Source organism: Amycolatopsis sp. NPDC051071, from assembly GCF_040682875.1.
Lineage (GTDB): Bacteria > Actinomycetota > Actinomycetes > Mycobacteriales > Pseudonocardiaceae > Amycolatopsis.
The window spans coordinates 1-55,522 of sequence record NZ_JBFBBY010000020.1 but is presented as its reverse complement, the minus strand read 5'-3'; the positions used below and the strand labels follow the sequence as shown (position 1 = coordinate 55,522).

Annotated in this window: 54 protein-coding genes and 3 pseudogenes; 29 read left to right on the top strand and 28 right to left on the bottom strand. The window is 67.8% G+C overall.

Annotated features, from left to right (window positions below; genetic code table 11):
- Positions 1–40: 40 nt before the first annotated feature.
- Positions 41–418 carry a RidA family protein gene (locus AB0M65_RS10175; RefSeq protein ID WP_364024380.1) on the top strand — a complete coding sequence of 126 codons (378 nt, stop codon included), beginning with the start codon at positions 41–43 and terminating at the stop codon, positions 416–418.
- 7 nt (positions 419–425) lie between these two features.
- On the opposite strand, the gene AB0M65_RS10170 is transcribed toward AB0M65_RS10175, so the two are convergent.
- Complete coding sequence (locus AB0M65_RS10170; protein WP_364024449.1) at positions 426–782, bottom strand: multicopper oxidase domain-containing protein; 357 nt, start codon at positions 780–782, stop codon at positions 426–428.
- 154 nt (positions 783–936) lie between these two features.
- On the opposite strand from AB0M65_RS10170, the gene AB0M65_RS10165 reads away from it, so the two are divergent.
- Together AB0M65_RS10165 and AB0M65_RS10160 are read left to right on the top strand one after the other, a co-directional pair.
- Positions 937–1,185 (top strand): hypothetical protein, encoded by a 249-nt coding sequence (locus AB0M65_RS10165; protein ID WP_364024377.1) that lies wholly within the window; start codon positions 937–939, stop codon positions 1,183–1,185.
- Between the two features lie 56 nt (positions 1,186–1,241).
- Positions 1,242–1,829: a hypothetical protein gene (locus AB0M65_RS10160; protein ID WP_364024374.1), complete on the top strand. Its 588-nt coding sequence runs from the start codon at positions 1,242–1,244 to the stop codon at positions 1,827–1,829.
- A 4-nt stretch (positions 1,830–1,833) separates the two neighbouring features.
- On the opposite strand, the gene AB0M65_RS10155 is transcribed toward AB0M65_RS10160, so the two are convergent.
- From AB0M65_RS10155 to AB0M65_RS10135, 5 genes and pseudogenes are all read right to left on the bottom strand, one after another.
- A complete protein-coding gene (locus tag AB0M65_RS10155) occupies positions 1,834–2,748 on the bottom strand; it encodes an SDR family oxidoreductase (protein ID WP_364024371.1) in 915 nt (304 codons plus the stop codon).
- Positions 2,749–2,815: 67 nt separating this feature from the next.
- A pseudogene (locus AB0M65_RS10150) lies at positions 2,816–3,812 on the bottom strand (ATP-grasp domain-containing protein).
- Positions 3,793–4,532 (bottom strand): annotated as a pseudogene (locus AB0M65_RS10145) (class I SAM-dependent methyltransferase). The pseudogenes AB0M65_RS10150 and AB0M65_RS10145 overlap by 20 nt, the downstream one beginning before the upstream one ends.
- A gap of 87 nt (positions 4,533–4,619) precedes the next feature.
- On the bottom strand, positions 4,620–5,477 hold the full coding sequence (locus AB0M65_RS10140; protein WP_364024368.1) for a CU044_5270 family protein: 858 nt from the start codon (positions 5,475–5,477) through the stop codon (positions 4,620–4,622).
- Entirely contained in the window at positions 5,470–6,078 is a 609-nt protein-coding gene (locus AB0M65_RS10135) for an RNA polymerase sigma factor (protein WP_364024365.1), read from the bottom strand. Before AB0M65_RS10135 ends, AB0M65_RS10140 begins: the two co-directional genes overlap by 8 nt.
- 145 nt (positions 6,079–6,223) lie before the next feature.
- On the opposite strand from AB0M65_RS10135, the gene AB0M65_RS10130 reads away from it, so the two are divergent.
- Complete coding sequence (locus tag AB0M65_RS10130; RefSeq protein WP_364024362.1) at positions 6,224–6,589, top strand: 2-oxoglutarate and iron-dependent oxygenase domain-containing protein; 366 nt, start codon at positions 6,224–6,226, stop codon at positions 6,587–6,589.
- A 117-nt stretch (positions 6,590–6,706) separates the two neighbouring features.
- Here the strand turns inward: AB0M65_RS10130 and AB0M65_RS10125 are convergent, their stop codons facing one another.
- Positions 6,707–7,564 carry a DUF11 domain-containing protein gene (locus AB0M65_RS10125; protein ID WP_364024360.1) on the bottom strand — a complete coding sequence of 286 codons (858 nt, stop codon included), beginning with the start codon at positions 7,562–7,564 and terminating at the stop codon, positions 6,707–6,709.
- 154 nt (positions 7,565–7,718) lie between these two features.
- Positions 7,719–8,399 (bottom strand): nitroreductase/quinone reductase family protein, encoded by a 681-nt coding sequence (locus AB0M65_RS10120; RefSeq protein ID WP_364024358.1) that lies wholly within the window; start codon positions 8,397–8,399, stop codon positions 7,719–7,721.
- 103 nt (positions 8,400–8,502) lie between these two features.
- On the opposite strand from AB0M65_RS10120, the gene AB0M65_RS10115 reads away from it, so the two are divergent.
- Together AB0M65_RS10115 and AB0M65_RS10110 are read left to right on the top strand one after the other, a co-directional pair.
- Positions 8,503–8,937 carry a MarR family winged helix-turn-helix transcriptional regulator gene (locus AB0M65_RS10115; protein ID WP_364024446.1) on the top strand — a complete coding sequence of 145 codons (435 nt, stop codon included), beginning with the start codon at positions 8,503–8,505 and terminating at the stop codon, positions 8,935–8,937.
- Between the two features lie 8 nt (positions 8,938–8,945).
- Positions 8,946–9,278, top strand: coding sequence for a YciI family protein (locus AB0M65_RS10110; RefSeq protein WP_364024356.1), 333 nt, complete (start codon positions 8,946–8,948; stop codon positions 9,276–9,278).
- Here AB0M65_RS10110 and AB0M65_RS10105 read toward each other — a convergent pair.
- Entirely contained in the window at positions 9,275–10,102 is an 828-nt protein-coding gene (locus AB0M65_RS10105; protein ID WP_364024353.1) for a class I SAM-dependent methyltransferase, read from the bottom strand. The two genes, AB0M65_RS10110 and AB0M65_RS10105, sit on opposite strands and share 4 nt — an antisense overlap.
- A 142-nt stretch (positions 10,103–10,244) precedes the next feature.
- Here AB0M65_RS10105 and AB0M65_RS10100 point away from each other — a divergent pair, with 142 nt between their 5' ends.
- Positions 10,245–10,898, top strand: a complete 654-nt coding sequence (locus tag AB0M65_RS10100) for an NAD(P)H-binding protein (protein ID WP_364024350.1) — start codon at positions 10,245–10,247, stop codon at positions 10,896–10,898.
- A 579-nt stretch (positions 10,899–11,477) separates the two neighbouring features.
- On the opposite strand, the gene AB0M65_RS10095 is transcribed toward AB0M65_RS10100, so the two are convergent.
- On the bottom strand, positions 11,478–12,404 hold the full coding sequence (locus tag AB0M65_RS10095; protein WP_364024443.1) for a PAC2 family protein: 927 nt from the start codon (positions 12,402–12,404) through the stop codon (positions 11,478–11,480).
- Between the two features lie 104 nt (positions 12,405–12,508).
- Between AB0M65_RS10095 and AB0M65_RS10090 the strand changes: the two genes are divergently transcribed.
- The gene (locus AB0M65_RS10090; RefSeq protein ID WP_364024348.1) at positions 12,509–13,063 is read left to right on the top strand and encodes a PH domain-containing protein; all 555 of its coding nucleotides are present in this window, start codon (positions 12,509–12,511) and stop codon (positions 13,061–13,063) included.
- Positions 13,060–14,580, top strand: a complete 1,521-nt coding sequence (locus AB0M65_RS10085; protein WP_364024346.1) for a PH domain-containing protein — start codon at positions 13,060–13,062, stop codon at positions 14,578–14,580. The genes AB0M65_RS10090 and AB0M65_RS10085 overlap by 4 nt, the downstream gene beginning before the upstream one ends.
- Here AB0M65_RS10085 and AB0M65_RS10080 read toward each other — a convergent pair.
- Positions 14,571–15,479 carry an SDR family oxidoreductase gene (locus tag AB0M65_RS10080; RefSeq protein ID WP_364024343.1) on the bottom strand — a complete coding sequence of 303 codons (909 nt, stop codon included), beginning with the start codon at positions 15,477–15,479 and terminating at the stop codon, positions 14,571–14,573. The genes AB0M65_RS10085 and AB0M65_RS10080 overlap by 10 nt on opposite strands.
- Before the next feature lie 112 nt (positions 15,480–15,591).
- Here AB0M65_RS10080 and AB0M65_RS10075 point away from each other — a divergent pair, with 112 nt between their 5' ends.
- The 4 genes from AB0M65_RS10075 to AB0M65_RS10060 all read left to right on the top strand — a co-directional run bounded on the left by AB0M65_RS10075 (position 15,592) and on the right by AB0M65_RS10060 (position 17,983).
- Positions 15,592–16,371: an IclR family transcriptional regulator C-terminal domain-containing protein gene (locus AB0M65_RS10075; RefSeq protein ID WP_364024441.1), complete on the top strand. Its 780-nt coding sequence runs from the start codon at positions 15,592–15,594 to the stop codon at positions 16,369–16,371.
- A 51-nt stretch (positions 16,372–16,422) separates the two neighbouring features.
- Complete coding sequence (locus tag AB0M65_RS10070; RefSeq protein ID WP_364024340.1) at positions 16,423–16,914, top strand: GNAT family N-acetyltransferase; 492 nt, start codon at positions 16,423–16,425, stop codon at positions 16,912–16,914.
- A 109-nt stretch (positions 16,915–17,023) separates the two neighbouring features.
- Complete coding sequence (locus AB0M65_RS10065) at positions 17,024–17,218, top strand: hypothetical protein (RefSeq protein ID WP_364024337.1); 195 nt, start codon at positions 17,024–17,026, stop codon at positions 17,216–17,218.
- 660 nt (positions 17,219–17,878) lie between these two features.
- The gene (locus tag AB0M65_RS10060; RefSeq protein ID WP_364024334.1) at positions 17,879–17,983 is read left to right on the top strand and encodes an NPCBM/NEW2 domain-containing protein; all 105 of its coding nucleotides are present in this window, start codon (positions 17,879–17,881) and stop codon (positions 17,981–17,983) included.
- A 416-nt stretch (positions 17,984–18,399) separates the two neighbouring features.
- On the opposite strand, the gene AB0M65_RS10055 is transcribed toward AB0M65_RS10060, so the two are convergent.
- From AB0M65_RS10055 to AB0M65_RS10020, 8 genes are all read right to left on the bottom strand, one after another.
- Positions 18,400–19,095 (bottom strand): GntR family transcriptional regulator, encoded by a 696-nt coding sequence (locus tag AB0M65_RS10055; RefSeq protein ID WP_364024332.1) that lies wholly within the window; start codon positions 19,093–19,095, stop codon positions 18,400–18,402.
- 4 nt (positions 19,096–19,099) lie between these two features.
- Positions 19,100–19,885, bottom strand: a complete 786-nt coding sequence (locus AB0M65_RS10050) for an SDR family oxidoreductase (protein WP_364024329.1) — start codon at positions 19,883–19,885, stop codon at positions 19,100–19,102.
- A 2-nt stretch (positions 19,886–19,887) separates the two neighbouring features.
- Positions 19,888–21,597, bottom strand: coding sequence for a hydantoinase B/oxoprolinase family protein (locus AB0M65_RS10045; RefSeq protein ID WP_364024326.1), 1,710 nt, complete (start codon positions 21,595–21,597; stop codon positions 19,888–19,890).
- Complete coding sequence (locus tag AB0M65_RS10040) at positions 21,594–23,654, bottom strand: hydantoinase/oxoprolinase family protein (protein WP_364024323.1); 2,061 nt, start codon at positions 23,652–23,654, stop codon at positions 21,594–21,596. The genes AB0M65_RS10045 and AB0M65_RS10040 overlap by 4 nt, the downstream gene beginning before the upstream one ends.
- Complete coding sequence (locus AB0M65_RS10035; protein ID WP_364024321.1) at positions 23,651–25,282, bottom strand: thiamine pyrophosphate-binding protein; 1,632 nt, start codon at positions 25,280–25,282, stop codon at positions 23,651–23,653. Before AB0M65_RS10035 ends, AB0M65_RS10040 begins: the two co-directional genes overlap by 4 nt.
- Positions 25,283–25,373: 91 nt before the next feature.
- On the bottom strand, positions 25,374–26,000 hold the full coding sequence (locus tag AB0M65_RS10030) for a pyridoxamine 5'-phosphate oxidase family protein (protein ID WP_364024318.1): 627 nt from the start codon (positions 25,998–26,000) through the stop codon (positions 25,374–25,376).
- Complete coding sequence (locus AB0M65_RS10025) at positions 25,993–27,150, bottom strand: FAD-binding oxidoreductase (RefSeq protein WP_364024315.1); 1,158 nt, start codon at positions 27,148–27,150, stop codon at positions 25,993–25,995. Before AB0M65_RS10025 ends, AB0M65_RS10030 begins: the two co-directional genes overlap by 8 nt.
- Positions 27,134–28,147, bottom strand: a complete 1,014-nt coding sequence (locus AB0M65_RS10020; RefSeq protein ID WP_364024312.1) for a glutathione S-transferase C-terminal domain-containing protein — start codon at positions 28,145–28,147, stop codon at positions 27,134–27,136. The genes AB0M65_RS10025 and AB0M65_RS10020 overlap by 17 nt, the downstream gene beginning before the upstream one ends.
- 95 nt (positions 28,148–28,242) lie before the next feature.
- On the opposite strand from AB0M65_RS10020, the gene AB0M65_RS10015 reads away from it, so the two are divergent.
- A complete protein-coding gene (locus AB0M65_RS10015) occupies positions 28,243–29,619 on the top strand; it encodes a wax ester/triacylglycerol synthase family O-acyltransferase (protein WP_364024310.1) in 1,377 nt (458 codons plus the stop codon).
- 77 nt (positions 29,620–29,696) lie between these two features.
- Here the strand turns inward: AB0M65_RS10015 and AB0M65_RS10010 are convergent, their stop codons facing one another.
- Positions 29,697–30,683 carry a PQQ-dependent sugar dehydrogenase gene (locus AB0M65_RS10010; protein WP_364024307.1) on the bottom strand — a complete coding sequence of 329 codons (987 nt, stop codon included), beginning with the start codon at positions 30,681–30,683 and terminating at the stop codon, positions 29,697–29,699.
- Between the two features lie 295 nt (positions 30,684–30,978).
- On the opposite strand from AB0M65_RS10010, the gene pqqA reads away from it, so the two are divergent.
- The 5 genes from pqqA (at position 30,979) to pqqB (ending at position 34,082) form a co-directional block, all read left to right on the top strand.
- The gene (gene pqqA, locus AB0M65_RS10005) at positions 30,979–31,074 is read left to right on the top strand and encodes a pyrroloquinoline quinone precursor peptide PqqA (RefSeq protein WP_364024304.1); all 96 of its coding nucleotides are present in this window, start codon (positions 30,979–30,981) and stop codon (positions 31,072–31,074) included.
- Between the two features lie 113 nt (positions 31,075–31,187).
- Entirely contained in the window at positions 31,188–31,868 is a 681-nt protein-coding gene (gene pqqC / locus AB0M65_RS10000) for a pyrroloquinoline-quinone synthase PqqC (protein ID WP_364024439.1), read from the top strand.
- A gap of 2 nt (positions 31,869–31,870) precedes the next feature.
- Complete coding sequence (pqqD, locus tag AB0M65_RS09995; RefSeq protein ID WP_364024301.1) at positions 31,871–32,143, top strand: pyrroloquinoline quinone biosynthesis peptide chaperone PqqD; 273 nt, start codon at positions 31,871–31,873, stop codon at positions 32,141–32,143.
- Positions 32,134–33,222 (top strand): pyrroloquinoline quinone biosynthesis protein PqqE, encoded by a 1,089-nt coding sequence (gene pqqE, locus AB0M65_RS09990; RefSeq protein ID WP_364024298.1) that lies wholly within the window; start codon positions 32,134–32,136, stop codon positions 33,220–33,222. The genes pqqD and pqqE overlap by 10 nt, the downstream gene beginning before the upstream one ends.
- Positions 33,219–34,082: a pyrroloquinoline quinone biosynthesis protein PqqB gene (pqqB, locus tag AB0M65_RS09985; protein ID WP_364024295.1), complete on the top strand. Its 864-nt coding sequence runs from the start codon at positions 33,219–33,221 to the stop codon at positions 34,080–34,082. Before pqqE ends, pqqB begins: the two co-directional genes overlap by 4 nt.
- Before the next feature lie 161 nt (positions 34,083–34,243).
- Here pqqB and AB0M65_RS09980 read toward each other — a convergent pair whose 3' ends face one another.
- Complete coding sequence (locus AB0M65_RS09980; RefSeq protein ID WP_364024292.1) at positions 34,244–35,218, bottom strand: aldo/keto reductase; 975 nt, start codon at positions 35,216–35,218, stop codon at positions 34,244–34,246.
- A gap of 108 nt (positions 35,219–35,326) precedes the next feature.
- Here AB0M65_RS09980 and AB0M65_RS09975 point away from each other — a divergent pair, with 108 nt between their 5' ends.
- Both AB0M65_RS09975 and AB0M65_RS09970 read left to right on the top strand, forming a co-directional pair.
- On the top strand, positions 35,327–35,836 hold the full coding sequence (locus AB0M65_RS09975) for a helix-turn-helix domain-containing protein (protein WP_364024289.1): 510 nt from the start codon (positions 35,327–35,329) through the stop codon (positions 35,834–35,836).
- Positions 35,833–37,040: pseudogene (locus tag AB0M65_RS09970) on the top strand (MFS transporter). The gene AB0M65_RS09975 and the pseudogene AB0M65_RS09970 overlap by 4 nt, the downstream one beginning before the upstream one ends.
- A gap of 42 nt (positions 37,041–37,082) precedes the next feature.
- Here the strand turns inward: AB0M65_RS09970 and AB0M65_RS09965 are convergent.
- Both AB0M65_RS09965 and AB0M65_RS09960 read right to left on the bottom strand, forming a co-directional pair.
- The gene (locus tag AB0M65_RS09965) at positions 37,083–38,459 is read right to left on the bottom strand and encodes an amidase (protein WP_364024287.1); all 1,377 of its coding nucleotides are present in this window, start codon (positions 38,457–38,459) and stop codon (positions 37,083–37,085) included.
- 7 nt (positions 38,460–38,466) lie between these two features.
- Positions 38,467–39,456 carry a D-2-hydroxyacid dehydrogenase gene (locus AB0M65_RS09960; protein WP_364024284.1) on the bottom strand — a complete coding sequence of 330 codons (990 nt, stop codon included), beginning with the start codon at positions 39,454–39,456 and terminating at the stop codon, positions 38,467–38,469.
- Between the two features lie 100 nt (positions 39,457–39,556).
- Between AB0M65_RS09960 and AB0M65_RS09955 the strand changes: the two genes are divergently transcribed.
- Genes AB0M65_RS09955 through AB0M65_RS09945 form a run of 3 tightly spaced genes read left to right on the top strand, consistent with a single transcriptional unit; the run spans position 39,557 to position 41,804 of the window.
- Positions 39,557–40,297 (top strand): Asp/Glu/hydantoin racemase, encoded by a 741-nt coding sequence (locus AB0M65_RS09955; protein ID WP_364024281.1) that lies wholly within the window; start codon positions 39,557–39,559, stop codon positions 40,295–40,297.
- A 43-nt stretch (positions 40,298–40,340) separates the two neighbouring features.
- Positions 40,341–41,108, top strand: coding sequence for a maleate cis-trans isomerase (locus AB0M65_RS09950; protein WP_364024278.1), 768 nt, complete (start codon positions 40,341–40,343; stop codon positions 41,106–41,108).
- 3 nt (positions 41,109–41,111) lie between these two features.
- On the top strand, positions 41,112–41,804 hold the full coding sequence (locus AB0M65_RS09945) for a GntR family transcriptional regulator (protein ID WP_364024275.1): 693 nt from the start codon (positions 41,112–41,114) through the stop codon (positions 41,802–41,804).
- A gap of 169 nt (positions 41,805–41,973) precedes the next feature.
- Here the strand turns inward: AB0M65_RS09945 and AB0M65_RS09940 are convergent, their stop codons facing one another.
- The 3 genes from AB0M65_RS09940 to AB0M65_RS09930 all read right to left on the bottom strand — a co-directional run bounded on the left by AB0M65_RS09940 (position 41,974) and on the right by AB0M65_RS09930 (position 45,546).
- Complete coding sequence (locus tag AB0M65_RS09940) at positions 41,974–42,450, bottom strand: DUF4262 domain-containing protein (protein ID WP_364024272.1); 477 nt, start codon at positions 42,448–42,450, stop codon at positions 41,974–41,976.
- 499 nt (positions 42,451–42,949) lie between these two features.
- On the bottom strand, positions 42,950–44,026 hold the full coding sequence (locus AB0M65_RS09935) for a tartrate dehydrogenase (RefSeq protein WP_364024270.1): 1,077 nt from the start codon (positions 44,024–44,026) through the stop codon (positions 42,950–42,952).
- Between the two features lie 56 nt (positions 44,027–44,082).
- The gene (locus AB0M65_RS09930) at positions 44,083–45,546 is read right to left on the bottom strand and encodes an NAD-dependent succinate-semialdehyde dehydrogenase (RefSeq protein WP_364024267.1); all 1,464 of its coding nucleotides are present in this window, start codon (positions 45,544–45,546) and stop codon (positions 44,083–44,085) included.
- An 88-nt stretch (positions 45,547–45,634) separates the two neighbouring features.
- On the opposite strand from AB0M65_RS09930, the gene AB0M65_RS09925 reads away from it, so the two are divergent.
- Positions 45,635–46,885, top strand: coding sequence for an aminotransferase class III-fold pyridoxal phosphate-dependent enzyme (locus AB0M65_RS09925; protein WP_364024264.1), 1,251 nt, complete (start codon positions 45,635–45,637; stop codon positions 46,883–46,885).
- Positions 46,885–47,382 carry a DUF3830 family protein gene (locus AB0M65_RS09920; protein WP_364024261.1) on the top strand — a complete coding sequence of 166 codons (498 nt, stop codon included), beginning with the start codon at positions 46,885–46,887 and terminating at the stop codon, positions 47,380–47,382. Before AB0M65_RS09925 ends, AB0M65_RS09920 begins: the two co-directional genes overlap by 1 nt.
- Positions 47,383–47,446: 64 nt before the next feature.
- Here AB0M65_RS09920 and AB0M65_RS09915 read toward each other — a convergent pair whose 3' ends face one another.
- A complete protein-coding gene (locus AB0M65_RS09915; protein WP_364024258.1) occupies positions 47,447–48,430 on the bottom strand; it encodes a hypothetical protein in 984 nt (327 codons plus the stop codon).
- A gap of 173 nt (positions 48,431–48,603) precedes the next feature.
- On the opposite strand from AB0M65_RS09915, the gene AB0M65_RS09910 reads away from it, so the two are divergent.
- Complete coding sequence (locus AB0M65_RS09910; protein ID WP_364024437.1) at positions 48,604–51,567, top strand: BTAD domain-containing putative transcriptional regulator; 2,964 nt, start codon at positions 48,604–48,606, stop codon at positions 51,565–51,567.
- Here the strand turns inward: AB0M65_RS09910 and AB0M65_RS09905 are convergent.
- Positions 51,551–52,342, bottom strand: coding sequence for a Calx-beta domain-containing protein (locus AB0M65_RS09905; RefSeq protein WP_364024255.1), 792 nt, complete (start codon positions 52,340–52,342; stop codon positions 51,551–51,553). The two genes, AB0M65_RS09910 and AB0M65_RS09905, sit on opposite strands and share 17 nt — an antisense overlap.
- Before the next feature lie 185 nt (positions 52,343–52,527).
- On the opposite strand from AB0M65_RS09905, the gene AB0M65_RS09900 reads away from it, so the two are divergent.
- Entirely contained in the window at positions 52,528–53,901 is a 1,374-nt protein-coding gene (locus tag AB0M65_RS09900) for an FAD-binding oxidoreductase (protein WP_364024252.1), read from the top strand.
- Between the two features lie 23 nt (positions 53,902–53,924).
- Positions 53,925–55,478: an acetolactate synthase large subunit gene (locus tag AB0M65_RS09895; RefSeq protein ID WP_364024249.1), complete on the top strand. Its 1,554-nt coding sequence runs from the start codon at positions 53,925–53,927 to the stop codon at positions 55,476–55,478.
- Positions 55,479–55,522 lie beyond the last annotated feature (44 nt).

Here is a 55,522-nt window from a genome sequence, read left to right as displayed (position 1 = left end):
TTCGGTTTCCCGGATCCGCCGGATGTGCTTGGGTTCGGTCATGACTCAGCGGATGAACATCCCCTCCGGCGGGGATTTCGAGAAGGTGTTCGGCTACAGCCGGGCAGTACGCGTCGACGAGCACATCCACGTTTCGGGGACCACGGCACGCGAGCCGTTCCTCTCCGGAGACGCCTACGAGCAGGCGGCAGCGGTGCTTTCGATCATCGAAACCGCGCTACGGGACGCCGATTCGAGCTTGGCGGCGGTCGTGCGGACCGTCACTTACGTGACCGACATCAAGGACGCCGAACTGGTGGCGCGGGCGCACCACGAAGCCTTCGGCGACGTGCTGCCCGCGGCCACCATGGTCGAGGTTTCGGCGCTGCTCAACCCGAAGATGAAGGTCGAGATCGAGGCCTATGCCATCGAGAAGTAGGCGAATCTCAGCCGCCGTGATGGTGGCCCGCCATCGACAATCGCCGTGGCACGCCGTCTTCGCTACCCGGGGCGACGATGACGAATTGCCCCATCATCCCGTTGTCTTCGTGACGGAGGATGTGGCAGTGGTACATGTACGGGACCGACGGGTCCACGTGGTGACCGAACTCGACGGCGAGCTTCACCTTGGCCAGCTTCGGGACATAGACGGTGTCCTTGAGGCCGCTCAGATAAGCGGGCGGCGGCGCCGAATTGATTTCGAGTACGCGGAAGGCCACCTCGTGGAGGTGGAAGTTGTGCGCGTAGGTCTCGTTGTGGATTTCCCAGATCTCGCGCGCACCGGCGGGGACGACCTCGTCGATCCGCCAAACCCCTGCGGAAGGACGCTCAGCGCAACCGCGACCTGCCGGTCCAGGCCGCCGGATCTGCGAGCTGCGGGCCGCCGATCGCGGCTACAACGAACTGGCCTCGGCGCGACTGCCCCAAGGCGAGGACCGGGAGCGCGGGTACGCGCTGATGACCAGAATCGTCGACCGCGCCAAGGAGAGCGGGGCACTGCGAGCCGATTTCACCCTTGAGGACATGGCCTTCGTGACCTGGGAAATCGCGCGGACGGTGGAGGCGACCGCGGCGGTCCGGCCGGAGGTCTGGCGCCGACACCTCACCCTGCTGCTCGACGGGATGCGTGCTCCCGCCGCGAGCCCGCTTCCCGAACCGCCGTTGCTTCCCGGGGAGCTCGCGCGGCTCATGGGGAATTGTGACTGAACCTCGCGGGCAACCCCGGCCCCCTCCGGAACGTGTTCACCGCGGAGGGAGATCCCATGAAGACGAAAATACTGCTCGCTTCCCTGGCGGGAGCCGTATTCGCGGTGAGCGCCTGTTCGGGCGGGACACCGGAGGCGGCACCCACGACGGTCACCGTCACGCCACCGTCCTCGGCACCCGCACACCCCGCCGAGCCGGACGCGAAGACGGTGGCCTGGCTCGACGGGATGTGCGGAGCGCTCTACGGCTTCGTGAAGGCCAGCAACGATCACGCGAGCAAACAGGGCTCGGGTGTCGAGGTGACGCGCAGCTGGCTGAGCCAGGACCTCGGGGTCCGCGCCGACCTCGCGGGCAAGGTGATCGACGAGCTGAACGCGCTGGCCGCGTCACCGGTCCCGGGTGGCGACGAAGCGAAGAAGTCCATTGTGGACCGCTACACCGCGGCCAGGGACGCGGCGGCCGAAGGGAAGCGGACGCTGGACGCCTCCAAGAGCAAATCCGCGCTTGACGCCGGACTCAAGGCCCTGGACGCGGCACAGAAACCGCTTACGGAGAGCACCGATCCCTTCGCGTCGGTCAAAATGGACAGTCAGGAGATGATGGCCGCCGCCGCGGCCGCCAAGAAATGCGTTCCCTCCTCGTAGCGCGTCAGGCGGGCGGAGTGAACCCGGGTGGCATCGTCATCGGCCGCCCGGTGTTCAGGCCGCCGTCCACCGGCACCGAAGTACCGGTCAGGTAGGCGAAATCCGGGGACGCCAGCGCGAGGACGGCCGCCGCGATCTCCTTGGCCTCGCCCATCCTGGGCAGGCCGTGGACGTTCAGCGGTCCCCACGCCTGCTTGAACTGGGCCCACAGGTCGTCCGGGATACCGGGCGGGCGCACCAGGCGGGTGTCGATCGTGCCGGGGTCGATCGACAGCACCCGGATCCCCTTGGCGCCGTAGTCGAGCGCGGCCGCGCGCACCAGACCCTGTACCGCCCGTTTGCTCGCGGTGTAGGCGGCGTGACCGGGCCGGGTCTGCTCCGCCTGCGCGGACGCGGTGCAGACGATCACCCCACCACCCGCTCGCAGCAGATGCGGGATCTCGTACTTGATCGAGAGGAACACCCCGCGCGCGTTGGTGCGCTGGACGTCCTCCCATTCGTCGACGGTGATCTCGTGCACTGGTTTGCCGAGGTGGATACCGGCGTTGTTGAACGCGATGTCGAGCCTGCCGTACCGGTTGGCGACCCCGTCCACGAACGCCTGTACCTGCTCGGGCACCCGGACATCCGCCTTGAGATACGTCGCTTCACCGCCCGCGCGGCGGATCTCGCGTTCGACCTCGCGGCCGAGTTCCTCGCGCCTGCCGCAGAAACCGACCTTGGCACCGGCCGCGGCGAAGGCGATGGCCGCCTCGCGGCCGATTCCCGACGTGGCACCGGTGACGATCACGACCTTGCCCGCGAAACGGCCCTTGCCTCGCTGAGCCTCCTGCGCCCCGGCGGTGTTCGCGGTCAGCATCGCCACTCCGGCCGCCGCCGCGCCTCCGAGCACCGCGCGCCTGCCCACTGCTTCGCCCACAGTTCCCTCCAGATGGATAGCTTCACTTCCTGAAGCAGAAAGTAGAGCTATCTATCTGAGAGGGTTCTCAAGAATCAATCTCCGGCGTGATCCCGCCCGCCGCGGCGAGCGCGCGTGCAGCGCGAGTTCCGCCGTCGCCCCTTCGGCCAGCACGATCCCGGTGCACGACCGCTGATCCGCCAGATGCCGGATCTCGTCACCGGGGCTCGCCGTCGGTACCACTCCGGCGCGCCGGGCAGTTCCGGCAGCCGATCGAGCCCGGACCATCCCTTCAGGACTCCCTCCGTGGCCGGATACGCCAGCACGAAACCGATTCCCGGGCCGCCGCCGATCTCCTGGGCGAGCAACGCGGGTTCCTCCCCCAGCGCCATCGAGAGCATCGCCCCGCCGATCCGGATGTTGATCTCGACGACCTCCGGACCGTCGGCGGTGAGGACGAATTCGGTATGCGCGAAGCCCTGTGCGTGTCCGACGGCCTTGAGCACCTGCCCGATCCACTCCGCCAGTTCGGCATGCTGGGCATGAGGGAAGGCCACCGGGAACGCGGCGGCTTCCTCGCGCCGCACGGGTTCCGGCGACAACTGGCGGGACAGGATTCCCAGCAACCGGGTTCGTCCTTGCCATGTCACGGTTTCCGCGCTGTAGAGCGGGCCCGCGAAATACGGTTCGGCGATCAGGCGCCCCTTGAGCGGGGTGTCACCGGCTTCCAGCCGGGCTTGTCCGAGTTCGGCGGCGTCGCGGACGAGCCACACCCCACGCGACGACGTTCCCGAGGAATCCTTGACCACCAAGGGAAATTCGAGTTCTTCGGCGACCATGACGGGCACCGTCCTGCCACGGGTGAGCCCGTGGTCGTACAGCAGCACGGTCTGCGCGGCCTGGCCATTCGGCGACAAATAGACGAGGACGCTCATCACGGCCTGGAAGGCGTAGGTGAGCGCGATGCCCGCGATCAGCAACGCGGCGGAAAGCAGGATCACCGGCCCGGTGAGGCGGAGCGGGTGGGCGGTGTCGTCGTCCGGCTCGGCGAACAGGCGGAGGGTTTCAGCCGGCACGTTCACCACGCACGATCAGGCGGCGTGCGTGGTTGTCGTAGGGCGAGCCGTCGAAGTCACCGAAGCACTCGACACCGGTGAAGCCCACCGCCTTGAACAGCGCCTTCAGTTCCGCGGCGCTGTAGAGGAAGGACAGGATCGACGCCTGCTTCGCCTCGCCGTCGCGGACCAGGGTCCAGTCGGTCTTGAGGCGGGTCCAGTCGTCGAGAATGGTGTCGCGCATGAACACCGTGCCGCCGTCGACGTCGACCGCCTTCGGTCGGCCGACCCAGCGGCCAGCACCTCCTTGCCGAGGACGTCGATCAGCAGACGTCCGCCGGGTGCGAGACTGGCGTAGGCGTTTCGCAGCACGGTGAGGTTGTCGCCGGGCTCGGTGAAGTAGCCGAACGACGTGTACATGTTGATGATCAGGTCGTACGCGCCGGGCTCGGTGTACTCGAGCATGTCCGCCTGGATCAGCTTGACGGTGACTCCGGCGTCTTCGCAGGCTTCGCGGGCGCGTTCGAGCATGGCCGGGCTGAGGTCGACACCGGCCACGTCGGCGCCCCGTCTCGCCAGCGGTACGACGTGAATCGCCGGACCGCACGCGAGATCCAGCACGCGCGTACCGTCGGCGACCCGGAGCAACGGCGACGTGGCCATCAGGCGTTCGGCCTCGTCGGCGCGGCTCGGCGGGAACATCACTTCCGCGAAGCCGACCCACAGGTCGTCGTCCTCGTACCAGTGCATCTCACTCCGCTCGCCGGGCCGCACGATTCAGCCCACAAGTCGTCGGAAGCCAACCCGTAACTCAACCACTCACGAGGCCGTGCCGGATCAGGGTTTCTGGCCCACCTTGTCCACGATCCCGTGCGCCACCAGTGCACCGGAGCCGTCGCGCCCGCGGTATTCGTACGTCGCCGGGTCCAGGTAGAACTCCAGCGGCATCCCCCCGGCCGACCAGCTGACGGTCACCGCCGGACGCCCGGCCGGATCCCGCGTCCCGGTGCGCACGCTGAGCTCCGGGATCTTCGACAGTGCCTCGTAAAGCGCCGAGCGCGCCGCGGGGGTCAGGACGCTCTCGATCAGGTTCATCGCCTCGATGTTCATCTCGTGCCCGCCGTTGCCCTCACCGCGGTGATCCTCCCGCAGGTAGGTGAGGACGGCGTCGGGATTCGTCGGCAGGTCCGGGTAGTAGGTGCGGAACGGGAGGCAGTCCCGCGTCCCGCCGCCTTCGTCGGCGGGGAGCGCCCGTTTGCCGTCCCGGCAGCCGGCCGCCGTGCCGACCTGGCCATTCATGTCGAACCGGCCGTCGTGTACACCGTCCACAGAGGACCATTGCTCGTAGTACCAGCCGTCCGCGCGCTGATGCCGCGAATAGACGAACTGATCCGCACGGGGCCGGAGTTCCGGCTGCTCTCGGACGACTTCGGCGGCGACGAGCAGCACGTGCTTCGGCGGCTCGGGGGCGATCCGCGCGGCCGGGCTCAGCGCGACGACCGCGGCTGCCGCGGCGGCGAGGCCGACGGCGACACCACCGGCCCACGCCAGCCGTCGCAGCGGCCGGGGCTTCGGCGGGGCCGGCCGTTCTCCGGCGATCCCGGCCAGCAGGCTTGCCCGCGCGGCGGCCAGGTCTTCGGTGGGCGGGGCGGGGGTCTCGTTCCCGAGCTCCCGCAGCAACTGCATCTCATCCATGGTGGGTGATCTCCTCGTGAGTGGCGGGGTCCGGGAGGTCGAGGACGACCCGGACCTTCTTGCGCGCGCGGTGCAGCCGGGACCGGACGGTGCCGACCGGGATCTCGAGTGCGGCGGCGACCTCGTCGTAGGCCAGTCCCTCCCAGGCGACCAGCAGGAGGACGTCGCGATCGCCGTCGGCGAGCCCGGCCAGCGCCTGGCGGAGCAGCCCGTTCATCGCTTCGGCGGTGACCTGGGCGGCTACGCGCTCGGCATGGCCCTCTTCGGCGTCCTCGACCGGGACTGCGGCGAGCAGCCGCAGCTCACGGGCCTCTTCCCGGCGATGCCTGGCGAGCATGTTGGTCGCGATGCCGTACAGCCACGGCAGCGCGTGCGGTCTGGTGAGGTCGTACTGCTTCCGCGTGCGAAACGCGGCGAGGAACGTCTCCGCCAGCAGATCGTCGGCGATCTGCCGTCCCAGCCGCCGCGCCAGGTACCGCGCGATGGCCGGGCTGTGGCGATCGAAGATCACGGCGAACGTGTCGGGGTCGGCCAGCGACCGCCCGATCACCGCCGCGTCGTCCTCCCCCGGTGAGGACCCCCGCTGTCCTGCAGGACTCATGGACCGCCTTCCGTCGGTGTCCGTCTACATCCCGCTCTTCGCGACCCGGCCCGAACGAGTTCACGTCCGTTCGGGAGGCGCATCCCGCCCGATCGGACGACCACGGAAACTCGATCATCACCCTTTGCCTCACTACCGGCGCGTTATGACACTCGTACCGACGATCGACCTGAGCACCTGGGACGACGGCGACCGGGCGAAGCCGGCGTCAGCGGTTGACGACGCCTTGACCCACGTCGGGTTCCTGCAAGTCACGGGGCACGGAATCCCGCAGGCGACACTCGACGCCATGCGCGAAGCGACCGCCGCCTTCTTCGCGCTGCCGGTCGAGGAGAAGCTCCGGTCCGCCCCTGCCGACCGCGCGTCGGATCGCGGGTACGCCGCCGAAGGCACTGAAGGACCGAGTACGAGGCCGAAGCGCATCGCGTCGCGCAGGTGCTCCTGGAGATCTTCGAGAAGGCCGGGGAAAACCACCGCTGCCGTCGAGTCCTATACGGAAGCCGTGCGATGAGCCTGCCGCAACGGCGTTATCTGACGTCCCGCGCCACTCGCCTCCGCTGACGCGATTCGGCACCTGCTCGCGAAGCGATCGCGAGCAGGTGCCGAATGGCGGTGCGGTACCGGGGTTTTAGCAGCTGAGCAGGAGCGCGGTGATGGCGGTGCAGGACACGGAACCGGTGTTGTTGGCCGCGTTCGGGTCGGTGACGGAACTTTGCGTGATCGCGGCCGTCGTCTTGACCTGGCCGAGAGTCAGCAGACCGGCGGCCGCCGTGAACTTGGCCGTGGCACTGGCACCGGACGCGAGTGACGAGATGTCGCAGTTCACGACCTTCGCGCCGCCCGGGTTCGAGCAGGTGGACGAGCCGGTGAAGCGCAACCCGTTGCCCAGCGTCGACGCGACCCGGATCCCGGACGCCGCGCCAGGCCCCGAGTTCGTGACCTTGACCGTGTACTCGATCGTCGAGGTCAGGATGCCACGCGGGGACGCGGTCACCTTGACGCCGAGATCGGCGGCGTTCGTACCACCGGTGATGGTCAGCACGGGACCGTCGAAGGTCTCGAAACTGTAGTTCTCACCGAGGAACTGGTGCCGCAGGGTCACCGGGCCCAGCGGGGCGTCGTCCTTGATCCGCAGGGTGAACGTCACCTTGCGGGTCTCGCCGGGAGCCACGTTCCCGACCCCGCCGCGGATGCTGACGACGTGGGAGCTGCAGCTGATCGCGCCGGGGCACGAGACGACGTCGGCGATGCTGGTGAGCGGAGTCGGCGCGCTGTAGAGCGTCGCCGCCCCACCCTCGATGGCCGCGTCCGAAAGCTCGTTGTACACCGTGTGCTCGACGGTGAATGTCTGTCCACGTTGGACAGTGGTGGGGCTCACGACCACCGAACTGCTGGGAGGAGCCGCGAGAGCGGGGGCCGGCGCCGCGAGCGTGACGGTGGCCGCGACGGCCACAAGAGACAGGAGTGTGGTTCTGCGAAACCTCATCGGTACTCACAATTCCGGTCGGGGACGTCGCGCCGATCGGTGCGGACAACGATCAGTCGTGAAGGAACGGCCATTCGTTACCGCCGTCTCCTCCCCAGGTGGCCGGACGTCGTCACCCGGTTGGCCCAACCAAAGCGAGTGCATACCGATTCGGTCACGGGCGCGACATCGTGCCGTCCCCCCTGAGCGCCGGGAGCAGATTCGCCTCCTCGTAGGCGAAATGGTCCTCGAGCCCCGCTGCGACCCTTTCGAACTCCTCGCGCAGTGCGGGACTTTCGAGCTCTTCTTTGCCCTGCAACAGTTTGTCGAGATCGAGCAGTGCGCGGGAGACGACCTCATGCTCCTCCCGCAGCCGAGTGAGGGCGGGACCGAGGCCGGGATGGGCCTTCTCGATCGCGGTGAACGCGCCGTCCTCGCGGAGATGGTGCATTCGCAGGCCGTTGCAGAAGGTCACGCAATGCCCGAGCAGTTCACGGTGCAGTGCTTGCGATTCCCCGGGCAGGTGGCCGTCCAATTCGGCCCGCGCGGCCGCCAGCGCCTTGCGCAGTTCCCCGTGATGGACGAGCAGCTGATCGGCGATCGCCCGCCCCCGGACGGCGTCGACCTCCAGTGGATGCAACGCGACACCGCCTTCGAAGGGCACGGCGCGAGCGGCGTGCGGGACACCGTCGATCTCGATCGTCGCTTGCGGGCTCTTCCCGAGATCGCGGTACCACCGAGCTTCGACATCCGGCGCGGGCACCAGGTAGCGGTTCTCCTCCCGCCGGTAGGCGACGCGAGTCGTGCGCGGACGTCCGGTCTCGGCGTCGGCGGTGGTCATCAGCAAGGTTTCCATGACATTCCCCAGGTAGCATCGTCCTGAAAGCTATTTTGCTTTGCAAGCAAAGTCTCTTTGCTTGCAAAGGTATCCAGGGAGGATGGCCGTGTCAACCGAGGACATGGAGGTCGACGACGCCGTCCGGGCCTTGCTGCTGCTCATGCCGCGGATGGTCGGGCGCGCGAAGCGGATCAAAATCCCCGACGAACTCCAGTCGCTGTCGCTGGCACCGCGTCATCTGTCACTGCTGTCGTATTTGCTCTTCGACGGGCCGATGACGGTGAACGAACTGGCCGAACGGCTGGAGGTCGCCCCGACCACGGTGAGCCTGATGATCGGCGAACTGACCAAAAAGGACGTTCTCGACCGGCGCGAGGACGAAGCGGACCGGCGCCGCCGGATAATCGGCATCACCGACCGGATGCGGCCCGCGATCGACGGCTGGCTCGCACAGGGCGCCCGCGCCTGGCAGAAGGCGCTGGCGCCCTTGACACCGGCGCAGCGCCGCTTGTTCATCGATACGCTGCGAGCCTACGAAGACGGGCTCACTGACTAGGAGACACGGTGCGGTATCTGCTCATGCTCTGCGGCGGCGAGTCCGTGGGGGAACCAGCGCTCGACACGGATATCACCGCCCCCTGCCTTGCCTGGGGCGAGGAAATGACGCGACGTGGCCTGCGTGTCGACGGGATGGGCCTGCATCCGCCCGAATCGGCGACGACCGTCCGGGTCCGCGACGGCGAGGCGCTGCTCACCGACGGCCCGTTCGCCGAGACGAAGGAACAGATCGGCGGCATCAACGTCATCGAATGCGCGAGCCGCGAGCAAGCCATCGAAGCGGCCGAAAGCCATCCCTGGGCCGCGATCGGGACAATCGAAGTCCGGGAAATGCGCTAGCCGGTGATCCGGGCCGTGACCTGGTTGTCGGCGTAGGTGTAGGCAACGTATTCGAATTCGACGCCGGTGCGCTCGACGTATTCCAGCCACGCCTTGTGCTCGTGGTTCTGCCAGCCAGGGTAATTGAAGAACTCGTCGAAATGCACGATGCTGCCCGGCCGTAACCGCGGTCCGGCCAGGTCCAGCACGGTTTTCGCCGAGCTGTACAGATCGCCGTCCACATGCAGGAAATCGACGACGCCTTCGTGCTGATCAAGAAAGCCGGGAAGCGTGTCGGCGAAGAGGCCGACGACAAGTTCGGCACCGGGGACGTCCGGCAGATCCTCGCGTGCGAACGAACCGGCGGGCATCCCGTTGAGCCAGTTCTCCGGAAGCCCTTGGAACCAGTCGAATCCGTACGTCTCGGCGCCGCCACGCGCCTTGGCGATCACGCGCAGCGTGTTCCCGCTCGCGACGCCGAACTCCAGCGCCATTCCACCCGACGGGGCAAGGGAAAGCGCGTACGCGAGCGTCTCTTGTGGACGCGCGAAGTGCTTGGTGCCGGTCAGCTGCTCGCGAGCGAAGCGGTTGCTGTCCCGGGCCGCGTCCTGGTCACCGGCGTAAATGATGTCGCGGCGGCTCCGGATTTCGAACTCGATGACCCGGTCGAAACAGCGATCCCCTTGCCGGACGATCTCCGCCCGCAGTTCGGCGGCGACCCGGTTCAATTCCTCGGTATAAGGATCGTGAAAGCGCCGGGCGAGCCGGTGCAGGCCCCGGCCGAACGTGCCGCGGGCAGATCGGCCCAAGGTCTTCAGTGCTGAATGGGGTACCAGGTGACGCATCCCGGGACGATACATCACCACCATTCGGGTGAGCGCGTCCAGAACTCCCGTGGGTCGGTTTCGTTGCGGTAACCGAGGGGTCCGCTCCTACTATCGCGTTCGCCGCCGGTGATCGAGTGCCGGCAACGGAAAAGGGAGCGCCATGAGCAAGATCGTCATCTTCGGGGCCGGCGGACGAGGCGGACGGCGCGCCGTCGCCGAAGCCGTGAGCCGCGGGCATCAGGTGACCGCCGCCGTCCGGGATCCCCGCCGTCACGCGGATCTCGCCGGGAACGACGTCACCCTGATCGCCGCGGACGTCACCGCGGCGGATGACGTCGCGAAGGCGGCCGCCGGGCACGACGCCGCGATCAGTTCCATCTACCGCGCGGATCTGCCGTCACGGGAGTACTACCCCGCCGCCGCGCACGCGCTCATCGACGGCCTCGGCCGGGCCGAGGTCACGAGACTGGTCGTCGTCGGTGTCGGATCCGCGCTGGAGATCTCACCGGGCGTCGCGTTCCACGACCAGCCGGACTGGCCTGCCGAACACCGTGAGTTCTCCCTCGGGCACGCGGCGGAACTGGAGGTCCTCCGCGCGTCCGGCGGTGACTTGGACTGGGTGATCATCGCGCCGCCGCCCGCGATGATCGACGAGCACGCCGACCGCACGGGCGTGTACCGCAGCGGCGACCACCGCGTGCTGCCACGCGCGGAAGACGCCGGGCCATTCTCCTACGCGGATCTCGCGGTCGCGCTGGTCGACGAGATCGAACGACCGAGGCATTCGAGGGAAATGATCGCCATCGACCACTGACCGGGCAACCTTCCGGCGCGGAGATCCGTACGGGATCCACGTACACCTTCGCGACTCGGCAGCTCGGGTGGACTGGCGAGCACCTGGGGTGTCATCGCTTCACTCGACTGGCACTGACCCGCCGCCCCGCGCGTGGGGGTCGTGAGTGTTTTGGGTCGTTAGAACGCAATGCCGCTTAGCTTATATTGAATTTGAAAACCAATTCCAAGACGTCGGCCGTCTGACCAGGGCAAACACTCTAAGGCGGGGCGATCGCGAGACCCTGACCGACTGTCGTCGCCCATAAGAAACCGCAGGTCAAGAGGTTGATCAACTTAAGCTAAGTGGCATTGCGTTAGAACGACCCAAAACACTCACGACAACCCGACCCCTGCGTTCCGGCGCCGCCCTGGCCGCTCCCCAGTACATGAAGGCCCCCTTCCTTGCGCTAGGCGCAAGGAAGGGGCCTTCATGTACTTCCGGAAGGTGTGAAGGTCGAGTTTCCTCGGCTGAGCCGAGGGAAGGGGGCCTTCACGCGCCGTGAGCAGGTGACCAAAGCAAACGCCCCCCAAGACCGACCGCGGCTTCCAGTACGTCGGCCTAACGCTCCGGAGTGCTCCCGCCATAGCCTTCGGGGTCGGCAAGGTAGCGCTCGAACTGGTTCCCCAGCTCCTCCGCGGTCGGCATATGCTCGACCGACTCCGCGAGCAGGCTCTCCTTGTCGGAAGCCTCCATGAACGTGTCGTACTGCCGTTCCAGCGCGCGTACGACGTCGGCGACCTTCTCCGACTCGGCGACCTGCCGGTCGATCTCGGCGTCGGCCTCGCGTGCCGCCTCCCGCAGGTCCCCGTCCGGCAGGTTCAGCCCGGTCGCCTTGGCGACCGCCTCGAGCAGGTGCAGCGCCGCGCTCGGATACGTCGACTCCGCCAGGTAATGCGGCACGTGCGCGGCGAATCCGGCGGCGTCGTGTCCCCACTCACCGAACCGGAACTCCAGCAGCCCGGCGATACTGCCCGGCACCTGCATCCGGTTGGGCAGCGGCCGGTGCTCGCCGACCAGTTCGTCCCTGGTCGCGTGCGCCGTCACGCCGAGCGGGCGCGTATGCGGGGCGCCCATCGGGATGCCGTGGAAACCGACGGTGAGCCGCACGTCCCAGCGTTCGACGAGCCCGCGCACGGCCGCGCAGAAACGCTCCCAGTCGTGGTCCGGTTCCGGGCCGGTGAGCACCAGGAACGGCACGCCGTCGACGTCGTGCAGCAGGTGGACGACCAGCTCGGGAGCGTCGTAGGCCTCCCAGTGGTCGAGGGCGTAGGTCATCGTCGGACGGCGCGAGCGGTAGTCGATGAGCCGGTCGACGTCGAACCGCGCGACCACTCGGTGTTCGGAGGTGTTCAGCAGGTGCTCGGCCACGAGCTTGCCCGCCGAACCCGCGTCCATGAACCCGTCGAAGTAGTGCAGCAGCACGGCCCCGCCGAGGTCGGGGACGTCCGAGTCCACCTCGTACAGGTCCTCCGGGTCCAGTGCCACCAGATCCTCCAGCTTTCGTACGTACAACCGGCCATAGGTGGCAACGCCCCGATAGGGGGTATCCATTCCGCCGACGGTGGCGCGATCTTATCGGTCCGTGACAGGTGTCGTGGGCGGTCCGTACCCCGGTGGTGCAAGCTCGAGGGGTGACTGAGGAAACAACCGTGCCGGAAACGCTCAGCCTGCGCCCGCCCGCCCACCGCGTCAGCCGTCGTGCCATCGGGTACTGGACGGTGTGGGCGGCGGTCGGCTGGGTGGTGCTCATCGGCGGCCAGACGGTGTTCGTGCTCACGAGCGACGACGCGCCGACGTGGCTCACGGTGACGCTGACGATCTCCTGCGTACTAGCGCCACTGCATTTGGTGGTGATGCCGCAGTGGCGCTTCCGGATCCACCGCTGGGAGGTCACCGGTGAAGCCGTGTACACCCAGGAAGGCTGGCTCAAGCAGGAGTGGCGGATCGCGCCGATCTCGCGGATCCAGACCGTCGACATCGAACGTGACCCGGTCGAGCAGCTGTTCCGGCTGGCGAAGATCACCGTGACGACGGCGTCGGCCGCGGGTCCGGTGAAGATCGCCGGCCTCGATCACACCGAGGCGCTGGCCTTGGCCGCGGAACTCACGAAGACCACCCAGGCCGGCCGCGGTGACGCGACATGAGCGTCGAGACCCCGGCCGTGACACCTGAGCTCGATCACTGGCATCGGCTGGACCGCCGGATGCTGCTGATCCGGCCGGTACTCGACCTCGTCAAATCGCTCCCGGTACTGGTCGGGACGGTGATCCTCGGCCGAGGCAACGACTGGGAGTGGTTCGGGCTTGGCATCACCGCGCTGACCGTGCTCATCGGTGTCTCGCATGTGCTCACGTCGCGCTACCGCATCGCCGACGGCCAGGTGGAATGGACCACCGGACTGTTGCTGCGCAAGCATCGCGCCATCCCGCTGGACCGCATCCGCACGGTGGACGTCACCTCGGAGCCGAAGCACCGGCTGTTCTCCCTCAGTGCCGTGCGCATCGGCACCGGACGGCATTCATCGGCACAGGGCGCGAACAAGGACCAGCTGGTCCTCGACGCCGTCAGCCAGACAGAGGCGCATCGGCTGCGCACGGTTCTCTTGCACCGCAAGGAAGTCGTCACCGAGTCCGCGCCGCCGCCGGAGCAGGTCGTGGCCGAGGTCGACCGGAAGTGGTTGCGGTACGCGCCGTTCACGCTGTCCGGGCTCGCCGTGGTGGGTGCCGTATTCGCCGCTGTCTGGCATTTCGCGCACCAGCTGAACATCGACCCGGAGACCGTCGGGCCGCTGCGGGACCTCATGGACGATCTGGCGAATACCGCGGTGTGGCTGATCGTCGTGATCGCGGCGGTCGCCCTGCTGGTGGTCGTTTCCCTGCTTTCCGTCGGCGGCTACGTGCTTTCGTTCTGGAACTTCCGGCTCACCAGGGAAACGGAAGGCACCCTGCACGTCCGGCGCGGGCTGATCACCACCCGTTCGGTTTCCATCGAAGAGGAGCGGCTTCGCGGCGTCGAGGTGAAGGAACCGTTGCCGCTGCGGATCGCGGGCGGGGCACGGCTCACCGCGATCGCGGGCGGGCTGCGCGAGGGCAAGGGCGGTGACAAGGGCGGCGGTCTCCTGCTGCCGCCCGCGCCGGTCGGCCGGGTCCACGAGGTCGCGGCCGAGGTGCTGCGTGAGAACGTCGACCCGGCGACGGTGCCGTTGGCGAGGCATCCGCGGCGGGCGCTGGCACGGCGGCTCACCCGGGCCGTCAACGGCGTGCTGATACTGGCGGCGGCGCTGTTCGGCCTGGCGTGGATCGATTTCCTGCCCTCGTGGATGTGGCAGGCCGCACTCGTCATGGTGCCGTTGGCCGCACTCGTCGGCTGGGACCGCTACCGCAACCTCGGCCACGCGATCGTCGGCCGATACCTGGTCAGCCGCTCCGGTTCGCTGGCGCGGGCGACCGTGGCGATCCGGCGCGAAGGGCTCATCGGGATTGTCGTCAGCCGCTCGTTCTTCCAGCGCCGCGCCGGGCTGATCACCGTGACCGCCCCGATCGCCGCCGGCAAGGGTGCCTACCAGGTGGTCGACGTCGGCGAAGCGGACGGGCTGGCGATGGCGGAGCAGGCAGCGCCCGGCCTGCTCACGCCGTTCCTCGTGCGCACGCCTCAGCGGTAGCCGGTGACGTCCGCCGGTTTACCCGCGTCCTGGACCTCGACCAGGTACCGCCAGCAGTCGGGGCGGCTGCCGTCGAGGTCGGTGAAGCCGTATTCCTTCGCCAATTCGCCACTGGAAACCGATTTCCCGTTCCAGCGGGCCACGTCGGCGTCGGCGGCCAGTGCGGCGACCGCGCGGCCGACGAACGCCGGGCTTTCGGAAATCGCGAAATGCGGCTGCACCTTCGTCGCGTCACGCCAATTCTCTTCGGTGACCTGATAGGCGTCGAGCATCGCTTCCGAACGCAGCCATCCCGGCGTGACCGCCACCGCGGTACCGCCATGCGGTTCCAATTCGTGCGCGAGTGCGAACGCCATCCTGTTCACGGCCGTCTTGGCGAGGTCGTAGAAGAACGAGACCCGGTAGTTCCCGGAGTTGTACTCGGTGGTCCCGTCATTGACCTCGACGACCAGCCCGCCCGGTTTCCTGATCATGAGCGGGAGCGCGAAATGGCTGGTGATCGCGTGCGTGTCGATCGCCAGCCGCAGGGTGCGCAGCCCGGTGTCCAAAGTGGACTCCCAGACCGTTTTGTTCCATTCGATGGGTGCGCCGTAGATATCGTTGACCAGAATGTCCAGCGCGCCCTGCTCGGCGTCGATCCGGGCCACCAGTTCGCGAACCTCGTCCGCCACCAGGTGATCCACACCGACCGCGATCCCGTGCCCGCCCGCTTCGCCGACGAGCGCCGCGGTCTCCTCGATCGTCTCCGGACGATTCATTTCCGATCTCTTCGAACCCGTGCTGCGACCGGTCACGTAAACCGTCGCCCCGGCGGCACCCAGCCGCACCGCTATTCCCCGCCCGGCGCCGCGAGTCGCTCCGGCAACCAAGGCGATCTTGCCTGCCAATGGCTTTTCCATGGTCTGAACCTAGCAAGAAGTCCGCGTGTTCATGGACCAAAGACCCTGGTCGACAATTCACACAATGTGCTACTTTCTTGACTCTTTGTGATTGCCCCGGCGAGAGGTCGAGATGACGCCTGCCGCACGATCCCTGGACACCACCGCTCCCCCGAAACGCACCCCAGGCGCCAGCAGCTCACGCAAGGTACTGCAGCTGCTGCTTTCGTTTTCCGAACGCCGCTCGGACGCGAGTGTCGCCGAACTCGCCGCGATGATCGGCACCCCCGTCGCCACGACGTACCGCTACGTCGCGCTGCTGAAGGAACTCCAGCTACTGGAGGAGGGCAAGACCGGCCGCTACCACGTGACGAGCCAGGTGATGCCGCTCGCGCGGGCCGCGCAGCTGGCCAACGATCTGGCCAGGCTGGCGCGCCCCGCCATGGAGGAGGCGGCACGCGATCTCGGCGAGACCGTCCTGCTGTTCCAGCATTTCGGCGATGCCGCGGTTTGCGCGGACCGGGTCGAATGCGAACGCGCGATGCGGTTCACCTTCCAGCCCGGCCATTCCGTCCCGCTCGGCGCGGGCGCGTCGGGCAAGATGCTGCTCGCCATGCTGCCGGAGGGCGAACGCGAAAGACGGCTCTCGTCGATCGTCCAGCGTCGCGGGCCGAGTCTGCGGGAAGAAGTCAAACGCGCCGGTATCAACCGGTATTCGGTCAGCTGGGGCGAATTGGACGACGGCGTCTGGTCGTGTTCGGTCCCGATCCCGAGCTCCGGGCACCGGCCCGCGGTACTGAGCCTCGCCGCCCCGGCGACCCGGATCAGCGACGACGCGAAACGGGCCGCCATCGTCGCGCTCCAGACGTACGCAGGCAGGATCCAGCGGGCCGTTTCGTCGTTTTCCCTCTGACATGGGGGTAAATGGCGCGCTTTCGCGTCGAGGGCGGGGTAGAACTCGATCGTGATCCGACCAGCCACCACCGAAGATCTGCCCGCGCTCCAGGACATCGAAAGCGCCGCGGGCGAACCGTTCCGCGCGCTCGGCATGGAAGCGATCGCCGACGACGATCCGCCGTCGATCGCGGACCTCGCGGCTTATCAGTGCGCGGGCCGGGCGTGGGTGTTCGACGACGACGGCCCGGTGGCGTACCTGCTCGCCGACGTCGTCGACGGCCACGGCCACATCGAGCAGGTGTCCGTCCATCCGGACCACGCGCGACGCGGCCTCGGCCGACGGCTGATCGAGCACGCCGCCGCGTGGGCGGCACGCGAAGGCCTCGCGGGACTGACGCTGACGACCTACGCCGAGGTGCCGTGGAACGCGCCGTACTACGCCCGGCTCGGCTTCGTCACCCTCGGCGAGGACGAGCTCACCGAGGGCCTGCGGGCCATTCGCGCCCACGAAATCGCCCGTGGCCTGGACGGTTGGCCGAGGGTGACCATGCGGAGATAACCCTGGCGGGGGGTTGGGTTGGCGGCGTCTATCGAACGTGTGTTCTACTTTGCGCGCCGGCCCCGGAGGGGGAAGCTCCGTGGGCCGGCACCGGACTCAGGAGGCACGGATGGCGGTCAAGATCACCCATCTCACCAATGGCCAGCAGGTGCGCTTCGCCAACGCGGACGGCGCCCGCCGCTACGCCGAGATCATCGGTGGCGGAGTCGACAAATGGCGATTCACCGTGGTCAGGGGGCATGAGTACCCGGAATTGTCGGGGCGGGTGGTTAATGTGCCGGTATGGCGCATGACTTCCAGGTAACCGAAGGACCCGGGGGTGACGAACTCGGCCTCTCGTGAGGCGGGCCTACGCGGGCCTGTCGCACTGGGGGTGTCATGAAGGGATCTGGTCCCGTCGGCTGAGCCCTTCATGACCCGAGCGAGTGGCCCTCGTGCACGTCACGCTTCGCTCGCGGAGCGTGATGACGTGAAGGGGCCTTTCATGGCGAGTTTGCCGTGAAAGGCCCCTTCATCGCGTTGGGTCGGTCATCGAGGGTTGTCCCCGCGCCACGTGACGTAAGTCGGTGGTGGCAGCGGTCTCGCCGGGCCGACCCTGACAGCCCTTGACTATCCACAAAGGACACTTTTGGCGGCAGAATGCCCGAGCGGACTCTTCAGGGGGCCTGACACCGCACTCGCGTGCTCAGACCCCGCACACCGAGTTCGGCATCCAGCACGTGAGATCCGTCTTCAAGCACGCGAGTGACGTGCTCAAGCACGCGAGTCACGCCTTCAAGCACGCAAGTCACGCCTTCAAGCACGCGAGTCACGCCTTCGCTCTGGCCGCCAACCCCCGCGAACAAAGTCGGTCACAGCAAGCCCAGGCACCACGCCACGTTTGCCTTACCCCTCAATAAGTCAGCCGGTCCAGTGCGCGCGGCAGGGCCGAAGCGAGCGCGGGCAGGCCGCTCAGCCGCTTTCCGTGCCGCTGGGCGGGGTCCAGGTACTCGACCTGGTCGTCACCGACGGTGGGGACGGCGTCGATTCCGATCACGCGGACTGGGCCGCGGCGGCGTTGACCTGCTGACGTGCCCTGGGTCGCGAGGTCGTGAGTCGGTGCTCAAACCTGTAACACGCGTGCTTGAGCACGTAACTCGCGTGCTCAGGAACGGAACACGTGCCTGGATGCCGAACTCGGGTGTGCGGCGTCTGAGCACGCGAGTGCGGTGCGGCACCGACCCAAGGCACCGCCTCGCCCGAGGCACCACGTTGCCTTACCCCTCAATAACCCCAATCACCACTTACGACCCGCCGGGCAGGCCTCCCTGCTGCGGCAAGGGGCGAGCCGACCGCCCGCCGCACAGATGTCCTGAAGGCCCCCTTTCAGACGTTGAACGTCTCAAAGGGGGCCTTCAGGACATCATGGGCACGGACAGCACGGGCACGTTTTGCGGGCAGGAGTTTGCGGGCGGGAGTCCTGCACACAACCAGTGCCACAAACCGTCACGGGCCCCGGCGGTCGTAAGCGGCCAGAAGCTGCTTCTCCGCATCCCGCAGGTACTTCTCCAACGCCGTCTCCGCGGGCCCGAACCGCCCGCGTTCCAGGTCGCGCAGGATCCGCTCGTGCCGTTCCAAAAACGGCTCGAAGAACGTACGCGTGTTCTCCGCCAGTACGAAGAAGAGCCGCGTCTCCGCCAGCACTAGACGCATGGTCGTGCTGACCCGCTCGCTGCCCGCCAGGTCGCCGAGCGCCTGGTGGAACGCGATGCTCGCGGTCCCGACGGCCTGCCAGTCGCCTTCGCCGGCCGCGGCACGGCCTTCCCGTACCGCCAGCCCGACGGCGGAGAGATCCACAGTGGACAGTTCTGCCGCGCGCCGAAGCGCACCGCATTCGGTGACCCGGCGCATGAGGTAGAGATCCGCGATGTCCCGCGCGGTCAGTTCCCGCACGAACACACCGCGGTTGAGTTCGTGCACGGCCAGCCGTTCGTGCGCGAGCAGCTGGAAAGACTCGCGCAGGGTGTTGCGTGAGACGCCGAGCGCCGCGCTGATCGACGGCTCGGAAAGCCGCGTCCCCGGCGGGAAGACGCCTTCGGTGATGCGCTGGCGCAAGATCTCGGCGACCCGCTCCGCCGTCCCGCTCCGTTCGAGCAGGTACCGGTCGCCCGAAAGCTTCCTTTCGGCGGCAGGAGTGGACATGGCGTTACCTGACGCCGAGTTCGAAATCGAGACTGTACCGGTTCCCCGGCATGGCACCGGCGGCCTTCGCGCCGTCGATCGGGAGCGCGACCCCGTTGATGAACCGGGATTCGTCGCTGGCCAGGAAGACGACGGCCTTCGCGACTTCCCATGCCTCGCCGACCCGCCCGGCGGGTGTGCTCGCGACCAGTTGGTGCTGTTTGGCTTCGAAGTCCTCTTGCGACGCGAGGGTGCCACGCAGCATGTCGGTGTCGATCGCGCCCGGGTTGACCGTATTCGCCCGGATGCCCTGGTGCGCGTGCGCGACGGCGAGGGATTTCGTCATCCCGACCAGTGCGTGTTTGGTGGCGTTGTACACCGGGTCACCGGGGCGGCCCATCACACCGCCGTTGGACGACGTCGTGATGATGCTGCCCGCCTTCCGCTCGATCATCCCCGGCAGCACCGCCCTGATCCCGAGGAAGGCGGCACGCACGTTCAGCGCGAAGATGTTGTCGAACTCCGCCAGCGTGGTTTCGGCCAGTGGTTTCCCGAGGTGGATGCCGACGTTGTTGAAGAGTACGTCGATCCGGCCGGTCGCGGCCAGCACGCCGCGGACGAACTCGTCGACCTGCCCCTCGTCCGTGGCGTCCACAAGGGAATGTTCGGCGCCCTCGACCGCTTCCGCCTGCTCGCGGATATCGCTCGAATACACGGTCGCGCCCTCGGCGACGAACTCCTTCACGGTGGCGAGCCCGATTCCCCTCGCCCCGCCGAAGACCACCGCGACCTTGCCTGCCAGCCGACCCATACCTATCTCCCTCTCGACAAAACAGCCGTGTAGTCCTCCGGCAGCCGGACAAGGGCGCCGGGCTTTCCGTGGTAGGTGACCTCGACGCCGTACAGTTCGCGCGCGGCTTCGACGGAAACGTAACCGTCGACGACGTCGGCGAGCACGGCCTCTAGTTCGCGTTCGAACGGGTCGCCGTACCCGCCGCCACCCGGCAGGATCACGTCCACGACGTCGTCCGGCCGCAGGTTCACCCGGCTCTTCGACGGCAGGCCGGTTCCCCCGGCGAGCCCGAACCGGCCCGCGGCCCCATCATGCCCCGAGTCCACACCGGACGCCGGTCGAAGCACCCGATCGACGTTCCCGTTGACACTCCACGAAATCTCGCCGCGTGCGGCCATCGCCGTACGCTGGCCGAGGCCGCCGCGCCGACGCCCTGCGCCACCGGAATCCACTCGCAGCACCCGCTCGCGCTGCACCAGTGGCGCCATCGTCTCGATGACTTCGGTCGGTGTCGATCGCAGCCCGCTGGGGAATCCGGTGGTACTGAGACCGTCCTTGGTGGCCCGTGCCCCGATTCCCCCGGTCTGGAAGACGTTGAGCATGAATTCGGCACCCGAGGCATCGGCTCCGCGCCAGATCGTCATCCACAACGCGTCCGCGCTGTGCGCCAAGGCGTTACCCGGTAGCGCCTCGTACAACGCGCTGATCAGCAATGACGGCAGGAAATGCCCGATCAGATGCCGTGACGCGACCGGCGCGGGTGGCGTGCAGTTGAGCACCGAACCTTCGGGCGCGGTGACGTGCACCGGCCGGAACGAGCCCGCGTTGTGCGGCACTTCCGGGGAAATGGCCGCCTTGACCGCGAACGAGGCGTACGCCCGCGTGTAGTTGAGGACGACGTTGATCCCGCGGCGGCTCTGCGGCGACGATCCGGCGAAGTCGAGGTGGATCTCTTCGCCGTCGACGGTCACGGTGACCTTGAGGACGACCTCCTCGTCGTCGAAACCGTCGGTCAGCAGCTCGCTGGTGTAGGTACCGTCCGGCAGTTTCGCCAGCGCGTCCCGCAAAGCACGCTCGGAGCGGTTCATGATCTCGGCGGCGACGTCGTCGAGTGAGTCCAGCTCGAACTCCTCCAGCAACCGCACCAGACTGGCCGCACCGACCTCGTTCCCGGTGACCTGCGCGTACAGGTCGCCGATGGTCTCCTCCGGCGTACGCACGTTCGCGCGGATCAGCAGTTCGAGATCCGCGTTGACCTCGCCCGCGCGGAGGAACTTCATGATGGGCAGGCGCAGGCCCTCCTCGAAGACCTCGCTGGCCTCGGCCGAGACCAGCCGCCCGCCGATATCCGGGGCGTGGCAACAGGAAGCAAACCACGCGACCAGCCGTCCCCGCAGGAACACCGGTGTGGCCACGGTGATGTCGTTGATCTGCCCGGCCGTCTGCCACGGATCGTTGGTGAGCAGGACGTCACCCGGTTCCAGTTTCCCCGGCGGATACGCGGCGACGAAGTGATGCATCCCGGTCGCCATCGCGTTGATGTGGCCAGGGGTCCCGCCGACGGACTGGCCGATCATCTCGCCACGCGAGTCGAACACCGCGCAGGCGAGGTCGAGCGATTCCCGGACCACGGACGAGAACGCCGTGTTGACAAGCGCGTTCTGCTGTTCGGCCAGTATCGAGTGCAACCGGTTTCCCAGCACTCCGACCAGAATCGGGTCGACACTCATACCGTCACCACCAGACTGGCGTCTTCGCCGACCACGCATCGAGCACCCGGCGGAATGACCACAGTGGACTCGCGTTCCTCGACGATGGCCGGGCCTTCGACGCGATCGGAAGCCCGGAGCCGGTACCGATCGAACACGGCCGTGTCGACAAATCCACCTACCGAAGGGAAGTAAGCCGGACGACTCCCCTTGCGTGCTTCACCTTCGGTCTCGACGGCGGTGAGCTTCAGTGTGACCTCGGGTGCCGGACCGCTGGAGACGACCCGCCAGTTCAGCACCTCGATCGCCACGTCCGGCCCGGTTCGCTGATACAGCGACCGATAGGTCTCGGTGAACGCGTCGACCAGTGAGTCCGGCCAGGCACCCGGCTCGACCGGCACGCGGATCTCGTACCCCTGACCGGAGTACCGCATCTCGGCGACGCGGCGATGCGTCACCTTCGCACTGTCCACACCGGACTTTTCGAGCAATTCCGTGCCCTCGGCCTCCATCTCCGCGAACAGCGCGTCGACCTGCTCCCAAGAGAGGTCGAGCACCGCCGCACGCGCCGAGCGCACGAAGTCGAAGGCCAAGGGCGCGGTGAGGAACCCCGCCGCGCTCAGCACTCCGGCGGCCGGTGGCGCGACCACCTCGGGTGCGCCGAGCGCGCGTGCGACACCGACACCGTGCACCGGTCCGGCGCCGCCGAAGGTGAACATCGGCAGCTTGGCCGGATCCTTGCCGCGTTCGACGGCGTGCACGCGGGCGGCGTTGGCCATGTCCTCGTTGACGCTGGTGTGGATACCCCAAGCGGCCTCTTCGACGCTGACGCCGAGTGGTTCGGCGATCTTCGACCGGATCGCCTCACGCGCTCCCTCCACGTCCAAAGTCATTCCCCCGCCGAGAAAATAACCGGGGTCGAGGTAGCCGAGCACGAGGTCGGCGTCGGTCACGGTCGGCTCGGTGCCGCCGCGGCCGTAACAAACCGGCCCTGGTTCGGAACCGGCCGAATCCGGGCCGACGGTGAGCAGGCCGAGCGCGTCGATCCGGGCGAGGGAGCCGCCACCGACACCGATCTCGATCATGTCGGTGACCGGGACCTTGACCGGCAGCCCGGAACCCGGCAGCAGCCGGTACTTCCGGTCCACTTCGAACTCGTGCGTCACCAGTGGCGCGCCACCGGAGATCAGGCAGAGTTTCGCCGTGGTACCGCCCATGTCGAAGGCCAGCAGATCCTCGATCCCGGCCGCGGAGCCGACGGCGGACGCGGCCAGCGCCCCACCGGCCGGGCCGGATTCGAGGAGGCGGATCGGGTAACGCGCGGCGGTGTCGACGGTCGCGATGCCACCGTTGGACAGCATGATGTGCGGCGACGGCCGCACACCGGCCTCGTGCAGGCGTCGTTCCAGATCACGCAGATAGCGCTCGGTGAGGTCCTGGACGTAGACGCATGCGACCGTGGTCGACGTGCGTTCGAACTCGCGGATCTCCGGGACGACCTCGCCCGACAGCGCGACCCGCAACCGCGGTGCGACGTCCTTGAGCACCTCGGCCGCCCGGCGTTCATGCGCCGGATTGGTGAAAGCATGGAGAAAGCAGATCGCCACCGCGTCGATCCCGCGTGCGTCGAGCTCGCGCCCGAGACGTGCCACGTAGTCCTCGTCCAGTCTGATGTGGACGGTTCCGTCGGCGAGGATCCTTTCGGGGACGTCGAAGCGGAGGTGACGTGGCACCAGCGGTACCGGCAGTTCGATGAGCAGGTCGTACAACTCGTACCGGTGCTCGCGGCGCATCTCCAGCACGTCACGGAAACCGGCGGTGGCCAGCAACGCGGTACGCGAGCCCTTGCGCTCGATCAACGCGTTCGTGACCAGCGTGGTGCCGTGCACGAACTGCTCGACATCGGCCGCGTCCAGCCCGGCGTCCGCGAGTGTCCTTTTCAGACCTTCTTCGACCGCGCGGGCGGGCTCGTCGTGCGTCGTCAGTACTTTGCCGACGGCGACGACACCGGTCTCGTCGAGTACGCAGACATCGGTGAACGTGCCACCGATGTCCACGCCGACGCGGAGCCCCGTCACGAAGATTCCTTGCGGTACCAACGCGGTGAGGTGTTGAGTGGCGGCGTCATCTTCGCGCGGACGACCAGCACGTTCGGCTCGTCGGACTCGACGAACTCCCCGAGCAGCCGCCGGAACGCGCGTCCGAACCCGGAGACGCGGTCCGCGTGCACCCCGAAGGAGCGGGCGAGGCCGACGAAATCAGGGCTGTCCCAGTCGACGCCGCGACGTGGTAGCCCGGCACGGTCCTGGTCGTAGCGGAGCATTCCGTAGCCGCCGTCGTCGACGATGATCACCGTCACCGGCAGCTGTTCCTGCGCCAGGGTGGCGAGATCGCCGACGCCGAACAGGAATCCGCCGTCGCCGATGACGCAGATCGCCCGCCCGGTCTCCGCCGCGCCTGCGCCGAGTGCCGCCGGGAAGCCGTAGCCGAGGGTGCCCCAGCCCATCGGGTAAGCCAGTTTGCGCGGGGCGCGGACGCGGTGGAAGCCGCCGATCCAGTAGCCTGCCACACACATGTCCGCGACCACGACGGCGTTCCGCGGCAGCACCTCGTCCAAAGTGGACAGAAGGTCGAAGGCCTGCGGTTCCTCTTCCTTGATCCGCTGCCGGACCCGCGCGGAGACTTTGGCGAGCCTGCCGACGAGCGCCGCGATACCGGGCCGTTCCTCGACTTTGAGCGCCTCGGTGAGCACGCGGGCGTCACCGACCAGCGTGATGTCCGGCGGGTAGTTCTTGGCCGCGTCGTCCGGGTCGACGTTGATCGCGATGAGCTTCTTCGGCTGCGGCATCAGCCAGTTCTGCGTCATCAGCCCGTCGAAGTCGGTACCGATGGCGAGGACGACGTCGGCCTCGTCCCACAGGGCGCCGACTTCGGGCGCGTGCACTGGATTCGGCGCGAGACAAGGATGGTCGACAGACAGGAGGCCACGCGCGCCGAACGTGGTGAGGACCGGCGCGGCCAGCCGTTCCGCGAGTTTGCCGATCGCCTCGCCCGCCTCGGCACGCAGCGCGCCGCCACCGGCCCAGATCAGCGGCCGCTCGGCGGTGGCCAGCAGCGCCTCGGCCTCGGACAGGTCCGGGATCTCGGGCGGCCGGGCATGCGACCTCGGCGGACGACGGGCGGGTGTCCGCTCCGAAAGGAAGTCGGTGGGGACGCCGAGGTACACCGGCCCGCTCTGCGGCTGGAGCGCGAGCCGGGCGGCGCGGTGGAGCGTGGCGGCGACCTGGTCGGCGCTGGTGACGGTGAACCCGGCCTTGGTGACCGGCGCGAACATCGCCTGCTGATCGGAGGTCTCGTGCAGCACGCCCCGGACAACGCCGGGACGCCGCAGGGTCGACGGGATGTCGGTCGCGATGATCAGAATGGGCGCGGCCGACGCCATCGCCTCGCCGACCGCGGCGAGCGTATTCGCCGCGCCGGGCCCGGTGGTCACCAGCGCGACCCCGAGCTTCCCGGTCGCGCGGGCGTAACCGTCGGCCGCGTACCCCGCCGTCTGCTCGTGCCGGACCCCGATGAGCCGGATGTCCGTATCGGCCAGCGCCTCCCATAACGGCAGGTTGTGCACCCCGGGGAGACCGAAGACGACTTCGGTCCCCAGAGCGGTCAGCGCGTCGGCCAGATGCTGGGCTCCGGTGGGTGAAGGCACCCCGCCGATAGTGCCAGATCGTTCAACGATCCAGCAACCGTGACCAACTGGCTCGTGAGTGATAGAAACGGATCTCGCATGCTCAAACAGGTCAGTACAGACCGGCCGCGTACCTGCTTGGCTCGTAGTAGGACTCCAGGTCCGCCATACTCTCTTCCGGCCGCTCGAAGGTCTTGGTGATGGCCGCGCGGGACGGCACGGCCTCGGGCGTCCACGTCTCGGGAGCCCAGAGCTTCGACCGCATAAAAGCCTTCTGGCAGTGGTGGAAGATCTCGTCGATGTCGACGACCAGCGCGAGCTTCGGCCGGTTCCCGTTCACGACCATGTCGTCGAAGAACGGCGCCTCCCGCACCAGCCGTGCCCGGCCGTTGATCCGCAGCGTGTCACCCCGGCCGGGAATGAGGTAGATCAACCCGACGTGCGGATTCGACAGCACGTTGTGGAAACCGTCGGCACGCCGGTTACCCGGCCGCTCCGGGATGGCGATCCGCGTGTCATCCAATACCAGCGTGAACCCGGCCGGATCGCCCTTCGGCGAGACGTCGCAGGTGCCGTCCGCCGCCGACGTCGCGATCAGGACGAACGGTGACTCCGCGAGCCATCGCCGGTCCAGCTCGTGCAGTTTCGGCCGCGACTTGTCCGCGTTCCGCCGGCTCGGCGGCGGCAGGATCTCACGCAGCTCCGCCTCGGTGGTGACCTCGATGAACTCCTCAGACAATGTTGTGCTCCCTGCTCACGGCCCGATCGCCGGCGAACCGCCGGACGTCGAGTTCGGTGATGTCGATGGCCGGCACCCGCCCCAGGTACAGGTCCCGCACGAGCTCCCCCACGGCCGGGCCCATCTGGAATCCGTGCCCCGAAAAGCCCGTCGCGTAGAAGAACCGCGACACCTGCACACTTTCCCCCACGATCTGGTTGCGGTCGGGCGTGACCTCGTACAGCCCGGCCCAGCCGCCGCGGATCCCCGCGCCGAGTACCGCGGGCACCCGCCGCGCGGCGATCTCGGCCAGCTTCGGCAGCCAGTCGCCCGGCTGGTAGCGGGTGTCGAAACCGGGATCGCCGTCGCCGTCGCAGAAGGACATCGCCAGGCCGAGGCCCTCACGGTGAAAGTAGAACGCCGAGGGCATCTCGATGGTCAGCGGCACGGATTCGGGCAGGCCCTTGACCGGACCGGTGAACACGACCTGCCGCCGGAACGGCCGCACCGGCAGGTCGACGTCGGCGAACTCGCCGATCCGGCCCGACCAGGCACCCGCCGCGCAGACCACGGCCGTCGTGCGGACGAAACCGTCGTCTGTCCGGACGCCGGTGATCTCGTCGCCGTCCCGTTCGATCCCGACGACCTCGACACCGGTTCTCAGCACCGCGCCGTGACGGCGGGCCGCTCGCGCGTAGCCCTGGACCGCGGCGTCCGGGGTGGCTTTCGCGTCGTCCGGCGACCACAGTGCCGCTACCACGCCCTCGCTGTCGATCAGCGGGGAGAGCCGCCGCGCCTCGGCCGGTTCGACAAGCCTGCTGCGGACGCCGTAGGAGTTCTGCAGTGCGACGCAGCGTTCGAACTCCGGCAGGTCCGCCGGGTCGGTGACCAGGTACAGGTAGCCGTCGCGGCGGAAGTCGATCTCGGCGCCGTACGTCTCGGCGAAGGAGGCGTACTCGGCCAGCCCACGCAGGCCGATCTCGATGTTGACCCTGGTGGTGAACGACGAGCGGATCCCGCCTGCCGCCTTCGCCGTCGAACCCGCGCCGAGGCCGTCCCGTTCGAGCAGGAGCACGGAGGCGCCGGCGGCGGCGAGCCGGTACGCGCAGCTGACCCCGATGATGCCGCCGCCGATGACGACGATGCCGGCCTGTTCAGGAAGTGGCTCCATCCGTGTCCCCGATCCGTTCGTCCTCAGGCGGCGGCCCCGGCGGCGTACCGTCGCCGAACGGGCGCCCGCCCAGTTGCTCGCGGTGATGCGGCACCGCCCAGCCGGACGGGTCCGGGCCGAGCGGGACGATCCGCGTCGGGTTCACCTGCTCGTGCACCGCGTGGTAGTGCCGCTTGATGTGGTCGAAGTCGACGGTGTCACCGAATCCCGGCGTTTGGAAGAGGTCACGGGTATAAGCCCACAGCACCGGCATTTCGGTCAGTTTGTGCCGATTGCACTTGAAATGCCCGTGATAAACCGCGTCGAAACGGACGAGCGTGGTGAACAACCGGATGTCCGCTTCGGTGATCGTGTCACCGACGAGGTAACGCTGCTTCTCCAGACGTTCGGAAAGCACGTCCAGCATGGCGAAGAGCCGGGTATAGGCGTCGTCGTACGCGGCCTGTTTGCTCGCGAAACCGGCTTGGTACACAGCGGCGTTGACGTCGGCGTAGACACCCACGTTGACGTCGTCGATCTCGTCGCGTAGCCGCTCGGGATAGAGGTCAGGGGCACCGGACCGGTGAAGACTGGTCCATTCGGTGGAAAAATCGAGTGTGATCCGCGGGTAGTCGTTGCTGACGAGCCGTCCACTCGGAATGTCCACAATGGCCGGAACGCTGATCCCGCCCAGATAGTGCGGGTCGGCGGCGTGATAGGCCTCGGCGAGGTACTTGATGCCGAGCACCGGGTCCCGGCCATCGGGATCGAGGGTGAACCGCCAGCTCTTGTCGTCCTGGATCGGGTCGGTCACGGCCACGCTCAGCGCGGGCTCCAGGCCGAGCAGCCGCCGGACGACCAGCCCTCGGCTCGCCCATGGACACGCCCGGTTCACCACAAGCCGGTACCTTCCCGCCTCGACCGGCCAGCCGTCACGGCCGTCGGCGGTGATACGCGCGTCGAAATGGTTTCCGGACCGACGGAACTCGCCCGTCTCCGGATCGGTCGGGATCGTCATGTCAGTCACCCTAAAGCGTGAGAAGGTGGTTGCGGTGTGCGTAGACTCTCGCACCCGGCGTGCTCGCACGCCGCCGCGCGGAAGGTGGTCCCACGATGCCGTTGATGCCCGTGACCGACTCGATGTTCCTTCTCGTGGAGACGCGCGAACATCCGATGCACGTCGGCGGACTTCAGCTGTTCAAGAAACCCGAGGACGCCGGACCCGACTACCTGCGAGACATCCGCCGGAAACTACTCGATTCCGACAACATGCGCCCGGTGTTCCGGCGCCGTCCCGCCCGGCCGGTCAACACCGCCGGGCATATCGCCTGGGCGACCGACAACGATCTCGAACTCGACTACCATTTCCGGCATTCGGCGCTGCCCCAGCCCGGCCGGATCCGCGAACTGCTGGAACTGACCGGGCGCTGGCACGGCACACTGCTCGACAGGCACCGTCCACTGTGGGAAATCCACCTGGTGGAGGGCTTGCAGGACGGCCGGTTCGCGATCTACAGCAAGATCCACCACGCGCTGATGGACGGCGTCTCGGCTTTGCGGCATCTGCAGGGAACGCTGTCGGATGACCCGGATGACCTCGACTGCCCGCCGCCGTGGGGTTCCCGGCCCAAACCCGACGGCGGCCGCAACGGCAAGGCGACCCCCTCGGTGTTTCAGACGATGGGGAAGACGGTCAACCAGCTCGCCGGCATCGCACCCGCCGCGGTGAAGGTGGCGCGGGAAGCGTTCCAGGAACACACCCTCACGCTGCCGTCGCAGGCGCCGAAGACGATGCTGAACGTGCCGATCGGCGGGGCGCGACGGTTCGCCGCGCAGTCGTGGTCGCTCGACCGCGTCCGCAAAGTGGCCACCGCGGCCGGGGTGTCACGCAACGACGTCGTCCTCGCGATGTGCTCGGGCGCGTTGCGGGACTACCTGATCGAACAGAGCGCGCTGCCCGACGCGCCGCTGATCGCGATGGTCCCGGTTTCCTTGCGGCGTAAGGACAGCGGTGACGCGGCGGGCAACAACATCGGTGCGCTGCTGTGCAACCTCGCCACTCATCTGACCGACCCGGCCGCGCGGCTCGCGACGATCAACGCGTCCATGCGCAACGGGAAGAAACTGTTCTCGGAGCTGACCCCGTTGCAGACACTGCTGCTGTCGGGGATCAACGTCGCCCAGCTCGGCATCTCGCCGATCCCCGGTTTCGTGAACAACACGAGGCCGCCGTTCAACCTGGTGATCTCGAACGTGCCGGGGCCACGTAAGCAGATGTACTGGAACGGCGCGTCACTCGACGGCATCTACCCGGCGTCGGTGCTGCTCGACGGGCAGGCGCTGAACATCACGCTGACCAGCAACGGGGGCGATCTGGACTTCGGCATCACCGGCTGCCGACGGAGTGTGCCGCATCTGCAGCGCATCCTCGTCCACCTGGACACCGCACTGGCCGAACTCGAACACGCTGCTTCTCTCGCGCGCAGCTAACCCCTGCGCGTTTAGTCCTCTGGTTGCGGTAGTTGCACACGCAAGGACCGCAACCAGAGGACTAAACGCGCAGGGGGTTAGCTGCCGTCGGAGACGTAGATGGCGCCAGGGGTGATCGTGTAGAGCTGACCGTCGGGACCGGCGACGGCGTCACGGGTGCGGCCGAGGTTGGTCCAGAGCTTGCCACCGTTGCCGTTCAGGTCGAGCTTGTAGGTGCCGCCCTTGAGCGCGGCCATGTACAGCGAGCCCTTGTAGGCCGCCAGCCCGCTCGGCGTCGCCGAGGACGTCGGCCACGCCTTGACCGGGTTGGTCATCCCCGCCGTGGTGCACGGGCCCTCGCAGGTCGGCCAGCCGTAGTTCTTACCCGGCTCGATCTTGTTCAGCTCGTCGAGCTTGTTGTTACCGATGTCGGAGTTGTACAGCTGGCCGTTCACCCAGGTCAGACCCTGGACGTTGCGGTGGCCATAGGAGTAGACCCGGCTGTTGAACGGGTTGCCGGGCGCGGCCGCGCCGTCGGTGGTGACGCGCAGAACCTTGCCGCCGAGGGAGTTCTTGTTCTGCGCGTTGGCGCCGTTCTGGCCGTCACCGGTGCCCGCGTACAGATAGCCATCAGGGCCGAACCTGATCCGCCCGCCGTGGTGGTACTGCGCGCCGCGCGGGATACCGGTGACGATCGGCGTCGGCGCCTGACCGAGCTTCAGCTTGGCGATGCGGTTGTCGGAACTGGTCGTGTAGTAGATGAAGACCGTCTGGTCGGTGGCGTAATTCGGCGAGACGGCGATGCCGAGCAGGCCTGCCTCCGCGGTGACGCTCACCCCCGGGATGGTCTGCACCGTGGTGACCTTGCCCGCCTTGTCGATCTTGCTGATCGTCTTGGCGTCCTTCTGCGTGAAGAGGCCGGTACCGTCGGGTAGGAAGTCGATCGACCAGGCCTGGTTGAGGCCGCTCGCGATCTGTTTGATCGCCTGGACGGACGGCGCTTCGGCGGCCGCGGCCGGTCCGGCCGCGATCGAAACGGCCGTCGCGACGGCGAACGTGGTGGCGAGAGTACGACGTAAGGACATGGGACGCCTCCTTCAGCTATACCCCTGTCGAGTTGGATACAAACACACCATAGGACGAACCAGGCACCACTGGACGGGCTATGGAAAGCACTGGCCTTTAACCGTTGTGTGCGCCGAGCGTGACGACTTGGACCGCTCGATCGCCCATAGGTAGGAATCCTTACGAAATCTTCCGCGAACTCGTCCTTACGTCTGGTCAGAATCGGAGGCCCGCTTCTAGGGTGACGGTGCTCGGCCCGGTTCGTTCCCATGTGGACGAACCGGGGAGGTACGTCAGCGATGCGAGGAGAGCGAAATGATCGAACCCATCGAGGTGTGGACGACGCCCGACTTCGTCGAGTACGAAACTCCCATGGAGGTTACCGCTTACGCGGCCCGCATGGAGGAGTGACTTCCATCCCGGTGGTGGGGACGGGTTCCCCACCACCGCGCCGCCGTCCCGATCAGCGAAACCCCTCCGACGTTGGAGGCAGCACAGTGTCTCTTCCCTCTCTTGCCGCGCCGATGTCCTCGTCGGAATTCACCGCTGCCCTGCGCGGACTTTCGCACCGGTACTGGGGAACGCATCCGTTCCACCACCGGATGCACGCCGGCGAACTCTCCGAGTACGAACTGAAGATCTGGGCCGCGAACCGCTGGTACTACCAATGCGTGCTCCCGCAGAAGGACGCGGCGATCATCAGCAACTGCCCGCTGCCCGAAATACGCCGGGAATGGCTGGACCGCATCGTCTATCACGACGGGGCGAAAGCCGGGGACGGCGGAGCCGAGCGGTGGCTCCGTTTATGCGCGGCTGTCGGGCTGGACCGCGAAGAAGTTCTCGATCAGCGGCACGTCGCACCCGGCGTTCGGTTCGCCGTCGACGCCTATGTCGGCTTCGCCCGCACGAAACCCTGGCTGGAGGCGGTCGCTTCAGGGCTGACCGAAATGTTCGCCGGCCACCTCATGCAGCGGCGCGTCGCCGACATGCTCGCGAACTACTCGTGGATCGCCAAGGAGGACCTCGCCTATTTCACCAATCGCATCGACAAGGTTTCGGGTGAAGGCAAGGGAACCCTCGACATCGTCGTACGGCACGCCGTCACCCGCGAACAGCAGGAGAAGGCGATCGCCGCGCTGTCGTTCAAGACCGACGTGCTCTGGTCCATGCTCGACGCCATCGAGCGCACCGCGGCCAAGGAGTAGCGATGGCCACCATCACCACCGGATCCGTGCCGCGGCTGCGGCGTGGTGTCCGGCTGAGCTATGACCAGACCAGGGAAACGCACGTTCTCCTGTTCCCCGAAGGCGTGCTCGTCCCGAATCCGACGGCGGCCGCCGTACTCTCGTTGTGCGACGGCGTCGCGGACGTGACGGCGATCGCCGCGTTATTACGCGAACGATATGCGGGCGTTCGCGAAGAAGAGATCCTGGACGTCCTGTCCCGGCTGGGAGATCGGTGGATCGTCGAATGGACCTGAACACCTCCACCGCGGCCCCGCCGCTGGGTATGCTGGCCGAACTGACTCATCGCTGCCCGCTGCACTGCCCGTACTGCTCGAATCCGGTCGAGCTGATCACCCGAGACGGCGAACTGTCCACAGAGGAATGGCTTTCCGTGCTCTCGCAAGCGCGGGAACTGGGTGTGCTCCAAGTGCACATGTCCGGCGGTGAACCACTCGCCCGGCCGGATCTGCCCATCCTGGTCGAGCACGCGACGAAACTGGGCTGTTACGCCAACCTGGTGACGTCCGGTCTCGGGCTCACCGAGTCCCGTTTGGACGATCTCGTCGAGCGCGGTATCGCGCATATCCAGCTTTCCGTCCAAGGTGCGACGGCACAACGCGCGGACCTGCTGGCGGGTGCGCGGGCGCACGACCGCAAACTGGTGGTCGCCGAGCTGATCAGGAAGGCCGGGCTGCCGCTTTCGGTGAACGTCGTGCTGCACCGGCGGAATCACGACCAGCTGGCCGGGATCATCGCGCTGGCCGAGGAGATGGGCGCCGACCGGCTCGAACTGGCCAATACGCAGTACTACGGCTGGGCCCTGCGGAACCGCGACGCCCTGATGCCGACGCGGGAACAGCTCGCCGAAGCCGAGCCGATCGTGCGCGCGGCCACCGAACGGCTGCGCGGCACCATGGAGATCATCTACGTCGTCGCCGACTACTACGAGCCATATCCGAAGCCGTGCATGTACGGCTGGGGCGCGCGGCAACTGACCGTGGCGCCCGACGGGAGCGTGCTGCCGTGTCCCGCGTCGACCGCGATCGAGACACTGGAGTTCGACAACGTCCGGGACAAACCGCTGGCGTGGATCTGGTACGAATCGGCTTCCTTCAACGCTTATCGCGGTGAGGACTGGATGTCGGACACCTGCCGCACCTGCGACAGGCGTTCACTCGACTTCGGCGGCTGCCGCTGCCAGGCGTTCCAGCTCACCGGCGACGCCGCCGCGACGGATCCGGTGTGCTCACGTTCGCCGCGGCGCGACGTCGTCGACCTCATCCTCGCCACGCCTTCGAAAACGGACGAACTCGTGATGCGAGCGCCGCGATGAGGGTGATCCTGCTCGGCACCGCCGCCGGTGGTGGTTTCCCGCAATGGAACTGCGCCTGCGCACTGTGCACTTCGGACTCTCCGCCGCGAACCCAGGACTGCGTCGCGGTGAGCGCGGACGGTGAGAACTGGTACTTACTCAACGCCTCCCCCGACATCCGAGCGCAGATCCTCGCCACGCCAGCGCTCCGAGCCGGGCCAGGGCCGAGGGAGATCCCGCTGCGTGGGGTGCTGCTCACCGACGCCGAACTCGACCACTCGCTCGGCCTGCTCCTGTTACGGGAGGCGGGCGGGCTTCCGGTATGGGCTCCGGACGCGGTGCTCCACGCGTTGGCGGAGCAGTTCCCGGCGCGGTCGATCATCGACGGCTACGGTGGCTGGGACTGGCTTCCGGCGTCGGAGATCACCATCGACGGACTTCGGGTGAGCGTGCTCCCGGTGAGCGACAAACGGCCGAAGTACGCACGTTCGTCCACTGAGGACGGTCCTTGGGTGGTGGCGTACCGGATCGAAGACGTCCGGACCGGCGGTGTCCTCGTCTACGCGCCCTGCCTGAAGAGCTGGCCGGACGGGTTCGACTCGTTCACCGACGGCGCGGATCTCGTGCTGCTGGACGGGACCTTCTACGCGCCGGACGAGATGTCGGATGCCACCGATGCCGAGGTCGGGGACGGCGCGCAGCTGGCGATGGGGCATCTGCCGATCACCGGCAGTCTCGCGAGGATCCGGCCGGGCCCGCGGTGGGCCTACACGCATCTGAACAACACGAATCCGGTCGTCGACCCGTCGTCACCCGAGCACGACGCCGTACTGGACGGCGGCGCCTCGCTTCCCGCGGACGGCACGGAGTTCAAGCTTTAAGTGGTTGGTTTCGGAAGTCCTTCGTGGGTATCGGCGGATCCAGGTTTCCGCTGGGCGTGCGGCCGGAAGGTCCTCGTACGGGTTTGTACTCGGACCTTTCGGCCGTACGTCCAGCGGGAAGCTGGGCCGTCGAAACCCCGAAGGACCTCCGAAACCGACCACTAAGCGACGCCTTCGGGACTGGCGCCCGCTACCGGGACGGCGTCGGCGGTGAGGTGGTCGATCTCGGCGAGATCCTCTGCCGTCAAGTCGATATCGGCCGCGGCGAGGCTGGCCTCGATGTTGGCCGCCTTGCGCGCGCCCACGATCGCGACGTGGACGCCCGGCCGCGCGAGCGTCCACGCGATCGCGAGCTGACTGACCGAGATCCCTTTGCCCGCGGCGAAATCCTTCAGCTTGCCGACGACGCCGAGGTTGCGGCGGAAGCTCTCGCCGGTGAACGCCGACGACCGGGAACGCCAGTCGGTCTTCTCGAACGTCGTCTCCGGCGTGAAGGATCCGGTCAGCAAGCCGCTGCCCAGCGGGCTGTAGACCAGCACGCCGATGTCGTTGTCCCGCGCGTACGGCAGCGGGCCGGTCTCGATCTGACGGCGGAACAAATGGTACGGCGGCTGCAGGGTTTCGACGGGCCGGGTCCTGTCGAAGGCCGCGAGTTGCGCGGCGTCGTAGTTGGAGACGCCGACATGCCGGATCTTCCCGGCATCGACGAATTCCTGCAGGATCCCCGCGGTCTCCTCGGCCGGAGCGTCCGAGTCGGGCCAGTGGATCTGGTAGAGGTCGATATGGTCGATGTCGAGGAAGCGAAGGCTGTCTTCGATGCCCTGTGTCAGCCACTCGCGCCGGGAATCGCGAGGCCGTTCGGACCGCGGCTTGATGCCGCCCTTGGTGGCGATGACGAGAGCGTCGCGGTCGCGCTTGAGCTCCTCGCGCAGTGCCTTCCCGAGCATCGCCTCGGACTTCCCGAAGCCGTAAGCCTGTGCGGTGTCGAAGAAGTTGACCCCGAGTTCGCGCGCGTGGCGGATGGCGCCGATCGCCGCGTCCTCGTCGAACGAGCCCCAGTCCCCGCCGAGCTGCCAGGTGCCGAAGGCGATCCTCGACACCTCGAGACCGCTCCTGCCCAATGTGGTCGTACGCATGACTCCAGCAGAGCACAGGCATCGGATCTTCGCACCGGATCTCCCGGCCAACGAAACCCCCAAATAACTGTTTGGTGGTTGGCGTCTCGGCAGTCGATACTTTGCGCCATGCCCGCATCCCCCGAGCTCGACGAACTTCGTGTCCTCGCCCATCCGGTGCGGCTGCGCATTCTGTCGCTTTTGACCGGTGCCGCGATGAGCGCGGCCGAAGCCGCGCGCGAACTCGGTGAGACACAGGCGAATATCAGCTATCACCTGCGGCGGCTGCACGAGGCCGGACTGCTGGACGTCGCCGAAGAGGTCCGGATCCGGGGCGGGATGGCGAAACGGTACCGGCACGATCCGGAGTCCGGTTCACGGTTCAGCACCGAAAAACCGCAGGAACTCGTTTTGACGATGGCCGAAGAACTCAAGCGCCGCAGCGACTTCCGCGCCGTCGGCAAGCGCGGCGAGACGACCGACGCCGAACTGTGGGTCGACCGCGAGACCTGGGAGAAGGCACTCGGGCACGCGCGGGAATTGGGCAGGCTCCTGCACGAGGCCGCACAACCGCCTCGCACCCGCGGCACGATCCCGGTCAACGCGACCGTCTCGTTGTTCGAGATGACGAAGCCGTGACGGCGCTGCGCGCACCCCTGCGCCACCACAATTTCCGCGGGCTCGTGGCCGGTCGCACATTCGGGGAGTTCGGCAACGCCGTGGCGCCACTCGCGCTGGCGTTCGCGGTCATCGACCTGACCGGCTCGGCGGTGGACATCGGCATCGTCGTCGGCGCCCGTTCGGTGGCGAGTGTGCTGTTGTTGCTGTTCGGGGGCGTCCTCGCGGACCGGCTGCCGCGCTCGGTGATCCTGCAGGGCACCGAAGCCGCCGCCACGCTGACCCAGGCGACCATCGCGGCGAGCGTCCTTTGTGGATTCGCGTCGATCCCGCTGCTGGTCGCGTTCAGCGTGGTCAACGGCGCGGTGGCCGCGATCTCCACACCCGCGTCGGCGTCACTCACGCCGTTGACGGTGCCCGCCGTCCTGCTGACGCAGGCCAACGCGCTGGGCAGACTGTTCTCGAACTCCGGCCGGATCGCGGGCGCCGGACTCGGCGGGATCCTCGTGTCCGCGGTCGGCCCAGGCTGGGCACTGGCCGGGAACGCGCTGCTGTTCCTTGGCTCCGCCCTGTCCTACCGGCGGATCCGCCTCAACCGCCGGGAGCCGCCCGCTGGCGGAACTCGCCGAAGGCTGGCGCGAGTTCCGGTCGCGGACCTGGGTCTGGGTCGTGGTCGTCGGAGTTCATGGTGGTGAACGCCGTCCTCGCCGGCGGAATCGCGGTGCTGGGCCCGCTCGTCGCCGATGGCACCTTCGGGCGCTCTGGCTGGGGATTCGCCCTCGCGGCCCAGACGATCGGCTCACTGGTCGGCGGGATCCTCGTCGCGCGATGGCAACCGCGGCGCGCGCTGTTCGTCGGCGTCGCGGTGATCGTGCTCGAAGCACCGCCGCTGATCCTCCTCGGCCAGGCACCCTGGCTGCCGCTGCTGCTCGCGGCGATGTTCGTCTCCGGGATGGCGGTCGAGCAGTTCGTGGTGGCCTGGGACGTGTCGCTGCAGGAGAACGTGCCGGAGGAGAAACTCGCGCGCGTCTATTCCTACGACATGCTCGGTTCCTTCATCGCGCTGCCGCTCGGGCAGATGGCGGCGGGACCGCTGGCCCAGCACTTCGGCGTCAGCGCCACGTTGCTCGCGTGTGCCGTGCTGGTCGTGGCGACCACCTTGCTCGCGCTGTGCAGCTCCGAAGTGCGGGGCCTGGTCCGCAAGACGCACGCCCCGCACCACTGACCGAAAAGTGATAGCAAAGGTCCCTTGCTATCTTTCCGCAGGTCACGGCCAGGGACGGACCTCTTCGAGGAGCTTCGCGACGGCGAGGACCAGGTCGTCGGAGTGCCGGGGGCCGACGATCTGCAGCCCCACCGGGAGCCCGTTGGACGTGCGGCCCGCCGGCACGCTGATGGCGGGCTGCTGCGTCATGTTGAACGGGTAGGTGAACGGCGTCCAGTCCGGCCACCCGCTCAGCCCGCTGCCCGGCGGCACCTCGTGCCCGGCTTCGAAGGCGGGAATCGGTACGGTCGGCGTGATCAGCACGTCGTAGCGCGTGTGGAACTCACCCATCAGGATGCCCAGCGCGGCGCGTTCGGCGTTCGCGCCGAGGTAGTCGCTCGCGGAGAAGGTCTTGCCGAACTCCCACACCTTGCGCAGTCCTGGGTCGACCTTCTCGTCCGAACCGGCGGGGAAGGCGTCCAGCCACTTGGCCGCCCCCGTCGACCAGAGGATGTCGAAGGCGTCCTTGGGGTCGGTGAATCCGGGGTCCGTCTCTTCGATGTGCAGTCCCGCGTCCCCCAGCGACTGGACGGCGGCTTTGACGATCGCCGCGACCTCGGGGTCGACATCGACGTAACCGAGCGTCGGCGAGTAAGCGACGTTCAGCCCCCGTACGTCGCGTCGGACGGCTTCGCGGTAAGTCGCGACAGGCGGGGCGAGCGCGGCGGGGTCGCGGTAGTCGGGCAACGCGAGAACATCGAGGAGCAGCGCGGTGTCGTCCACCGAACGCGCCATCGGCCCGGCGTGCGAAAGCGGCCCGAACGGACTCGCCGGGAACAGCGGGATCCGGCCATGCGTCGGCTTGAGTCCGACGATCCCGCAGAACGAAGCCGGAATCCGGATCGAACCGCCGCCATCGGTCCCGACGGACAGCTCACCCATCCCGGCCGCGACAGCCGCCGCGCTGCCGCCACTGGAACCGCCGGCCGTCGTCGACAGGTCATGTGGATTGCGTGTGATCCCGGTCAGCGTGTTGTCGGTGACGCCCTTCCACGCGAGTTCCGGCGTCGTGGTCTTTCCCAGCAGCACCAGGCCGTTTTCCCGCAGCCGCGCGGTGACCGGGCTGTCGACGTCCCACGGCTGATCGGGGTCGATGCACCGCGAACCACGCAACGTCGGCCAGCCCTGGGTGAGGAACATGTCCTTGATCGAGGCGGGGACCCCGTCGAGCCAGCCGATCGGATTGCCGTCACGCCACCGGATCTCCGACGCCTTGGCCTGGTCCATCGCGCGTTCGGCGTCGACCAGGCAGTAGGCGTTGACGTCACCGTCGCGTTCCTCGACGACGCGCAACGCGTTCTGAGTCGCCTCGACGGGTGAGAACTCTCCGGTGGCATACGCGGCGACGAGTTCGCTAGCGGTCAACTTGATGTCGTTCATCCGGTCCCTAACCTTGGCGAAGCGTCTCCGACGGTACGTACCCGAGCTGCTTGTCCACGACGTTGCGCAGCGGCTCCCCCGCGCGCCAGCGACGGAAGTTGTCCGCGAACACCTCTACCAGAGTAGTGCGCCAGCCGATGAAGTCGCCCGACATATGTGGCGAGATCAGCACGTTCTCCATTGTCCACAAAGGACTATCGGACGGCAGCGGCTCGGTGTCGAAGACGTCGAGCGCCGCACCGCCGACCGGCCCGTCCCGCAGCGCCGCGACGAGGTCGGAGGTCACCACCAGTTCACCGCGGCCCACGTTGACGAACCGGGCGCCGGACTTCATCGCGGCGAACGTCTCGGCGTCGAACATGCCCTTCGTCTGCTCGGTCAGAGGCGCGACCGCGACGACGTAGTCCGCTTCGGGGAGATGGCGTGCCAGGTCGGAGGACGCGTACACGTCGCCGAAGTCGGGATCGTCCTCACGAGAACGCCGCCCGACGCCTGCCACCGACATCCCGGCGGCCCGCAGCATCCGCGCGATCGACCGGCCGATCGGCCCGGTGCCGACCACGAGCACCCGGCGACCGGAGATCCGTTCACTCTCCCGATGCTTCCAGCGCGTCTCTCGCTGAAGTTCCCACGAACGGACGAAGTCCTTGGCGAACGTGAGCACGACGCCGAGCACGTACTCGGCGATCGCCCCGTCGAACACCCCGCGCGAATTGGTGAGCACGACGTCGCTGTCCCGCAGCCCGGGGAAGAGCACCGGATCGACGCCCGCGCTGGCGATATGGAGCCAGCGCAGCCCGTCGGCGCCGTGCCAGGCACCAGGAACGGCCGTCGAGAGGAAATCGTAGACGAAGAGCGCGTCGGCTCCGGATAACGCATCGGCCAGCCCGGCCTCGTCGGTGTAACGAACCACCGCTTCGGCTTCGATAGCGCGCATATCCGGTGGGCGTGCGTCTCCGCAGAGCACCGCCAGCACAGGGGTCTCCGAAGCGATCACGTTGACACCGTAAAAGTGGCTCGTATGATTGTCAACAATCCGAGGAACGACCCCCGGAGCACCGGACCTGTGACAGCAGAAGTACTCCGGAGGCTGAAACTTGGATTTCGACTTATTGGAGTTCGACGGCCCGTTGGCGCAGCGCGGCATCGGCGTGATCGCTCCGTTCGACCTCGCACTGGAGCGCGAGCTGTGGCGCTGGGTGCCGATGGAAGTGTCCCTCCATCTGGCTCGGACGCCCTACGAGCCCGTCCCCGTGAGCATGGAGATGGCCCAGCTCGTCAGCGACAGCCGTCACCTCGCGGCCGCCACGAGGGACGTGCTCCACGTGGAACCCGAAGTCGTCGCGTATCTGTGCACCTCCGGCAGTTTCGTCAACGGCGTGGACTACGAACGCTCCTTGACCAAGGCGATCTGCGACGCCGGCGCGCCGGACGCCGTTACCACCTCCGGCGCGCTCGCCGAGGTCCTGCACCAGCTCGACCTCCACCGGGTCTCGGTGCTGACCCCTTACGACGGCGACCTGACCGGGAAGCTGCACGAGTTCCTGACCGAACTCGGCGTGCGCACGGTGTCGAGCGACCACCTCGGCCTCGGCGGCGGCATCTGGAAGGTCAGCTACCGGACCATCGCCGAACGCATCCTCGCCGCCGACCACGCCGACGCGGAGGCCATCTTCGTCAGCTGCACCAACCTCCCCACCTACGATCTGATCGAGCCACTCGAAAGCGCGCTCGGCAAACCCGTCCTCACCGCGAACCAGCTCACGATGTGGGCCTGCCTCCGGCGGATGAACCTGCCGATCGTCGGGCCGGGCAAGTGGCTCCGTGAGGTCACTTGACCTCCTCCCCTACGATTGTCGACAATCTTCCTCCGGAGGTCCAGTGCCCATCCCGCTCACCCCACCCGAGCCGCCGTCCGAGTCGACGACGATCGGGTTCATCTACCCCGATCACGCGGCCGAAGACGACTACCCGCTCGCGGAACAACTTCTCGGCGGGGACATGGCCGGGATCAAACTTCCGGTCGAGCACATCTACGGGACCGACCTGCACGCCGTGGCCGAACTCCTCGACCTCGGCAGCGAAAGCCGTCTCGCCGACGGTGCCGCACTGCTGGCCAAACACGAACCGGACGCGGTGGTGTGGGCGTGCACCAGCGGCAGCTTCGTCTACGGCTGGGAAGGTGCCCGCGAACAGGCCGACCGGCTGGCCGCCGTCGCCGGTGTCCCGGCGTCGAGCACCTCCTTCGCCTTCGTGCACGCCGCGCACGCGCTCGGCGTCCGGCGGGTCGCGGTCGCCGCCAGCTACCCGGACGACGTCGCCCGGTTGTTCGTCGAGTTCCTCGGCGCGGGCGGGATCGAAGTCGTCTCGATGGGCAGCTCGGATATCGACACCGCCGCCGAGGTCGGCCGGCTCAGCCCGGAAGCCGTCATCGCGCTCGCGGTGAGCCGCGACCACCCGGACGCCGACGCACTGCTCGTCCCCGACACCGCCATGCGGACGCTCGGCGAGATCAACACCCTCGAATCCCGCCTCGGCAAGCCGGTGCTGACCGCCAATCAGGTCACCGTCTGGGAGGGCCTGCGGCTCACCGGGAAGTCCCCGCTCGTCCGCACACTGGGCGCGCTGTTCGGTAAGAGAGGCAACTGAACCATGTCCTTGCCGGATATCGAACCGGTCAGCCGGGAGTCGACCGCCGGGATCATCGCGCGCCAGCTGCGGGACGCGATCATGACCGGCGCTCTTCCTCCCGGCACCCAGCTCGGTGAAACCGAGCTGGCTTCCCGGTTCCAAGTCTCGCGGGGACCGCTGAGGGAGGCGATGCAGCATCTCGTCTCCGAGGGGCTCCTGCGCAGCGAGCGCCACCGCGGGCTGTTCGTGATCGACCTCGAACCCGGCGACGTCTACGACATCTATTCGGCGCGCTCGGCCATCGAGCGCGCCGCGATGCTGCGAGCGCTGCGCGGCGACCGGGAGAAGGTCGCCGCCGTACTCGAAGAAGCCGTGGGGGCCATGGCCGTCGCCGCCGACGACGACGATCCGACCGCGCTCTCCTGGGCGGACCTCCGGTTCCACGAGGCGCTGATCGACGCCTCCGGCAGCAAACGGCTCGTGCGGATGGCACGGACCCTGCTCATCGAGACCCGCATGTGCCTGACCGCGTTGCAAGGGACCTATCAGCGGGTCGAGGAACGCGTCGCCGAACACACCCGGATCATCGAGGCGCTGCGCGCGGGCGACGAGGAAACCGTGCTCTCGCTGCTGGAAGCCCATATGGAGGACGCCGTCCAGCGGCTGGCCCCTGGCACCAGCCTGCGAGAGGGCGAAGCTCCCGCCGTGCCTTAGTGGTCGGTTTCGGAGGTCCTTCGGGGTCTCGACGGCCCAGCTTCCCCCTGGACGTACGGCCGAAAGACCCGAGTACAACCCGGTACGAGAACCTTCCGGCCACACGCCCAGCGGAAACCTGGATCCGCCGATACCCACGAAGGACCTCCGAAACCAACCACTAAGTGCCTCAGCCACGGACCCGCGCTCCCAGCACCGGCTGCCCGCCGGTCCCGCCGCGGAACTCCCTGTCCCACGGCCATCTTCCGTGCTCGTCCTCGTAGACCACTTGCAGGGCACGGAAATCCTCGCCGTACAGAAGGACCGCGGTGGGCATGTGCACGAACGGCGCACTGAGCGGGACGACCTCGAGCGCGGGCCAGCCCACCGCCGCCGGCAGCACCTCACCCGGTTCCGGCGGACCCGACCGGACCGCCTCCTGGGCAAGGAAATTCAGCAGCTGCCCGGATCTTCGCTCTCTCAACCCGGTGACGACGAGTTCCGGCATACCCGCGTCGGTGAGCCCGACCGTGTACGCGTAGGCAGGCTGGACGCCTCCGCCATCGACGGTCTGCACCATCCAGCCGTACTGCCGGATCAGCGGGCGGACCTCCTCGACAAGGTAGTCGTCGCGGGTCTTACCTGGGTTGTCGCAATGCCAGCACATCGGTGCTCCTCCAGTCGTCGAATCCGATGATCGACACTGTGCACCGGAGCACCGACAAGAAGGTGCGACGCCCGCCCCAACACCGGACTTTCTCCTTTGATCACAACGAAATCTCGTTTCACAACCAGTTTCCGGCAGTCACCTCGTGAGCGGCGAGGCAGCGGTGGCGCGTCGGAGTTGCGAAAGCCACTGTCGCAACGCGCGGTAGATGTCTGGAGCGGGGGGCTGAGCGGCGGCGAACCGGGGCGTACGGGACCTCCGTCGAGCGGTGTGCTGCCTCGCCGCCGGACCGCATTCGGTGACTGTGTGGATTTTGGCGCGTCAGATGAGCCAACATCCACACAGTCCCGCACGACAGTTCCTGTCACCACCGGATCCGGGGGGGGGTCGTGAGTGGCAAGTAGGTTCAGAACACGATTTACCACTCACGACCTCGGCCCAAGTCATGAATGGACCATTCATACCTAGCTCACACTTGACACGCCTCTATGCGGATGGGTCAAGATAGAGCGGCGACCACCGCGGACCCGAGTTCGGCGGTGGTGGACTTACCGCCGAGATCAGGGGTCCGCACCACCGCCTCCTCGAGAACCTTTTCCACCGCAGCGTGAACATCTTGTGCCGCGACGGTTTCACCGAGATGGTCGAGCAGCATCGCCCCCGCCAGGATCTGTGCCACCGGATTCGCGATGCCCTGCCCGGCGATGTCAGGAGCACTCCCGTGCACCGCCTCGAACATGGAAGGAAAGTCCCCTGATGGATTGATGTTGCCCGAAGGCGCCATTCCGAGCCCGCCCGTCACGGCCGCCGCCAGGTCGCTCAGAATGTCGCCGAAAAGATTCGAAGCGACCACGACGTCGAGCCGCTCCGGCGCCTGCACCATCCGCGCGGCGAGCGCGTCGACATGGCATTGTTCGGCGTGGACGTCCGGATATTCCGCGGCGATTTCGAGGAAGATCTCGTCCCAGAACGGCATCGAGTGGATGAGACCGTTGGATTTCGTCGCCGAGCAGACCCGTCCCGTCCGTGTCTTCGCCAGTTCGAAGGCGTAGCGGATGATCCGCTCCACACCGACCCGCGTGAATACGGATTCCTGTAAGACGAGCTCGTTTCGCTGACCACGGTTGTGACGGCCGCCGATCTCCGAGTACTCGCCCTCGGAGTTCTCGCGGACGATCACCATCTCCAGTTCCTCGGCGCTCCGGCCTGCCAGTGCCGAGGTGGTACCCGGCAGCAACCGGACCGGCCGAAGGTTGACGTACTGGGAGAACGCGCGCCGCACCGGGATGAGAAGACCCCACAACGAGACATGGTCCGGCACACCGGGGAAGCCGACAGCACCGAGGAAGATCCCGTCGAAACGGGAAAGCTGCTCGATTCCGTCGTCCGGCATCATCGAACCGGTCTTGGTGTACCGCTCACAGCTCCAGTCGAACTCCGTCCAGGACAACGAAAAACCGTGCGATGCCGCCGCGCGGTCGAGGACCTTGCGAGCCTCGACCGTGACGTCGACACCGATCCCGTCGCCGGGGATACCGGCGATCCGATAAGGAGAAGCCGATGTTCGAGAAGTCACTACAGGAGAAGCCGATGCTTGAGCGTTCGATGCTTGGGAAATCGGTGCTTGAGAAGTCACAGAGCCACCGCGATGTACTTGGTCTCAAGGAACTCGTCGATGCCGACGGTGCCGCCTTCACGGCCGAGTCCGGACTGCTTGATCCCGCCGAACGGCGCCGCCGGATTCGAGACCAGCCCCTGGTTGAGGCCGATCATGCCGGCTTCCAGCCGTTCCGAAACCCGGAAAGCCCGCTTCAGATCGGAGGTGTACACATAGGACACGAGGCCGAATTCGGTGTCGTTCGCCGCCGCGATGGCCTCGTCCTCGCTGTCGAACGGAGTGATCGGGGCGACCGGGCCGAAGATCTCCTCCGACGCGAGCCGGGCGTCCTTGGGCACGTCGGTGAGCACCGTGGCCTGGTAGAAGTTACCCGGACGGTCCACAGTGGATCCGCCGGTGAGTACACGTGCTCCTCGTTCGGTGGCGTCGGCGACCAGTCCGGTGACCTTCTCCACCGCGGCTTCGTCGATGAGCGGGCCGACGACGACACCTTCCTCGGTGCCGCGGCCCATCGGCAGGGCCTCCATCCGTTCGGTCAACCGACGGGAGAACTCGTCGACGATGCCTCGCTGGACGTAGAAGCGGTTCGCGGCCGTGCAGGCCTCGCCGATGTTGCGCATCTTCGCGGTCATCGCGCCTTCGACGGCGGCGTCGAGGTCGGCGTCTTCGAAGACCAGGAAGGGGGCGTTGCCGCCGAGTTCCATCGAAGTCCGGAGCACCTTGTCCGCGCACTGCTCCAGCAGTTTCCGCCCGACGCCGGTCGAGCCGGTGAAGGACAGCTTGCGGGCGCGGCCGTCCCGGATGAGAGGTTCCATCACGCCGCCGGAGTCCGACGTCGTGAGCACGTTCAGCACTCCTTCCGGCAGCCCTGCTTCGGCGAGGATCGCCGCGAGGGCCAGCATCGAAAGAGGGGTCTGGGCGGCGGGTTTGATGACCATCGTGCAGCCGGCCGCCACCGCGGGGCCGATCTTGCGGGTGCCCATCGCCATGGGGAAGTTCCATGGCGTGATGAGCAGGCACGGCCCGACGGGCTGCTTCGTCACCAGGAACCGGCCGCTGCCGTTGGGTGCGACGGCGAAGCCACCGTCGATCCGGACGGCCTCCTCCGCGAACCAGCGGAAGAACTCGGCCGCGTAGGTGATCTCGCCCTTCGACTCCGCGAGCGGCTTGCCCATCTCGAGGGTCATCAGCAACGCGAGTTCGTCGGCGCGCTTGATCAACAGCTCGTAGGCGCGGCGCAGGATCTCGCCGCGTTCGCGTGGGGCGACGTTCGCCCAGTCGGCCTGTGCGGCGACGGCGGCGTCGAGTGCGCTGACGCCGTCCGCCGGTGACGCGTCGGCCACCTCGCACAGGGCTTCGCCTGTCGAGGGGTCGAGAACGGGGAAAGACTTCCCGCCCGTGGCGGGAACCCACTTGCCGCCGATGAACAGTTCCTTGTCGACAGCCGCGACTACGCCGGCCTCACTGATCGAGCTCATCCCAACGCTCCTCCTTGTTGTCCCGAACGCCATGCTATGGATATTGTCAACAATCGACAACAGCTCAGCCGACCTAGGAGCGCAGCCCATGGCCCAGCTATCACCGCTGCTCAAGCAGGCAACGCCGGTCGTGGTCGACCACGGTGAAGGGGTGTACCTCTACGACACCGATGGCAAACGTCACCTCGATTTCACCGCCGGTATCGGCGTAACCAGCACGGGTCACTGCCACCCGCATGTGGTGAGCGCCGCGCGGGAGCAGATCGGCAAGCTCATCCACGGGCAGTACACGACGGTCATGCACAAGCCGATGCTGGACCTGACCGAGAAGCTGGGTGGTGTGCTGCCTGAGGGGCTGGATTCCCTCTTTTACGCGAACTCGGGCAGCGAGGCTGTCGAAGCGGCCCTGCGGCTGTCCCGGCAGGCGACCAAGCGGCCCAACGTCATCGTCTTCCAGGGCGGGTTCCACGGCCGGACGGTCGCGGCGGCGACCATGACGACGTCGGGTACCCGGTTCAGTGCCGGGATCTCGCCGCTGATGTCCGGTGTGCACGTCGCGCCCTTCCCGTACGCCTTCCACTACGGCTGGGACGAGGAGACCGCGACGAAATTCGCCCTGCGGGAACTTGACTACCTGTTCGCGACGGTCTGCGCGCCGAACGAGACGGCCGCGTTCTTCATCGAGCCGGTGCTCGGCGAGGGCGGGTACGTCCCGGCGAACCCCGAGTTCCTCGCCGGGATCCGGGAACGCGCGGACAAGCACGGGATCCTGCTGGTGATGGATGAGATCCAGACCGGTTTCGGCCGGACGGGCAAGTTCTGGGGGCACGACCACTTCGGGGTGCGCCCGGACATCGTGCTCATCGCGAAGGGCCTCGCGAGCGGGTTCCCGATCTCGGGCATCGCCGCGTCGGAGGAACTGATGGCGAAGGCACTTCCCGGTTCCCAAGGCGGGACCTACGGCGGTAACGCGGTGGCCTGTGCGGCGGCGATCGCCACACTGGAGGTGATTCAGCGGGAGGGCCTGGTCGAGAACGCCGCCGAGCGCGGACGACAGCTGCTCGAAGGCGTGCGGGTGATCGCGGACAAGTCACCCTCGATCGGCGATGTCCGCGGGCTGGGACTGCTGGTCGGCTCCGAATTCACCACCCCGGACGGCGAACCGGACACCGCGAAAGCACAGGCGGCGCAGAAAGCCGCTTCCGCCAACGGGTTGCTGCTGCTGACGTGTGGGGCGTACATGAACGTCGTCCGGATGGTACCGCCGCTGATCGTCGACACCGAGCAGGTCGACGAGGCGCTGCGGATCTGGGGTGACGTCGTGGCGGAGGTCGAGTGATGGCCCGCTACATCACGATCACTCTCGACAAGCGCGGGGTGTCCTGCCGGGCCCGGCTGCTCGACGCCGAGGCCCCGCGGACCTGCCGTGCGGTGTGGGACTCGTTGCCGCAGAGCGGTTCCGCGTACCACGCGAAGTACGCGCGCAACGAGGTCTACACCCTCGTGCCGCCGTTCGCCGAGCCCAAACCGGGCCGCGAAAACCCCACGGTGACCCCGATTCCGGGCGATGTCGTGTACTTCGGCTTCGAGGCGTGGGAGATCGGCAATCCGGCGTACGGCTATGACGAAGAAAGCGAGGCGCACAGCGACCAGGGCGCGACCGATCTCGCGATCTTCTACGGGCGCAACAACCTGCTGATCAACGGCGACGCGGGCTGGGTGCCCGGCAACGTGTTCGCGACGATCGAAGAGGGACTGGCCGAAATGGCGGAAGCCGCGCAGGACCTCTGGCTGCGTGGCGTCGAGGGCGAGACGCTTTCGTTCGCACGTGCGTAAAAAGCTCGGGGGCGATGCGGGTTCCCCACCCGCACCGCCCCCGAGCCGGCACCCCTCCCTCGCTTTACTGAGCGGCGGTGATCCGATACTCGACGCCGCCGACCTCGTTACCGCGCTGGTCGACCTGAGTCACGTGGACGGTGTACTTCCCACCGGCCGCCTCCGCACCGGCGGTGAAACTGAGCTTCGCGGGCACCTGCTCGCCCGACTTGAACGTCAGCCCGCTGATCCTGGCCTGCTGCGGGTTCACAATGGCCAGTTCGGTCTCGCCGACCCGTTCGATGCCTTCACCCTTCGCGCCGCCTGCCCGCCAGCGTGCGGCGAGGTCGGGACCGAGGTCGATGGTGATCCGGCCCGGGCCGGTGAACGGCTTGCCCGGCTGGGCGAAGACGATGTCGCCGACCACCGTGGGCTCACGGCCGTCCCAGCCGAACACGATCGGCCGGGTTTGCGGGACCTTGATCTTGAGCGGGACCGCGTTCACGTTGTGCCAGGCGATGTTGTTGTTGTTCCGCGTGTTGGTGGACGTGCTCAGGCCCTCCGTCGGCAGGTCGGTCGGCGAGAGCCACCGGGCCAGCAGGCAGAAGTGCGAGCCGATCGGGACATGCCACGGTATGACGACCGTTTTGGTGCCGTAGGGCACGGCGACGTTGGCGGCCGTGCCGATGTAGTTCCACTGGTTCGGCCATTGCGCCACGGTGCCTTGCGCGGTGTACCAGACCTGCAGGTTCCCGTTTTCAAGTCCGTCCCCGTACGGGCCGGGGCGGTTCAGGGTGACGTGGATGAAGGCGTTGCCGCCCTGGACGATCGGGTCGTCGGTGGCGCACAAGATCGTCGCCGAGAAGCACACCCGGATGTCGGGACTAGAGTAGAGCGAGCCGGACGAGGCCTCGTACCCGTAGTCGTTTCCGTTGTCCCGGATGAAGACGTCGCTGCGAGCTTCCGGTGCGGCCTGCACCGCCGGTGCGACACCTGCGAACAAGGTCGCGACGGCCAGTGCGGCCGAGGCGATCAAGGTTCTCCGGCGCCGCTGGTTCCTGCTGATCATGTTTCCCTCCTTGGGCGAAACATTCGACCCACTGACCGTCGATCAGGCCGGTTGTGGCGCGGTTGTCGAGATCGTGTGCCCTAATTGGCCGATTTCGGCCGGTCCCCACCCGGATACGCTCACCGAGGTCACATGCCGGAGGGAGCAGCGTGCCCGGGCCAGGGGATTTGCGGGTGCTGGGCCCGGTCGAAGCGATCGGCCCCACCGGGCGGGCGGAGCTCCACGGCGCCCGCCAGCGAGCCGTGCTCGGCGTTCTCGCCCTGCACGCGGGCACCGTCGTGCCGATCCCCCGGCTGGTCGACGTGCTGTGGGGCGAGGATCCACCCCGGACGGCCGTGAAAACCCTGCACAGCCACGTCGCCAGGATCCGGCAGGCGCTGGAGGATTGCGGGTTCCCGCCGGTGTTGCTGACCCGCAAACCCGGGTACGTCCTCACGGTCGCGCCGTCCTCTGTCGACGCGCTCCGCTTCGAGGAAGAACTACGTGCCGCTCAGCGGGACACCCCCGGACAAGCGGTGACCGCGTTGCGCGAGGCGTTGCGGCTCTGGCACGGCGAGGCCTTCGCGGACGCCGAACTCGACGGCTGGGGACTCCGCGAGGTCGAGCGTCTCCAGGAACTGCGGCTGTCCGCCTGGGAAGAACTCTGGGCAGCCGAACTGCGGCTCGGGGAGCACGACGAGGTCCTGCGTGAACTGCCGCGCCTCCGGGCCGAACATCCTCATCGCGAACGGCTCGCCGCACTGCACATGCTCGCCTTGCATCGCTGCGGAAGACATGCCGAAGCGCTCGAAACCTTCCAGTCCGTGCGCCGGGGGCTCGCCGAGGAGTTCGGTGTCGACCCCGGCCCGGAGCTGGTCGCGTTGCATACGTCGATCCTGCGCCGAGCGCCCGAACTCGACGCGCCAACGCGGGGCACCGCACCCGCGCAACTACCCGCCCGCGTCGGGCACTTCACCGGACGGCTGCACGAACTCGCGTCGCTGGACCGGCTTCTCGACGAACCCGAGCGGCCGGTCGTGGTCGTCTCCGGCGCGGCGGGTATGGGTAAATCCGCGCTGGCCGTGCAGTGGGCGCACCGCATCGCCGATCGCTTTCCCGACGGCCAGCTCTTCCTCGACCTCGCCGGGCACGACCCGCACGAAGCGCTTCCGCCAGGTGACGCGCTCGCCCATCTGCTGCGTGGTCTCGGCCTTCCCGACGATCGGCTGCCCGACGCGACGGCCGAACGCGCCGCACTCTTCCGCTCGCTCCTGCACGGCAAGCGGTGTGTGATCGTCGCGGACAACGCGGGCGGTGTCGACCAGATCCTGCCGCTCGTTCCCGGCACGGCGAGGACGATGCTGATCGTGACCAGCAGGCAGACCCTGGCCGCGCTGGGCAGCAGGCACGCCGTCCACGTGCTCGCGCTCGACGCGCTGGCCGATCCGGAGTCGATGACCCTGCTCACCCGCGTGCTGGGCGCCGAGCGGGTCGCCCGTGAACCCGAGCAGGCCGCGCGGCTGGCCAGGCTGTGCGACGGGATGCCACTGGCGCTGCGGATCGCCGCCGCACGCCTGTCCGGGGAACCGGGACGGCCGATCGCCGAGCTCACCCGCGAGCTGACCGGCGTCGGGCGTCTGGAAACCCTTGCCGTCCAAGGGGATTCACGGACCGTGCGGACCGTGCTCGCGAGCGCCTACCTGCCGTTGGACCACGCGTCCGCGCAGTTGTTCCGGCTGTCCGGGCTGACGCCGGGGACGTCATTCAGTTCGGCTCTCGGTGCCGCGCTGTGCGGGGTGCCGCCCGAGGCGGGCCGGGCCGCGGTCGCCGCGCTGTCCGCCGCGCATTTGATCACCCCGGCCGGCCCGGACCGTCACCGCTTCCACGACCTGATCCGCGAATTCGCCGTCGCGTGCGCCCGTGCCGACGAGACGACGGCGAGCCGGGCCGAAGCCGCGGACCGGCTTGTCGACTGGTATCTGCAGATGGCCGCCGAGGCGAACCGGATCATCGACCCGAACCGCGATCTGGTCATCCCGGCGTTGCGCCACCCCGCGCCCCAGCGGCCGTTCCCGGCGAAAAGGCATGCGGCGCTGGCGTTCCTGAGTGCCGAACGCGCGAATCTGCTGCCCGTGGTGCGGTTCGCGCGCGAGCACGGCCGCAACACCGCCGCCTGGCAGCTGACCTATCTGCTCACCAGTTTCTACGACACCACGGGTGGCTGGAACGAGCGGATCGGACTCTGCCGCGAAGGTGCCGCGGCCGCCGCCGAACTCGCCGATCCCTTGGCGGAAGCGGAAATGCTGCGCGCGCTCGGCGCCGCGTACTTCATGACCCGCAGGCTGACCGACGCGCTCGAAACCAACGCCCGCGCCTTGAAGGCCGCCCGCGCGGCGGGTGATCTCGAAGGCGAAGGGCATATCTACAACAACACCGCGAACGCCTACGCCGCGCTACGCCGGTTCGACGAGGCCATCACCGCGTACCAGCTCGCGGTGGAACGGTGCACCTCGGCAGGCAACCGGCTCGGGCGGGCGCTGTCCCAGCGCAACCTCGGCCACGCCTACATCCGCCGAGGCCAGGCGATGGACGCCCTCGGTCCGCTGATGGCCGCGCTGGAAACTTTCCGCGAACTCGGCAACGCCCGCCTGGAGGCCGCCACCTTGGACACCCTCGGCGAGGCTTACGAAGAACTCGGCGATCACGACGTCGCGCTGGAACACCTCGGCAAGGCGCTGGCCGCGTCACAGGCGATCGGCGACCGGTGGCAGGAGTGGGAATCCCTGCTGCACGCCGGCCAGGTCCACCTTTCCCGCCGGGACTTCCGAGCCGCGCGGAACGATTTCGATCAGGCGCTGCTGATCAGCCGGGACGTCGGGAACCGGCACAGTGAGGCGGCCGCACTCGACCGGCTCGGCCGTGCCTGCCTCGGGCTCGGAGATCTGGCCGCGGCGCGGGAGAACCTTGAACGCGGCCTCGCGGTCCGGGCCGGGGTACCGGATCCCTACGAGGAGGCTCACCTGCACCGGGACCTCGGCGACCTCGAGGCGCGTTGCGGTGACACGGCCGCCGCGGCCGCCCACTGGGCCAGAGCTGTCGAGCTCTACCGGCGGGCGAACGCGACGTCCGACGCCGACCTGGTCACCGGCCGGGGCTGATCACCACATTCGAAATCGCGTACACGAGCTTCCCTTGTGAGGGCTGGAAGAACTCGACCCGGGCCTTCCCAACCTGCTCGCCGGGCAGGAGCGTGAACTCGGCGTATCCCCGCGTCTCACCACGCTGGATGGTGACGATCCCGTCCTTCACGGGCACGTGGCCGGTGCCTTCGGTGCGGTAGCGGATCGTGAGCGGCCCCGCCCACGGCCGGGAGAGGACGATCGGCACCTTGCAGGACGTGCCCTGCGCGTAGCCGAGCGGCATCGACCAGCAGATCTCGCCATCCTGGGTGGTGAGCAGTGGTGAGGTCTTGACCGAGTCGTCATCGGCCACCCAGGCGACGCCGACGCTGTGCCCGATCCGCACGCCCTTCTCGCCGTACAGCAGGAGGGAGAACATCTCGTCGTTCTCGGCACCGGAGTCGGCGCGGACCTTGACCGCGACGGTCTGCGGATCCGTCCGGCCGGACCAGGTCAGCGTGCCGGCGCCCGGCGCGTAGTCGGCGCCCTCCTTGGCGACGAACGCCGGATCGACCGGCGAGCCGTTGCCCTCGATCGTCCGGTACTCGACCGAACCCTGCGGAGCGCAACCGCCGTCGGCGACGGAAGCGGTGAAGAGGAAGGTGGTGTACCCGGCGCTCGTTCCCTCGGCCTGACTGACACCGCTGACGTTCACGACGGGCGTCGTGCAGCCCGTTTCCCCGCCTTCGGCCGCCGGTACCGCGAGCCCGAACGCGACCGCGAGCGCCGCCCCCAGCGTCCCGATCCGTCTCATTCTTGATCCCATCGAGCGTCCACCCCTTCCGGCGGGCCGCCGGAAGGCCCGCTTGCGACATGCGTAGCCGAACGAGGTTGTCGCGAGGTTGTGACCGGCAAACATGAAAAGGTTTCATGGCCACGGCCGCCCGCTACGTACTACGCTTCGGTAACCAGGCAAGGACGCGTGAGGAAGGGCTGTCGATGGGCGATGTTGCGGCACGGTTCGCCGAGATCGTCGGGGACACGAATCTGCTTTCAGGCGAAGTGATCCCCGAGGACTACGCACACGACGAGGCGTTGACGGCCGCCCCGCAGCAGCCCGCTCACCTGGCGAAACCGGGGAGCGCCGAGGAGGTCGCGGAGCTGCTCAAGGCGGCGGGCGAGTTCGGCGTCCCGGTCACCGCGCGCGGCTCGGGCACCGGCCTTTCGGGTGCCGCGCGGCCGCGCGAAGACGGTCTCGTCATCTCTTTCGAGCGAATGAACGCGGTACTGGAGATCGACACCGAGAACCACGTCGCCATCGTCCAGCCCGGCGTCACACTGTCCGAATTGGACGAGAAGACCGCTGAGGCCGGGCTCGGCTACACCGTCTACCCCGGCGAGCTGAGCGCGAGTGTCGGCGGCAACGTCGGGACGAACGCGGGTGGTATGCGCGCGGTCAAATACGGCGTCACGCGGCACAACGTCGTGGGCCTGCAGGCGGTGCTGCCGACCGGCGAGATCATCCGGACGGGCGGCAAGACCTCGAAGGTCTCGACCGGGTACGACCTGACCCAGCTGATCATCGGCTCCGAAGGCACCCTCGCGATCGCGACCGAGGTCATCGTGAAGCTGTATCCGCGGCTGCCGCACGGCGCGACAGTGCTGGCCCCGTTCGAGACCTTCGACGAGGTGATGACCGTCGTCCCGAAGATCATCTCCAGCGGGCTCGCACCGCATATCGTCGAGTACATCGACAACCTGACCCTCGCCGCGATCAGCTACAACGAGAAACTCAGCCTCGGTGTCCCGGACGGCATCCGCGATTCCGCGCAGGCTTATCTGGTGGTGGCGCTGGAGAACCGTGACAACGACCGGCTGCACGCCGACATCGAAGAGCTCGGCGGCCTGCTGGGCGATCTCGGTGCGATGGACGTCTACGTGCTCGAAGGCGGCTCCGCGCGCAAGCTCATCGAGGCCCGCGAGAAAGCGTTCTGGACGGCCAAGGCGGTCGGCGCCGACGACGTCATCGACGTGGTGGTCCCACGGGCGGCCATGCCGGAATTCCTGCGCCGGACCAGGGAAATGGCGCTTTCGCGCGAAGCCGGCGCGCTCGGCTGCGGGCACGCCGGTGACGGCAACGTCCACCTCGGCATCTTCTGCAAGGACCCGGAGAAGCGGAAGAAACTGCTGACCGACATCTTCGCGCTCGGCATGGAACTCGGCGGCGCGATCTCCGGCGAGCACGGCCTCGGGCAGACCAAGTCCGAGTACTTCCTCGCCTTGGAGGACCCGGCGAAGATCGCGCTGATGCGCCGGATCAAAGAGAGCTTCGACCCGGCCGGGATCCTCAACCCCGGCGTTCTTTTCCGCTGAGAGGGCTTGAAAAAGTGAGTGAGATGAACGGCGCCCAGTCCCTGATCCGCACGCTCGTCGACAGTGGCGTCGACGTATGCTTTTCCAATCCCGGCACCTCGGAGATGCATTTCGTCGCCGCACTCGACACCGTGCCCGAGATGCGCGGCGTGCTCGGCCTGTTCGAAGGCGTCGTCACCGGTGCCGCGGACGGGTACGCGCGGATCGCCGGCAAACCGGCCGCGACACTGCTGCACCTCGGCCCCGGTCTCGGGAACGGGCTGGCGAACCTGCACAACGCGCGCCGCGCACACACCCCGATCGTCAACGTGATCGGCGATCACGCGACTTACCACAAGCAGTACGACGCCCCGCTCGAATCGGATATCGAGGCCGTCGCCGGTTCACTCGAAGGCTGGGTCCGTCGCTCCGAACACACGAAGGACGTCGGCGCCGACGCCGCCGCGGCGGTCGCGGCCTCCCAGGACTCCCCCGGGCAAATCGCGACACTGATTCTCCCGGCCGACGCGTCCTGGGGTGAAGGCGGCGAGACCTGCGCTCCCATCCCGCCACGAATCCCGCAGGCCGTCGACGCGACGACGGTGAAGAACATCGCCGAGATCCTGAAGGGCGGTGAACCCGTCGCGCTCCTCGTCGGCGGCGGGGCCTGCCGCGAAGCCGGGCTGCGCGCGACCAGCCGGATCGCCACCGCGACCGGGGTGAAGGCGTTCGTCGAGACGTTCCCTTCGCGGCTCGAACGCGGCGAAGGCCTGCCGACGATCGAGCGGCTGGGCTACCTCGCCGAGCAGGTCGCGTACCAGCTCGACGGGATCAAGCACGTGATCATCGCCGGGACGAAGGCGCCCGTGTCGTTCTTCGCGTACCCGGGCAAGGCGAGCGATCTCGTCCCCGAAGGCGCGCAAGTCCACGTCCTGGCCGACATCGCGCAGGACGTCACCCGCGCGCTGAACGAGGTCGCGGACCTCGTCGCGGCGGAGACGGAACCGGTGCTCCAGGAAGCTGCCCGGCCGGCGCTGCCGTCGGGACCGCTGACGCCGCAGAACTGGGTCGAGGTGATCGGCGCGCTGCTGCCCGAGGGCGCGATCATCGCGGACGAGGCGAACACCTCCGGTCTGCTGCTGCCGACGGCGACCGCGGGTGCGCCGCGGCACGACGTGCTGACGCTGACCGGCGGCGCGATCGGCTACGGCATGCCCGTCGCCACGGGCGCGGCCGTCGCCGCCCCGGACCGGCCGGTGATCAACCTGCAGTCCGACGGCAGCGCGCTGTACACGATTTCGGCACTGTGGACGCAGGCGCGGGAGAACCTCAACGTCACCACGGTCCTGCTGAACAACCGCGCGTACGCGATCCTGCGGCTGGAGTTGCAGCGTGTCGGCGCGGACGCCAGCGGGCCCAAGGCGAACGAACTGCTCGACCTTTCGCGGCCGGATATGGACTTCGCCAAGATCGCCGAGGGCATGGGCGTTCCCGCGACACGGGCGACGACCGCGGAGGAACTGGCCGAACAGTTCCAGCGCGCGCTGGCCGAGCCGGGACCGCATCTGATCGACGCGATCGTGCCGACGCTGTTCTGAGGAGGTCGTGAGTGATTTGGGTCGTTCTAACGACCCAAATCACT

Coding starts and splice junctions, on each gene's coding strand:
- AB0M65_RS10100 (WP_364024350.1), top strand. CDS start 10,245: ATGAGCAAGATCGTCATCTTCGGGGCCGGCGGACGAGGCGGACGGCGC.
- AB0M65_RS09965 (WP_364024287.1), bottom strand. CDS start 38,459: ATGAACGACATCAAGTTGACCGCTAGCGAACTCGTCGCCGCGTATGCC.
- AB0M65_RS10160 (WP_364024374.1), top strand. CDS start 1,242: ATGAAGACGAAAATACTGCTCGCTTCCCTGGCGGGAGCCGTATTCGCG.
- AB0M65_RS10080 (WP_364024343.1), bottom strand. CDS start 15,479: ATGGAAAAGCCATTGGCAGGCAAGATCGCCTTGGTTGCCGGAGCGACT.
- pqqE (WP_364024298.1), top strand. CDS start 32,134: ATGGACCTGAACACCTCCACCGCGGCCCCGCCGCTGGGTATGCTGGCC.
- AB0M65_RS09975 (WP_364024289.1), top strand. CDS start 35,327: ATGCCCGCATCCCCCGAGCTCGACGAACTTCGTGTCCTCGCCCATCCG.
- AB0M65_RS10050 (WP_364024329.1), bottom strand. CDS start 19,885: ATGGGTCGGCTGGCAGGCAAGGTCGCGGTGGTCTTCGGCGGGGCGAGG.
- AB0M65_RS10120 (WP_364024358.1), bottom strand. CDS start 8,399: ATGGAAACCTTGCTGATGACCACCGCCGACGCCGAGACCGGACGTCCG.
- AB0M65_RS09895 (WP_364024249.1), top strand. CDS start 53,925: ATGAACGGCGCCCAGTCCCTGATCCGCACGCTCGTCGACAGTGGCGTC.
- AB0M65_RS10115 (WP_364024446.1), top strand. CDS start 8,503: ATGGAGGTCGACGACGCCGTCCGGGCCTTGCTGCTGCTCATGCCGCGG.
- pqqD (WP_364024301.1), top strand. CDS start 31,871: ATGGCCACCATCACCACCGGATCCGTGCCGCGGCTGCGGCGTGGTGTC.
- AB0M65_RS10125 (WP_364024360.1), bottom strand. CDS start 7,564: ATGAGGTTTCGCAGAACCACACTCCTGTCTCTTGTGGCCGTCGCGGCC.
- AB0M65_RS09925 (WP_364024264.1), top strand. CDS start 45,635: ATGGCCCAGCTATCACCGCTGCTCAAGCAGGCAACGCCGGTCGTGGTC.
- AB0M65_RS10105 (WP_364024353.1), bottom strand. CDS start 10,102: ATGCGTCACCTGGTACCCCATTCAGCACTGAAGACCTTGGGCCGATCT.
- AB0M65_RS10175 (WP_364024380.1), top strand. CDS start 41: ATGACTCAGCGGATGAACATCCCCTCCGGCGGGGATTTCGAGAAGGTG.
- AB0M65_RS09930 (WP_364024267.1), bottom strand. CDS start 45,546: ATGAGCTCGATCAGTGAGGCCGGCGTAGTCGCGGCTGTCGACAAGGAA.
- AB0M65_RS09940 (WP_364024272.1), bottom strand. CDS start 42,450: ATGTGCTGGCATTGCGACAACCCAGGTAAGACCCGCGACGACTACCTT.
- AB0M65_RS09905 (WP_364024255.1), bottom strand. CDS start 52,342: ATGAGACGGATCGGGACGCTGGGGGCGGCGCTCGCGGTCGCGTTCGGG.
- AB0M65_RS10025 (WP_364024315.1), bottom strand. CDS start 27,150: ATGGAGCCACTTCCTGAACAGGCCGGCATCGTCGTCATCGGCGGCGGC.
- AB0M65_RS09945 (WP_364024275.1), top strand. CDS start 41,112: ATGTCCTTGCCGGATATCGAACCGGTCAGCCGGGAGTCGACCGCCGGG.
- AB0M65_RS10135 (WP_364024365.1), bottom strand. CDS start 6,078: ATGAGTCCTGCAGGACAGCGGGGGTCCTCACCGGGGGAGGACGACGCG.
- AB0M65_RS10045 (WP_364024326.1), bottom strand. CDS start 21,597: ATGAGTGTCGACCCGATTCTGGTCGGAGTGCTGGGAAACCGGTTGCAC.
- AB0M65_RS10130 (WP_364024362.1), top strand. CDS start 6,224: ATGACACTCGTACCGACGATCGACCTGAGCACCTGGGACGACGGCGAC.
- AB0M65_RS10165 (WP_364024377.1), top strand. CDS start 937: ATGACCAGAATCGTCGACCGCGCCAAGGAGAGCGGGGCACTGCGAGCC.
- AB0M65_RS10075 (WP_364024441.1), top strand. CDS start 15,592: ATGACGCCTGCCGCACGATCCCTGGACACCACCGCTCCCCCGAAACGC.
- AB0M65_RS10010 (WP_364024307.1), bottom strand. CDS start 30,683: ATGTCCTTACGTCGTACTCTCGCCACCACGTTCGCCGTCGCGACGGCC.
- AB0M65_RS10065 (WP_364024337.1), top strand. CDS start 17,024: ATGGCGGTCAAGATCACCCATCTCACCAATGGCCAGCAGGTGCGCTTC.
- AB0M65_RS09920 (WP_364024261.1), top strand. CDS start 46,885: ATGGCCCGCTACATCACGATCACTCTCGACAAGCGCGGGGTGTCCTGC.
- pqqA (WP_364024304.1), top strand. CDS start 30,979: ATGATCGAACCCATCGAGGTGTGGACGACGCCCGACTTCGTCGAGTAC.
- AB0M65_RS10015 (WP_364024310.1), top strand. CDS start 28,243: ATGCCGTTGATGCCCGTGACCGACTCGATGTTCCTTCTCGTGGAGACG.
- AB0M65_RS10055 (WP_364024332.1), bottom strand. CDS start 19,095: ATGTCCACTCCTGCCGCCGAAAGGAAGCTTTCGGGCGACCGGTACCTG.
- pqqC (WP_364024439.1), top strand. CDS start 31,188: ATGTCCTCGTCGGAATTCACCGCTGCCCTGCGCGGACTTTCGCACCGG.
- AB0M65_RS10140 (WP_364024368.1), bottom strand. CDS start 5,477: ATGGATGAGATGCAGTTGCTGCGGGAGCTCGGGAACGAGACCCCCGCC.
- AB0M65_RS10085 (WP_364024346.1), top strand. CDS start 13,060: ATGAGCGTCGAGACCCCGGCCGTGACACCTGAGCTCGATCACTGGCAT.
- AB0M65_RS09915 (WP_364024258.1), bottom strand. CDS start 48,430: ATGATCAGCAGGAACCAGCGGCGCCGGAGAACCTTGATCGCCTCGGCC.
- AB0M65_RS09980 (WP_364024292.1), bottom strand. CDS start 35,218: ATGCGTACGACCACATTGGGCAGGAGCGGTCTCGAGGTGTCGAGGATC.
- pqqB (WP_364024295.1), top strand. CDS start 33,219: ATGAGGGTGATCCTGCTCGGCACCGCCGCCGGTGGTGGTTTCCCGCAA.
- AB0M65_RS09900 (WP_364024252.1), top strand. CDS start 52,528: ATGGGCGATGTTGCGGCACGGTTCGCCGAGATCGTCGGGGACACGAAT.
- AB0M65_RS10020 (WP_364024312.1), bottom strand. CDS start 28,147: ATGACGATCCCGACCGATCCGGAGACGGGCGAGTTCCGTCGGTCCGGA.